A 56,353-nucleotide genomic window follows, 5' to 3' on the forward strand; every position below is an offset into this window, starting at 1 on the left:
AGCCCCCACACCAAAGAGCCCGCGCACGTCAGCCCCCACACCAAAGAGCCCGCGCACGTCAGCCCCCACACCAAAGAGCCCGCGCACGTCAGCCCCCACACCAAAGAGCCCGCGCACGTCAGCCCCAGGGCCTTGGCGGCGTGCCCGTGCGCAGCCTCCATCAGGGCTCGGATCGCCTCATCCGGTGACGAGTTCATCGGCCACTCTCCTGAGCTGTTCCACGGTGAGGCCGGCTTGATCTCTTCCCCAGCTCCCAGCAGCGGGGGCTGCGTGCAGTTCGGGGGCCGTCCGGGAGCCACGGCCGACATCAAGGCCGACATCAACGACCGCACACGCAGCCGGTCAGCCCCGCCACCCTGACCAAGGGCCTGGGAGGCCGCCCTGATCCTCACCAGAGGCCTGCCCGAACCTGCGGATCAAGAGATCTGGGGACAGTCTCCGACCGAGGCCGCCCCGCTGACTGCGATCATCGGCACGCCAGGCGCCTCAGGTGAGACGCGCGTCACCATCATTTGGCCCATCCGGCTGTCACATCTCGGCGGACCGCATCCGTCAGTGCTGTGTAACCGTCGACATGGCAAGGAGATCACCATGGATGCCCGTCTCAACCTCTTCGGCAACTCCGTCGCGACCAAGTTCCTGAAGCACATCAACTCGGCGGGCAAGGTCGTAACGGACTCGACGCTGCCGCCCGCGACGCAGGAACTGGTGAAGATCCGCGCCGGCCAGATCAACGGCTGCGGCTTCTGCACCGACATGCACACCAAGGAGGCCGCGCACGCCGGGGAGACCTCGGTACGCCTCAACCTGATCGCGGTATGGCGGGAGGCCAAGGTCTTCACCGAGGCCGAGCGGGCCGCCCTGGAACTGACCGAGCAGGGTACCCGTATCGCCGACGCCGCCGGCGGCGTCACCGACGAGGCATGGGCGAACGCCGCCAAGCACTACGACGAGGACCAGCTGGCCGCCCTGGTGTCCATCATCGCCCTCATCAACACCTACAACCGGATGAACGTCATCATCCAGCAGCCCGCCGGCGACTACCAGCCGGGCCAGTTCGCCTGACGACGAGCCCCGGGCCCGGAGGGCGACCGCCTGCCGCACACGAACGGCACCGGCCCTCCGGGCGCCCTCCGGCTCACCGGCCGCCGCCGGTCAGGCGGTGACGAAGCGGTCGTGCGGCTCGCCCCGGATGCGTCCCGGGGGGAGCTTGCGGCCGTAGGCGATCAGCAGGAGGTCCTGGGCGGCGCCGGTGAGGGGTGCGCCGGTGCCGTAGGACCAGTCGAGGTCGTCGGCGCGGAACTGGACGCCCTCAAGGTCTGCGCCGAAGAACTTCAGGCTCCTGGGGTCGATCGTCGTCTCCAGCAGGACGCGCACCCGGTCTCCGGGACCCGGCGGTCGAGCCCCAGGGCGACGGTGATGTCCAGGCCGTGGATCACATCGTGGCCCAGCGCCGTTTCGATCCCGCCCACCGGCGGCTTCCAGGGGTGATCGGCGTTGCCACGGAGGAAGGCGGCGAGATCGCCCGTGGAGGCGGCGGCCGCGTCCTTGCGGGCGAGGCGGTCGGCCATCCGGTGGAGGCTGCCGCGCGCCTTGGCCAGCTCCCACAGCACAGCGGGGAGCGGGTAGCGGAAACCCATCGACATATGGGCCGCGACCTCCCGCACCCGCCACCCGGCGCACAGGCTCGGCGCGTCCCACTGCCCCGGCCGCAGCTGGTCCAACAGGTCGGCCAGTTCCCGGCGTTCGGCCGCGATCGCTCTTCTGATCTCCATGGGATCAAGCGTCTCCGGGGCTCTGCGAGAAGTCCAAGAGCCCACGGTTCTCGCGGTCAGAAGGAACGGTCATGGCGCGTCCGGTGGAACCCTGTCCCCGAAGTCCCTTCCTCCTGGGGCCGCTTGGCCCCACGGGGAGGGTCTGGTCGGCCCTGTCTCCCCCCGGACCCCGCCGATGATCATGGAGCGACCGGGAAGGGCCGAGCCTCCCCGCTCGTCGGCTCTTCCCGGCCCTGCCGACCTGTCCATGCTGCTGTTCTTCTACAACGTCCGGAAGACCGCCAAGTACGGTAAGAAGGCCGAGACCGACGACCCCTGGGGCTACGGCCGCTCCCTGGAGTGGGCCACCTCCTGTCCGCCGCCGCGCCACAACTTCGTCCGGCTGCCGAGGATCCGCTCCGAATCGCCCGCGTTCGATCCGCACCACCCCGAGATCACGGCGCTGGAGTCCGCACCCCGCTGAGCGCGCCGCCCACGCCAAGGGCTCCGGCCGGAGACGGTCGGAGCCCTTGGTGTGTCCTGGAAGACCTGCTACAGCACCGGCAGGTTCTTGCGCAGCTCGAAGGGGGTCACCTCGGAGCGGTACTCCTCCCACTCCGACTTCTTGTTGCGCAGGAAGAAGTCGAAGACATGCTCACCGAGCGTCTCCGCCACCAGCTCGCTGCGCTCCATCAGGGCGATGGCCTCGCCCAGGTTCTGCGGCAGCGGCTCGATGCCCAGGGAGCGGCGCTCGGCGTCGGAGAGGGCCCAGACGTCGTCGTCGGCGCCGGCCGGGAGTTCGTAGCCGCCCTCGATGCCCTTGAGGCCCGCCGCGAGGAGGACGGCGTAGGCCAGGTAGGGGTTGGCGCCGGAGTCGAGGGAGCGGACCTCGACGCGGGTGGAGCCGGTCTTTCCGGGCTTGTAGAGGGGGACGCGGACAAGAGCGGAGCGGTTGTTGTGGCCCCAGCAGATGTACGAGGGGGCCTCGCCGCCGGCGCCCGCGGTGCGCTGGGAGCCGCCCCAGATGCGCTTGTAGGAGTTGACCCACTGGTTGGTGACGGCGGAGATCTCCCCGGCGTGGCGCAGCAGCCCGGCGATGAAGGAGCGGCCGACCTTGGAGAGCTGGAATTCGGAGCCGGACTCGTAGAAGGCGTTCCGGTCGCCCTCGAAGAGGGAGAGGTGGGTGTGCATGCCCGAGCCGGGGAATTCGGAGAAGGGCTTGGGCATGAACGTGGCCTGCACGCCCAGCTCCAGCGCCACCTGCTTCATGACCAGGCGGAAGGTCATGATGTTGTCGGCGGTGGAGAGCGCGTCGGCGTAGCGCAGGTCGATCTCCTGCTGGCCGGGGGCGCCCTCGTGGTGGGAGAACTCGACGGAGATGCCCATCGACTCGAGCATGGTGATGGCCTGGCGCCGGAAGTCCATGCCGATGTTCTGCGGGGTGTGGTCGAAGTAGCCGGAGTTGTCGGCGGGCACCGGGCGGCCGCCGTCGACGGGCTTCTGTTTGAGCAGGAAGAACTCGATCTCGGGGTGGGTGTAGAAGGTGAAACCGAGGTCGGAGGTCCTGGCCAGGATGCGCTTGAGGACGAAGCGCGGGTCGGCGAACGACGGGGAGCCGTCCGGCATCAGGATGTCGCAGAACATCCGGGCGGTTCCGGGTGACTCGGCGCGCCAGGGAAGGATCTGGAAGGTGCCGGGGTCGGGCTTGGCGATCATGTCGGATTCGTAGACGCGGGCGAAACCCTCGATCGCGGAGCCATCGAATCCGATGCCTTCGTCGAAGGCGCCTTCGAGTTCGGCGGGTGCGACGGCTACGGACTTGAGGAAGCCGAGCACGTCGGTGAACCACAGCCGCACGAACCGGATGTCGCGCTCTTCAAGCGTGCGGAGCACGAACTCCTGCTGCTTATCCATGGTCCCCTATCCTTGCAGGTCAAACGGCTGTTTCGCGGGCACGGGGCTCCTCGACGGCCCCAGTATCACGCGATGGGGTTTCGGAGAGATTTCGTCCGCTCCCGCGCTTCCTCACCACGATGTGTGCATCGTACTTTCATGCGGGCCCGCACGGAGCCGAGCGTTCCGCGCCCCGGCGGCGTCTTCAAGGTCTGCGATACCCCTTGGGGGTAGGCTGTCGAAATCACGATCATCAGATAGATCGTATGGAGGCGTCGATGCGCGGACAGTCGATGCGCGGGCAGCGGTGGGCGGCCGCCGGGTACGGGGGGCCACTCCCCGCCGCCGAGTGCGGGGGACCGCCGCCCGCCGCCGGGCACGAGGGGCCGCCGCCCACCGCCAGGCACGGAGGGCCGCTCCCCACCGCCCGGTACGAGGGGCCGCCGCCCGCCGCCGAGTGCGGAGGGCCGCCGCCCACCGCCCGGTACGGGGGACCGCTCCCCACCGCCGGGTACGGGGGACCGCTCCCCACCGCCGGGCACGAGGGGCCGCTCCCCACCGCCGAGTGCGGAGGGCCGCCGCCCACCGCCGGGCACGAGGGGCCGCCGCCCACCGCCAGGCACGGAGGGCCGCTCCCCACCGCCCGGTACGGGGGGCCGCCGCCCACCGCCGAATGCGGGGGGCCGCCGCCCTGCCCCGCGCTGCCGCTCCGTACCGCGCTGCCACTCCGTACCGTCTCGCTGCTCCGCGCCGCGTCGCTGCTCCGCGCCGTGTCGCTGTCCGGGATCGTCACCACGCACCCCCTCGGCCATTCGTCCGAGTCCGACGGCATGGGCCCCCTCTGCGTCGGCCGACCGCCGGCGCTGCGCATATAGCGGCGCGTCCGCCCCTGCCCCGCCTCCCCGCGGGGCAGGGGCGGACGCGCCGGCCTCGCACGCGCACATCACACATCAGCATTGGGGTGCTCACTCATGCACGCACACTCTCGCCGCGCCGTGCTCGGCGCGGGAATCGCCACCGCGGGCAGCGGACTGCTCGCCGGCTGCACCTCCTCCGGCCCCGGCCCTGGGCCCACTTCCGGTGCTGCCGGGCCCGGGCTCTCCGACGGCATGGACGACAACGGGATGGACACCGCCGGCGAGCGCGCCGACGCGACCACCGGGGCCGCGCCGCAGTACGTGTCCCCCCACGGCCCGGAGGTCGCCGCCCGCGAGCGGGGGCGGGGACCGGGACCGGTGCGGAAGTTTCTACTGACCGCCACCGCGACCACGCTGGACCTGGGCACCCGCAAGGTGAAGTCCTGGGCGTACGAGGACCAGGTGCCGGGCCAGGAGATCCGGGTGACCGCGGGCGACACGATCGCGCTCAGGCTCGCCAACAACTTGCCGCAGCCCACCACCCTGCACTGGCACGGCATCCGCCTGCGCAACGACATGGACGGCGTCCCCGGCATCACCCAGCGGGCGATCCCGACCGGCGCGACCTTCGACTACCGCCTCACGGCGCTGTATCCGGGCACGTACTGGATCCATCCTCATTCCGGCGTCCAGCTGGACCGGGGGCTGTACGCGCCGCTGATCGTCGAGGACCCGAAGGAGCCGCTGGCGTACGACAAGGAGTGGGTCGTCGTCCTCGACGACTGGCTCGACGGGGTGAAGGGCAGCACCCCGGACGCGGTGCTGGAGGAACTCGGCGGCGGTATGGGCGGCCATGGCATGGACGGGGCCATGGACGGCCTCGACCTGGGTCCCGGGGGCGGCATGCGCGGTGCGGCTCCGGTGTCGCCGCGCTCGAAGCCCGGCCCCAAGGCGTCCCCCTCCCCCTCGGCTCCCCCGTCCGGTCCGTCCCGAAGGCTGGTGGGTGCCACGAGCAGGCTGCTGGGCGGTGATCCGGGGCATATCGCCTACCCCTACTACCTGGTCAACGGCCGCACCCCGCAGTCCCCGCAGGTCTTCCGGGCCAAGCGCGGCGACCGCCTCCGGATCCGCATCATCAACGCGGGCGGCGACACCGCCTTCCGCGTCGCCCTCGGCGGCCACCGGATGACCGTCACCCACACCGATGGCTACCCCGTCGTGCCCGTCACCACCGACGCGCTGCTGCTGGGCATGGGCGAGCGGTATGACGTCCTGGTCACCGTCAAGGACGGGGTCTTCCCGCTGGCCGTCCTCGCCGAGGGCAAGACGCGGTCCGCGATGGCGGTGCTGCGTACGCGCGGCAATGCCGCCACGAGGTTTCCGCGCCCCAAGGAGCTGGACGGCAAGCTGGTCACGGCCGGCCGGCTGCGGGCCGCGGACGAGGTACGGCTCACGCCCCGCGAGCCCGACCGGACGATCCGGATGCGGCTCACGGGCTCGATGGAGAAATGGAACTGGGCGATCAACGGCAAGCCGTACGAGCCGTCACAGCGCTATCCGGTGCGGGCGGGTGAGCGGGTCCGGCTGACCTTCATCAACGGCACTCCGATGTGGCATCCGGTGCATCTGCACGGCCACACGTTCGCGCTGCCGGACGGCGGCCCGCGCAAGGACACCACCATCCTGCTGCCGCATCAGAAGGTCAGCGTGGACCTCGACGCCGACAACCCGGGGCTGTGGATGGTCCACTGCCACAACGTCTACCACTCGGAGTCGGGGATGATGACCATCCTCGGTTACCAGAAGTAGCCGCCGGTCGAGCGCCCCGGGCCCGCGTGCGTTCGTCCGCGCGGGGCCGGGCCTGGCACGGATGCCCCCGTCGGCGTGAGAAGGGAGACACTCCCGGCTATCGCGTCAGACAGACGATTACACTGGGCGCGTGCCTCAACTTCGCCTCGCTCTGAACCAGATCGACTCGACCGTCGGCGACCTCGCCGGCAACACCGAGTCGATCATCCACTGGACCCGGCACTCCGCTGAGCAGGGCGCCCATCTGGTGGCGTTCCCCGAGATGGTGCTGACCGGCTACCCCGTCGAGGACCTGGCGCTGCGCTCCTCCTTCGTCGAGGCGTCGCGCGACGCGCTGTACGAGCTCGCCGCGCGCCTGGACGCCGAGGGCCTCGGCGAGCTGCCGGTGATCGTCGGCTATCTGGACCGCAGTGAGGGGGCCCGGCGCTACGGCCAGCCCGCCGGTGCCCCGCAGAACGCCGGCGCCGTGCTGCACCGCGGCTCGGTCGTCCTCACCTTCGCCAAGCACCATCTGCCGAACTACGGGGTCTTCGACGAGTTCCGCTACTTCGTCCCCGGGGACACGCTGCCGATCGTCCGGGTCCACGGCATCGAGGTCGCGCTCGCCATCTGCGAGGACCTGTGGCAGGACGGCGGCCGGGTCCCGGCCACCTGCGCGGCGGGGGCCGGGCTGCTGCTCTCGATCAACGCCTCGCCGTACGAGCGCGAGAAGGACGACACCCGCCTCGACCTGGTCCGCAAGCGGGCGCAGGAGGCGGGCTGCACCACCGCGTACCTCGCGATGATCGGCGGCCAGGACGAGCTGGTCTTCGACGGCGACTCGATCGTGGTCGACCGTGACGGCGAAGTCATCGCGCGCGCCCCGCAGTTCGCCGAGGGCTGTGTGCTGCTCGATCTCGACCTGCCCGCCGCCGACCCGGACTCCGTCCCGGAGGGGGTCGTGGACGACGGGCTCCGCATCGACCACGTCACCCTCTCCGCCGACCCGCTCCCGGCGTACGAGCCCGATCCGGAGCTGACGGGCGGCGAGGCGGAGCGGCTCGGCGACGACGAGGAGGTCTACACGGCACTGGTCGTCGGGTTGCGGGCCTATGTCGCGAAGAACGGTTTCCGCAGTGTGCTGATCGGCCTCTCCGGTGGTATCGATTCCGCGCTCGTCGCCGCGATCGCCTGCGATGCGGTGGGCGCGCAGAACGTGTACGGCGTCGCCATGCCCTCGCGCTACTCCTCCGAGCACTCGATCGAGGACGCGGCGGAGCTGGCGCGGCGCACCGGGCTGAACTTCCGCACGGTCTCGATCGCCCCGATGTTCGACGCCTATATGGGCGCGCTGCACCTCACCGGGCTCGCCGAGGAGAACCTGCAGTCGCGGCTGCGCGGCACGATGCTGATGGCGATCTCCAATGAGGAGGGCCATATCGTCCTCGCCCCGGGCAACAAGTCCGAGCTCGCGTGCGGCTACTCCACGCTCTACGGGGACTCGGTCGGGGCGTACGGGCCGATCAAGGACGTCTACAAGACCTCCGTCTTCCGCCTGGCGAAATGGCGTAACCAGGCTGCGGAAGAGCGGGGCCAGACCCCGCCCATCCCCGAGAACTCCATCACCAAGCCCCCGAGCGCCGAGCTGCGGCCCGGCCAGGTCGACACGGATTCGCTCCCGGACTACGACGTCCTCGACCGGATCCTGGAGCTGTACGTCGACCGGGACCAGGGGCGCAAGGAGATCGTCACGGCGGGCTTCGAGGACGCGCTGGTGACCCGGATCCTGCGGCTGGTCGACACGGCGGAGTACAAGCGCCGCCAGTACCCGCCAGGCACGAAGATCTCCGCCAAGGGCTTCGGCAAGGACCGCCGCCTGCCCATCACGAACCGCTGGCGCGAGGCCTGAGCAACGCGCTGATCAGGTCCAGCCACTCCGCCGGCGCCTCTGGCACAGGCCCGGGGCGAACGCGGCGCGCTCGGCCCCGGGGACGCCGCCCGCCACCTTTCGAGGACGCGCTGGTGACCCGGATCCTGCGGCTGGTCGACGCGGCGGAGTACAAGCGCCGCCAGTACCCGCCAGGCACGAAGATCTCCGCCAAGGGCTTCGGCAAGGACCGCCGCCTGCCCATCACGAACCGCTGGCGCGAGGCCTGAGCAACGCGCTGATCAGGTCCAGCCACTCCGCCGGCGCCTCTGGCACAGGCCCGGGGCGAACGCGGCGCGCTCGGCCCCGGGGACGCCGCCCGCCACCTGGCGGTGGTGGTACGGGGTCGCCAGGGTGTCCGGCCGACCAGCTCCACCCGGTCGACCGCGCCCGGTGGCATGGAGGCGCGGGTCGCCTCGCCCGCGGCGGTCAGTCCCTCGGGGGTCATCCGGTCCAGATGGGGCGTACCCGCGGCGCTCAGGAGCATCCAGCGGGCCGCCGCCTCCTGGTCGGACGATCTGAGGTGGCTCCGCGGCGTGCTGCGGCCAGTCCCCGACCAGCGGGCGCATAAGGGGGCCGGGGTGGGCGAGGGTGGCGGTGAGGACCAAGGCGGTCACGGAGCGGACGCGAAAAGGGCCCCGCCGAAGCGGGGCCTTCTCACGCGGACGCTTCAGCCGACCTCGGACAGCTTCGGCGTCGACTCACTGCTCGCCACGACCCGCGACTCGGCCGCCGGCGCGCGGTCCGTCAGACCGGCGATCACCGCGATCGCCAGGCCCACCACCGCGAGCCCCGCCCCGACCAGCGTCGGGGAGGTCCAGCCCCAGCCCGCGGCGATGGCGACGCCGCCGAGCCAGGCGCCACCCGCGTTCGCGAGATTGAAGGCGGAGTGGTTGGAGGCGGAGGCCAGCGTCGGGGCGTGCTGGGCCTTGTTCATGACCAGCATCTGCAGCGGGGTGGTGGTCATGAAGCCGACCGCGCCGAGCACCACGACGGTCGCCAGCGCCGCCCACTTCACATGGACCGTGAAGTCGAAGACGACGAGCACGGCGGCCAGCGCCGCGAGCGACCCGTACAGCGTCGGCCGCAGCGCCCGGTCGGTCAGCGGACCGGCGATGAGGGCACCGAGCGTCATACCGATGCCGAACAGCGCCAGCACCACCGTGACCGACGACTCACCGAGCCCGGTGACCTCGGTCATCATCGAGGCGAGGTAGCTGTAGACGGCGAAGACACCGGCGAATCCGAAGACGGCGGTCAGCAGGCCCAGCACCACCTGGCGGTTGCGCAGCGCGCCGAGCTCCTGGCGCAGACCGCCGTGGTTCTCGTCGGCGACCTGCGGGACGAGCCGGGCGAGCGAGGCCATGGCGATCACGCCGATCGCGGCGACGACCAGGAAGGTCGCGCGCCAGCCGAGGTGCTGGCCGAGCAGGGTGGCCACCGGTACGCCGACGATGTTGGCGATGGTGAGGCCCAGGAACATGGTGGCGACCGCGCGGGCGCGCCGGTCCTCGGTCACCAGCCGCGCGGCGACCACCGCGCCGACCCCGAAGAACGCGCCGTGGGGCAGCCCGGCGAGGACGCGTCCCGCGATCAGCAGTCCGAAGGTGGGGGCGAGGGTGGAGGCGAGGTTGCCCACCGTGAAGAGCGCCATGAGCAACACGAGCATCCGCTTGCGCGGGATCCGGGAACCGAGGGCGGTCAGCAGCGGAGCGCCCACCACGACCCCGATGGCGTAGGCGGAGACGAGGTACCCGGCCGTGGGCACCGAGGTGCCCAGGTCGTCCGCGACATTGGGCAGCAGGCCCATCATCACGAACTCAGTTGTACCTATGCCGAAGGCGCTCACAGCGAGGGCGAGCAGGGCCAGGGGCATGAGAAGCCTTTCAAACGAAGGAGAGACGTGCACGGGAGGCGTATGTTCTCTAGCTGAACAAAGTCTCTCACGGCGCTTGTTCCCGCAAGGATCACCGAAGTGAACGGGACGTTGGATCTCTCACCCCACGCCCCCTCAACCCTCCAGTAACCGACCGGACGGTAACCGATGGTCAGAAGTCGACCGACGCCGCCACCGGAAGGTGATCGCTCCCCGTGCCGTGCAGGGTCCGCGCCGAGACCGGGTCCACTCCCCGCACCATGATCTGGTCGATCCGCGCCATCGGGAACGAGGCCGGCCAGCTGAAGCCGAAGCCGTCGCCCGCCGCGCCCTGCGCGGATCGCATCTGCGAGGTGACCGGGGCGAGCGCCCGGTCGTTCATGGTCCCGTTCAGATCGCCGAGCAGGATGGCCCTGTCGAGCGGCTCGGCCGCGATGGCCTGGCCCAGCGCCTCGGCGCTGGCATCGCGCTGCCCGGCGGTGAAGCCCGCGTTGAACTTCACCCGCACGGAGGGCAGATGAGCGACATAGACGGCGACCTCACCGTGCGGCGCGGCGACAGTGGTGCGCAGCGCCCGCGTCCAGCCGAGCTTGATGTCCACCGGCCTGGTACCGGACAGCGGGTACTTGCTCCACAGCCCGACCGTGCCCTGCACGGTGTGGTACCGGTAGGTGTCCGCCAGCGCACGCTCGTACGTCGGCACCGCGTTGGCGGTCAGCTCCTCCAGGGCCACCACGTCCGCGCCCGAGGCCGCGACCGCCTCGGCGGTGCCGGCCGGGTCGGAGTTCTGCGCGTTGACGTTGTGGGTGACGACGGTCAGTGCGCCGCCGCTGCCGGACTTGTCGAAGAACATCAGCCCGCCGAAGAGATTCAGCCATACGGCCACGGGCAGCACCAGCGCGAGGACGGCGCTCGCCGACCGCCGCACCAGGGCGAGGACGAGCAGCACCGGGACGGCCAGGCCCAGCCAGGGCAGGAAGGTCTCCAGCAGGGAGCCGAGGTTTCCCACGTCGTTGGGGATGTCGGCGTGGAAGATCATCACCAGCGCGAGGACGACCGCGAGCGCCGCGAGCACCAGACCGCGCCGCCAGATCCCGCGGTCGTGCCGGAGCCGGTGAAGGAGGCGGCCGACCCGGGAGCCGGATCGCTGGGGCGCGTCCCCGTGCCGTTCCGTCTCCTGCGTGTACGCCTGCGCCATTCGCTGTCCCTCACTGCCTCAACTGCCGCGCCTAGGGCTACGACCCTAGGCGATGACCAGCGCTTTTCCCGACGCCCCCGGCGGGCGTCCCCTAGCCCCAGTGACGTAGGGACGGCAAGGCGAGGTTCCGATTCCGGAGGTATCGGGGGCGGTTGTGACACAACAGGCACAAACCCACAGCGGGTGACCGGTCGCGCGCGGGTCTCACCCCTGCGGGGAGACCCCCTGGAGGACCGTATCGACGATCTGCTCGGCCAGCCCCTCGGGGAGTTCCGCGCGCTCGTGCAGGATCGACCGGCTCAGCATCGGGCCGGTGAAGAGGTCCGCGAGCAGCTCAGGATCCACATCGGCACGGATGTCACCGCCCTCCTGCCCGCGCCGCAGTACGGCGTGCAGGGACGCGCGGCGGGCGGCTATGACGTTCTCGTCGTACGCCCGCCACAGCTCCTGGTTCGCGTGCATCTGGGTGACGACGCCGCGCAGCAGGGCGGAGCCGCGCTTGGCGAGCCCGCGCCGGCGCATGAACTCCAAAATGGTCACGAGGTCGTCCCGTACCGAGATCCCCGCCGGTTCCGGGCCGGGTTCCTCCAGGGAGCGCAGCACATCGAGCATCAGCGCGTCCTTGCCGGGCCAGCGGCGGTAGACGGTGGCCTTGCCGACGCCCGCCTCGCGGGCGATCCCCTCGATCGACAGCGCGCCGACCGTGACGCCCTCCTCCAGCAGCCGCAGCGCCGCCTCGATGATCGCGGCGTCGGCGGCGGGGCTGCGCGGGCGGCCGCGCAGCCTGGGCCCACCGCAGTCGGATGCGGTCACCGGTCGGCTCCCGTCCCCGCCCGCTCCCGCGGCGCTGCGCTGTCAGGGGCCTGGCCGGCGGCGTCCTTGCCGGGCAGGAAGGCCAGCACGACCAGGGCGCCGAACAGGGCCACGCCCGCCGAGCCCAGCGCGGCGATGTGCATCGCATGGACGAAGGAGTCCTTGGCCGGGCCCACCAGCGCCTGCCCCTGGGGCCCCAGCCGCTCGGCGACGGCGAGGGTCGCCTCGACGGACTCGCCCGCCGCGTGCCGCACTGAGGCGGGCAGTCCGGGGACGGCGGCCAGCTTGTCCTGGATGCCCTCGCGGTAGGCGGTGGAGAGCACCGAACCGAGCACGGCGACCCCGAGCGCGCCGCCGACCTGCCGGAAGGTGTTGTTGAGGGCCGAGCCGGAGCCGGCCTTCCGGCGGGGCAGCGCCTGCATGATCGCGGTGGTGACCGGCGGCATGATGTGGGCCATCCCGGTGCCCTGGGCGAAGAAGAGCACTTCCAGCACCCAGATCGGGGTGTCCACGTCCAGCAGCAGGAACCCCGCCATCGTGGCGGCCACCAGCAGCATGCCGCTCGTGCACACCGCGCGGGCGCCGAACCGGTCGACGACCAGCCGGGCGCGCGGCGCGAAGAGCAGTTGGGCGACGGCCAGCGGCAGGATCAGCAGCCCGGACTGGAGGGCGCTGTAGCCGCGCACGCTCTGGGTGTAGAAGACCATGAAGAACGTCACGCCCATGAGGGCGAAGAAGACCAGCGCGACGGCGGCGACCGCGGCCGAGAAGGCGGGCTTGCGGAAGTAATCGACATCGATCGCCGGGTGGTCGCTGCGCTTCTCGTGCACGACGAACAGCGCCAGCACGGCGAGCCCGCCGCCGATCGAGGCCAACACCTTGGCGTCGGTGAAGTCGGCGAGCTGGCCGCCCTTGATGATCCCGTAGACCAGCAGCACCAGACCCACGATGGACAGCGCCACTCCCAGCGGGTCCAGCCGGCCGGGCTCGGGGTCCTTGGAGTCGGGGACGAGCACGACCATCGCGATCAGCCCGGCGATCACGATCGGCACATTGACGAAGAAGACCGAGCCCCACCAGAAGTGCTCCAGCAGCAGCCCGCCGGTGATCGGGCCGATGGCGATGGCGAGGCCGACGGCGGCGACCCAGATGCCGATGGCCTTGGCCTGCTCCTCGCGCTCGAAGACATTGACCAGGATGGCGAGGGTGGCGGGCATCACGAAGGCGGCGCCCAGGCCCATGACCGCCCGAAAGCCGATGAGCTCACCGGGCGAGCCGGAGAAGGCGGCGAGCACGGATCCCATGCCGAACACGGCCATGCCGCCGAGCAGGACCTTCTTACGCCCCAGGCGGTCGCCGAGGAGCCCGGCGGTGAACAGCAGCCCGGCGAAGACGAGCGTGTAGGAGTTGATCGCCCACTCGAGCTGGCTCTGGGTGGCGCCGAGTCCGGTCGGCTTGGGGGTGGCGATGGTCTTCATGGCCACGTTGAGTATCGAGTTGTCGAGGACGACGACCAGAACGCTGACCATGAGGACGACCAGGATCGCCCAGCGCCTGCGGTGTATCTCCTCCGGCACCCGAGGGGAGGGAGCTGTCATGCGGCCCAGGCTAAAACCGTTTCGATACGGAACCGTCTCGTATTGGAAAGTCTTTGCGAGCCATTGGCCATCGAGTGCCGTTCCAAGGCCGTGAGGGCCATGAGGAGGGTGGCCAAGGCCACCCTCCCGCGATCTCCGGCCCCACTTTCGCCCCGCAGGGAGCCGTGCCAGCATGGGGGTGGTCCGGGGACGCCGTCAGGGCGCCTCGAGATGACGAACAGGAGGCGTCGCAATGACGCACGTCAGCCCTGCGCAAAAGCAGTCCGGCACGACGCTCTACGGGGGTTCGGGCTCCCGCCGCATCACCGTCCGGGACATCGCCGCCGCCAAGGAGCGCGGCGAGAAGTGGCCCATGCTCACCGCCTATGACGCGATGACCGCCTCCGTCTTCGACCAGGCGGGCATCCCGGTCATGCTGGTCGGCGACTCGATGGGCAACTGCCACCTCGGCTACGAGTCCACCGTGCCCGTCACGATGGACGAGATCGCGCTGCTGTCCGCCGCCGTCGTACGCGGCACCCGGCGCGCCCTCATCGTCGCCGACCTGCCCTTCGGCTCGTACCAGGAGGGCCCCGTCCAGGCGCTGCGCAGCGCCACCCGCCTGGTGAAGGAGGCGGGCGCGGGCGCGGTGAAGCTGGAGGGCGGCGAGCGCTCCGCCCATCAGATCGAGCTGCTCGTCCAGTCCGGCATCCCGGTCATGGCGCACGTCGGCCTCACCCCGCAGTCCGTCAACGCCTTCGGCGGCTATCCGGTGCAGGGCCGTGGCGAGGAGGCCGCCCAGCAGCTGCTGCGCGACGCCAAGACGGTCCAGGACGCGGGCGCCTTCGCGGTCGTTTTGGAGCTGGTGCCGGCCGAGCTGGCCGCGGAGGTCACCCGCTCGCTGCACATCCCGACCGTCGGCATCGGGGCCGGCCCCGACTGCGACGCGCAGGTCCTGGTGTGGACGGACATGGCGGGCATGACGGACGGCCGGGTGCCGCGCTTCGTCAAGCAGTACGCACAGCTGCGCCAGAGCCTGGGCGACGCGGCGCGGGCCTTCGCGGAGGATGTCGTCGGCGGGGCGTACCCGGCCGAGGAGCACTCCTTCCACTAGCCACTGCGGTACACCGACAGCCCGCCGATCTTCCCCCGTCGGCGGGCTGTCTGCCGCTTGTCCGCAGCTTGTCGGTGGTCTGTCGGTGGGGGGTGTCATTGTGTGCGGCATGACGCGACAGAAACACAGGATCAGGGACGGCAACGCCGTCGAAGTACGGGGGCTGGTCAAGCACTTCGGCGACACCAGGGCCGTCGACGGAGTGGATCTGGACGTGCCGGAAGGCACCGTCCTCGGTGTGCTCGGCCCCAACGGCGCCGGTAAGACCACCCTCGTCCGCTGTCTGTCCACCCTGCTGGTGCCGGACGGGGGCACCGCCGTGGTGGCCGGATACGACGTGGTGCGCCAGCCCCGGCAGCTGCGCCGCACCATCGGGCTGACCGGGCAGTACGCCTCGGTCGACGAGAAGCTCTCCGGCTGGGAGAACCTCTACATGATCGGGCGGCTGCTCGATCTCTCCCGCAAGGAGGCCCGCGGGCGCGCCGACGCGATGCTGGAGCGGTTCTCGCTCACGGACGCCGGCAAGCGGGCCGCGCGCACCTACTCCGGCGGTATGCGCCGTCGGCTCGACCTCGCCGCGTCCATGATCGGCCGGCCCGCCGTGCTCTACCTCGACGAGCCGACGACCGGCCTCGACCCGCGCACCCGCAACGAGGTGTGGGACGAGGTCAAGCGGATGGTCTCGGAGGGCTCCACGGTCCTGCTGACCACGCAGTACATGGAGGAGGCCGAGCAGCTGGCGAACGACCTGACGGTCATCGACCGCGGCAAGGTCATCGCCGAGGGCCGGGTGAACGAGCTCAAGGCGAAGGTCGGCGGCCGCACCCTGCAGATCCGCCCCTGCGACCCGGGCGAGCTGCACCGCATGGTCGGCGCCCTCGCCCAGGCGGGGCTCGACGGCGTCGGCGGCGCGACCGCGGATGTGGCGGAGGGCCTGGTCAATGTGCCGATCATCAGCGATGAGCAGCTGACGGCGGTGATCGGCCTGCTCGGTGAGCGCGGCTTCGCGATCTCCGGGATCGACACCCATCTGCCCAGCCTGGACGAGGTGTTCCTGGCCATCACCGGCCAGAAGACGTCCACGCCGGAGGACGAGACCACGACGGACAAGGCACTTGAGGAGGTTGCGGTATGAGTACGGCAACGATGACCGCGCCCCCGAAGGCGCTGCCCGACGAAGGGCGGATCGGGCTGCGGGCCAATCTGCGGCACATCGGCGCGCTGGTGCGCCGCAACGCCCTCCAGATCAAGCAGGACCCGGAGTCGATGTTCGACGCCCTGCTGATGCCGATCATCTTCTCGCTGCTGTTCGTGTACGTCTTCGGCGGTGCGGTGGCGGGCGGCGACCGGGGCGCGTACGTCAACTACTTCATCCCCGGGATGATGGCGATGGGCGGGCTGAACATCGCGATGTCGGTCGGCACGGGCGTCAACGACGACTTCAACAAGGGCGTCATGGACCGCTTCCGGACGATGCCGATCGCCCGCTCCTCGGTACTGATCGCCAAGCTGATCGTGGAGACCGGCCGGATGCTGGTGTCCACCCTCGTCCTGCTGACCATGGGCTTCATCATGGGGTTCGAACTCAAGACCGGTCCGGCGGAGCTGTTCGCCGCCGTCGTCCTGGCCCTGGCCTTCGGCTCCTCGCTGACCTGGATATTCATGCTGCTCGGTCTGTCACTGAAGACGCCTCAGGCCGTCCAGGGACTGGGGTTTCTCGTGATCATGCCGCTGCAGTTCGGCTCGTCCATCTTCGCCCCGACGGCGACCATGCCGGGGTGGCTGCAGGCCTTCACCAAGTACAACCCGCTGTCCCAGCTCGCGGACGGGGCACGAGCGCTGACCAGCGGCCATGGCCCGATCGCGCATCCGGTGACCATGGTCCTGATCTGGGCGCTGGCCATCACGGCCATCACGGCGCCGCTGGCGGTGGCCAAGTTCCGCAACAAGACCTGAGCCCGTTGGCGGGGGCCCGCACGGCGAGGGACCCGCACGGCGGCAAGACCGACAAGAAATCGAAAAGCGAGGCTAGGACCCCTCCCCGGGAGCGGAGGCCCGGGGAGCGGTCTGCGCGACGATCTCGTTGAGGGTCTTGCGCGCCACGTCCGTGTGCGCCGGATCCGTGCGGATGTGGAAGGTCATGACGTACGAGCGGCCGCCGGCGGAGAAGACGCGCAGCATCTGCAGTTCGTAGTCGTCAGGCGAGCCGTCCGAGGGGCGGGGCGTCTGGCTGTACCAGGTGCCGGCACCGTGCCGCTTCCACGCCGTGCTGGGCACCGGCGACCAGTACAGCCAGCGGCTGAGACGTTCCCTGTCCGCATCGCCGCACGGGGAACCCGGACAGCGCGCCACACGCAGCTGCAGCTCACCGCCTTCGCTCTGCTGCCCCGGCGTGATGGTGCAGGTAACCGTGTCCCCCGGGCCGTCCGGATCCGAGCAGCGCATCCGCGGGCCGCGGAACACGAACGGGACGCCCTTCAGCGCGTGGATGTCGGAGCGTTCGGTCCCCCGCCAGACGGGGCCGAGCAGCGGCGCCGCCGAGACCGCCCGGTATCTGTCGTGCCGTGAGCCCGCCGGCGGCTGCGGGCGGGGCAGCCGGGCCAGCGCCCTGGCGGGCGACTCGGCGGCTGCTCCCCCCGCCTTCCCGCCGTCGAGCCCGGCGTTGTGCAGGGCTTGCCGCACCAGGTTGACCGCGACGGCCAGCTCGCGGCGGGCGTCCGCGTACTCCTCCGCGAAGACCACCTGGACCACCACATTGCCCACCCGGGCCGTCACCCGTGCCCCCTCGGCCCTGCCGACGTATCCGTCGCCCCAGTCCGCCGGAAGCTCCTCCGTGCCGACGCTTGCGCGGTCGCCGAGCCCGGCCACCTCCGGGCGGCCGCTCTCACCGGCGTAACGGACCCGGTCATCGGCCTCACGCCGGGCGCTGCGGTAACCCGTGGCGGTCGTGTGCTCGGTGCTGACGCTCAGTTCGACGACCGCGCCTCGTCCGGGACCCTGTTCCGTCCACCGGCATCTTCGGCCTTCGTACCCTTTGAGTTTCGTCACCTCGGGGCTCGCCATCACCGGCGCCAGGTCTCCCGTCCGCAGCAGCTCGCAGGCGGGCGCGGTCCTCTCGTAGGGGCCGTGCCCGTCCGCGGTGAAAGCCGGTGCGGTGAACAGCCAGAAGCACAGTGCCAGGAACGCCAAGACAGGGAACCGGAGCGCCGCTTGGGGCATGGCCGGGGTCCCGAGGCCGAGCCGGACGCCGCCCCTCCCGGGCGGGCCGCCCTCTGCCAGCCGGTCGCGCAGCTCCATGTGCCGGAAGTAGTAGCGCCCACCGGACTGCCGCAACACGCCGCGGGCGTGTGCGTCCTTCAGAAAGGTGCTCAGCCGCCAGGGCAGCCGGCCGGCCGAGGCCAGCCACAACCGGGCGAAGGTGTAGCGGCCCCATGCGCTGAGCAGGGCGCCCTGCAGGAAGAACGCCGCGACGGAGGCGGCGAGCACCAGGTTCCGGTCCTCCGGCCCCGACTGCCCCCAACCGGCCATGCTCGCCCAGATGACATGCGCCAGCGGCGCGACGAGCAGCAGAGCCGTCTTGGACGTCAGGAACGGGTCGGCGAATTCCAGCCGGAGCGAGCCGGCCGTCAGCGCCACCCGCCGGTCGGCGCGCAGCAGTTCCCAGGGGCCCGGCGCCGACACCGGGTCAGCGGGCACGCTCAACGACCCGAAGGGCCGCCACGGCCGCCAACGGCGCGTGAACGACCAGCGCCGGGGCCCGGGCAGTTCGCCGGCCGGTGTGCTCGTCCAGCCCGCGAACTGGGCCACCAGCGCCACCCCGGTGAAGGACACCCACAGGGGCCCCTGCCACCACCACCGGTCCACCGTGGCGGTGCCCCCGCCGGCCCAGCACATCGCGGCCACCACGAGGGCGAGCGGCAGCAGCAGCGCGAGCCATCCGGCGAACGGCGGCAGCGCCAGATCGAGCCGCCACCAGGCGAGTTCCTGGGTGTCCGCGGCCTTCAGATGGCGGGCGAGGAAGCCGAGGCTCTTCGACGCCCGGCGGGACTTCCAGGGCCCCCGTGCCGCCCGGTCGTCCAGGGCGATGTCGTACACCGCCGGGACGAACGCGTCCAGCAGATGCGCCTCGACGGCCCGGCGGCTCGGGAAGCGCCGCCGGTCGAGCAGCTCCATCGGGTCGGCGCGGGTGTCGCTGTAGGCGGCCCGGGCCAGGCCCACCATCAGGGGCGTGGACAGGGCCTCGCGGACCGCCCGGGCGGCCGGGTCGGCCCCGGGCGCCCGCAGCCGTTCCAGCACCGGGTGCCACTTGGTGATCGCCGTTCCGTCGTACGAGGTGAGCCGGGTGGTGCGGGGCAGGAACTTTGCGAGCTGCGCGACGGTGAGCGGCTGGATCCCGACCACCGCGGCCGCGGTCAGCGCGTCCGCCGCTGTGACGGACGTGGCGTACGCGTGGGGCCGGCTGGTCAGCACGAAGCGGCGGTCGCGGCCGAGGCCCCGGTTCAGTTCGCGCAGTGCCCTGGTCCGGGCGGCCGGATTGATCTCGTCGAAGCCGTCGAACACCGGCAGCACCCGGCCGTCCTGCAGCAGAGCTCCGGCGATCGCCCGCCGTACCGTCTCGTCCTGGGAGAGCTCCGGGCAGAGCGCGGCCACCCGGCCGGCCGCCCACTCCAGGGGGCCCTCGGTGAACGGGTCCCAGGAGGCCAGGGGCAGGACAACGGGGACGGGGCCGTCCGGCGTCCCGGGGTCCAGGAGTGCGCGGGCGAGGCGAAGCGCCAGCACCGACTTGCCCGCCCCGGCCCGGCCCAGCACGACCAGCCTGCGCTTCGGCAGCCGCTCGAAGACGTCGACGATGTCGTGAATCTCGCCACCGAGGTCGAGCGGCTCCTCGCGGTCTCCACGGATATTGATCCAGTGGTCGGCCAGTTCCGGCGGGCCGGCGGTCCAGCGCACCGGCAGCGGTACCGGGTCGTGCACGCGGGCGAGCCGCTCCTCCCGGTCATACGCCGCACGCACCCGGCCGGCCAGCAGGGGGACGGCGGAGGCCAGCTGCTTCTCCGGGACCACCGTCTCCCGGCGGCCGAAGAACCCGCGGCCCAGTGCCAGCAGCTGCCCGACCGCGAGGAGCGCCACCAGCGCCCCGGCGATACGCGAAGACACCGCGGAACGGCTGAGCAGCACCGCGCCGGAGGCGCCGAGCGCCACCGCACCGGCGGCGCGCACGCCCTGGGAGCGGATGGTCGGCGCCGGAAGGTGGATGTGGACCGAGCCCGCCTGCACCAGCCATCCGGTCGTCCCGCCGGCGAACTCGTTCCGGACGTGCGCCGCCGTCTCCTCCCGCGCCCGTAATCGCATCGCTTCCCCCCGCCGCTCTGGTGACACCCTGCCGCGCCTGTCCGCGCCGGTCCACCCTCCAGTCCTGTCCGGACGTCTCCCGAGTACTCTTTTCCCTGCCCACCCTCCCGTTTGCCCCTCAACGGCCGGAGGGGCCTGTTGTGGAGACCCCCTTGTTCAGGAACCGAAAGTCGCTGTGGTGGCTGCTGGGGACGCCCCTCGCCTATCTCGGCGTCCTCCCCCTCGCCAACCGGGTGCACCCCACCCTGCTGGGCATCCCCTTTCTCGCCCTGTGGCTGGTGATCGCCACCTTCCTCACCCCGCTGTTCGTATGGCTCGCCGCCCGGCGCGATCCCATGTGGCAGGCCGCGCGGAACCCGGGTGAGCGGGACCACGGCGCAGGCGACCACGGCGCGCGCGACCACGGCGAGGGGGAGGTCCGATGAGCGGGAGCGCGATCGTCTCCGTCTCCGTCCTGGCCGTCTTCATGATCGCCACTCTCGGCCTGGGCATCGCGGCCGCCCGCGGACGGGCCCGCGGCGATCTCGCCGAATGGTCAGTGGGCGGCCGCAGCATGGGCCTGGTCCTCACGCTCGTGCTGATGGCGGGCGAGACCTACACCAGCTTCAGCTATCTCGGCGCCGCCGGCTGGTCGTACACCAACGGCATCTCCGGGCTGTACGTCGTGGCCTATCTGTCCATCGGCATGACCATCAGCTACGTGGTCGGCCCGATCCTGTGGTCTTACGCCCGCACGCACGGACTGCACAACATCAGCGACATCGTGAGCCATCGCTTCGCCGCGCCGTGGTTCGGCGCGCTGATCGCGGTGCTCGCCACCGTCTTCGTGCTGCCCTACATCCAGCTCCAGATCACCGGCATGGGCGTGGTCGTCGCCACCGTCAGCTACGGCACGATCGGGCTGTCCCTCGCCTATCTGCTCGCCTTCCTCATCTCCGAGATCTTCATCCTGGTCAGCGGGTTGCGCGGCAGCGCCTGGGTGTCGGTGCTCAAGGACAGCCTGGTCGTCATCACTCTGGGCATCGTGTTCGTGTACGTACCGCTGCACTACTTCGGCGGCCACGGCGCGCTGCTGCACCGCATCACCACCGAGCACAGTGCGTGGCTGACCCTGCCCGGACCGGCCAACCAGGCCCTTGGCCTCGGCTGGTTCATCTCCACCGCCATCCTCAACGGCGTCGTCTACACGATCTTCCCCACCCAGGTGGCGGGGTTCCTCGGGGCGCGCAGCGCGCAGGTACTGCGGCGCAACGCGATGCTGATGCCCTTCTACCAAGTGCTGCTGTTCGTGCCGGTGCTGCTCGGCATGGCCGCGCTCTTCGTCGCCCCCGGGCTGAAGGACTCCAATCTGGCCCTCTTCGAGATGATCAGCAGGGAGATGCCCGCCTGGCTGGTCGGGCTGATCGGCGCCGCCGGTGCGCTGTCCTCGATCGTCCCCACGGCGGTCTTCATGCTGGTCATCGGGACGATGTGGGGCCGGTCGGTGCTGGGCGCGCATCCGCGTACGGCGCCGCGCCAGCGGCAGCTGTCGCAAGCGGTCGCGCTGCTCGCGGGGGTTGTGGCGCTGGTCATGACCTACACCTGGCCCAACGCCCTGGTGCGGCTGTCGGTGCTCAGCTACGAGGGCATGGCGCAGCTTCTGCCCGCCGTGCTGATCGCGCTGCTGTGGCGGCGGATGTCGGCGCTCGCGGCGGTCTGCGGGATCGCGGTGGGGGTGGGCCTGGTCCTCTGGTTCGTCTTCACCGAGCACGACCCGTTCCACGGCATCAATGCCGGGCTGATCGCGCTCGCCGCCAATCTGCTGGTCATGGTCGGCGTCACCCTGCTGCGGCCGGACGACGCCCCCGCGGACCGGCTGGCGCGGGCCGAGGACGCGGCGGAGATCGCAGGAGAGCGGGAACCGGCACCCAGCGGCTCCTGAGCCACGCGGTCAGACGAGGGCGGTGGCCTCCTTCAGGGTGAGGCCGCCGCCCTCCGCGTACGCCCGTTCGTACGCCGCGTCGCCGAGCAGCGCCCGCGCCGCCGCCTCGGTGTGCGCACGGCCCGTCCGTTCGGGGACCGACACGCGGTAGTGCAGGGGCTCGCGCAGCGCGTCGTACGCGCCCACCAGGCGCGCCGCGGCCTTCATCCGCTCCGCTCCGCCGAGGACGCCCAGCGCCTCGGCCGCGGTCAGCAGCTGGGTCACCGGGACGAACGGCGCCACCAGCTCCGTCACCCGCTCGTTCGTCTTCGCCAGGGCCCCGCGCACCGTCACCAGCGCGTTGCCGGGCCGCCCCTCCACGAGGTCCAGCCAGGCCAGCATCCCCTCCGCCACCCCCTGGAACAGACCCAGCGCCCGGACACCGAACTCCCCATGGAGTTTCAGCAGATGGGCCCGCGCCTCGGCGGTGCGGCCGGTCATGCCGTACCGCTGCGCCAGATGCAGCCGGGCATACGACAAGGCCTCGGCGCTCACATGCGAACCCCGCTCGACCACCTCGCTCAAAATCCGCTCGCCCTCCGCCGCCTCCTCCTCGTCCCCGAACTCCACGAACACCCCGGCCAGCCGGGCCCGGAGCAGCAAGACCTGCGCATGCGCCCCGAGCTTCTCGGCGTAACGGATCGCCGCGCGGTAGTCGTCGGCCGCCGCCGCGCCCTCACCGCGCTGCTCCCGTGCCTCACCACGGCCGGAGAGCGCCTCCGCCGCGCCCCACGCGTCGCCGAGTCCGGTGAAGATCTCCAGACTCTCGTCGGCGTCCGTGGTGGCACCCCGGTCCCGGCCGCTCCGCTCGTTCATGACCTTGGAGCGCAGCTGGAGGTTGAACGCCAGCTCCCACGCGTAGCCCAACTCACGGCAGGTGCGCACCGACGCGTCGACGATCTCCGCCAACCTGTCGAAGTCGCACTTCAGGATCACCGCGAAGAACCACATCAGGCCCGGGACGCGGCATGTCTGTGGCAGCCCGGGACGGTAGGCGGAAACGATTCCCTCCAGCTCGCGCTGCGCCTCGTCGCTCGCCATGGAGCGCACATCGCCCTCGACGTTGGCCAGCGCGAACAGCCGCACCCCACGTCGCGCCTCCGCCAGCACCTCGGGCGCCATCGGGGGCGGAGCGGCCGTGCAGCTCTCGTACAGCGGCGCCGCCGGTGCCACCGGCGGGTCGAAGGGGTTGGGGCCCAGCCGCGCGACGGCGACCCCCCACTGGCGGGCCTCGACGCGGTGGCCCCGCAGATGCCAGAACCAGCCCAGCGAGAGCACCAGGCACAGCGCCTCCTGCTCATCGCGCGCCGCCACGGCCCGGCGCAGCGCGGTGCGCAGATTCTCGTGCTCGGTCTCCAGCCGGTCCAGCCACTCCCGCTGCGCCGACCCGCGCAGCAGGGGATCGGCGGTGCGGGCCAGCTCCCGGTACGCGACCAGATGCCGACCCTCGACCGCCCCCCGCTCCCCCGCCTCGTCAAGCCGCTCCGCCGCGTACTCACCGACGGTCTCCAGCAGCCGGTACCGCATCCCCCCGTCGCCGCCGGGCGCGGCGACGACCAGCGACTTGTCGACAAGCGAGCCGAGCAGGGCGGCGACGTCGCGGGGATCGACCGGGTCGATCCCCGCGCCCCTCCGGGGCGCCTGGCCCCCGGCTCCGGCCCGCGCGCCGGAGCCGGAGCCGTCGTACGCGGCGGAGGCGTCGTACGCGGCGGAGGCGTCGTACGGGGCGGCCGGGGGCGCGGCGCCGGCCCGTGCCTCCGTCTGCCCCGCCGGCACGGCGCCGTCCCGGCCGATCGCCGTCGCACCGTTCCCGGCGAAGCCGCTCCCGGTCCGGCGCGACGTCGCGCCGGACACCCCACCGGCACCGGACGCCCAGCGACCGCCCGGTGCGCCCGTGTCCCACGGCCCTCCGGGGCCTTCGCCGGGCGGTGCGCACCCGGCGGGCCGGGGCGCACCGCCCGGCGGGGCCTGCGGGTCGCCGCAGACCGCTTCCGCCGCCGTCAGATCGCAGCCGCCGGCGAAGACCGACAGACGGCGCAGGACGGTGCGCTCGGGGGTGTCGAGGAGGTGCCAGGACCAGTCGACGACGGCGCGCAGGGTCTGCTGACGGGGCAGCACGGTCCGGCTGCCGTTGGTCAGGAGGCGGAAGCGGTCGTCCAGGCGGTCGGCGAGCTGACGCGGGGTGAGCAGCCGCAGCCGGGCGGCGGCCAGTTCGATGGCCAGCGGGAGGCCGTCGAGGCGGCGGCAGATCTCGGCGCACGCCACCGGGTCGTCCTCCGTACGGAAGCCGGGCCGGGCCGCCGCACCCCGGTCCTGGAGGAGGCGCAGCGCCACCGGGTCCGGCAGCGGCTCCACGGGCCGCACCAACTCGCCCGGGACGGCGAGCGGTTCGCGGCTGGTCGCCAGCACCGTGACGCCGGGGCACCGGGCGAGAAGGGACTCGGCGAGCCGGGCCGCGGCCTCCACGAGGTGTTCGCAGTTGTCGAGCACGATCAGCATGCGGCGCGGCTCGCAGTGCTCCATCAGCCGGACGAGCGGATCGTGCGCGGCCGGATCGGCCGCGGCGCGCAGCCCCTCCGCCGCCGTGCCGCGGATGACGGTCTCGCGCGCCCCGAGGGCGGTGAGCACCGTCTCCGGCACGGTCTCGGGGTCGTCCACGGGCGCGAGCTCGGCCAGCCACACCCCGTCCGGCCAGGCTCCCGCCACCGACTCGGCGGCCTCCTGGGACAGCCGGGTCTTCCCGGCGCCGCCGGGCCCGAGGAGGGTGATGAGCCGGTGGGCGCCCAGGTCGGTGCGGAGCGACGCCAGGTCGGTCTCCCGGCCGACGAAGCTGGTGAGGCGGGCCCGCAGATTCCCGCCGCCGGGGCGGGCGGCGGTGGCAGGGAGAAGGGGTCCGCGTTCGGGTCGTTCGGGTGCCAGCAGCTCCGCGTGGAGAGCGCGCAGCTCGGGGCCGGGGCCGGCGCCCAGCCGGTCGGCGATCTCCGTACGGATCGCCTCGTACGCGGCCAGCGCCTCCGCCGTACGGCCCGCCTCCCGCAGGGCACGGACGCGCAGCGCGTGCAGCGGCTCGTCCAAGGGGTGCGCGTCGCACAGCCCGGCGAGCACGGGGAGGGCCCGCTCGGCGCGCCCGAGGGCGAGGTCGGCGGCGATGCGGGCGCGCCGCGCCTCGAGCCGCCGCGCCTCGGCGCGGGCGGCGGCGGCCGCGCCGTCGGGGAGATCGGTGAGCGCCGGGCCGCGCCACAGGGCGAGGGCGTCGTCCAGGAGGCCGGCGGCCTTGCCCGGGTCGCCGTCCGCGAGTGCGCGGGCGCCCTCCCCGGCGAGCCGTTCGAAGCGGTGCAGATCGACATCGTCGGGCCCGGCGCTCAGCCGGTAGCCGCCGGGCACCGACGCCACGGCGTCCTTGCCGAGCGCCCGGCGGAGCCGGCCGACCAGGGCCTGAAGGGCGCCGTTCCCGTCGGCGGGCGGGTCGTCCCAGATCTCGGCGATGAGCGCGCCGGTGGTACGCGCTCTGCCGGGGCTCAGGGCGAGAGCGGTCAGCAGTGCGCGCAGGCGGGCGCCGCCGAGGTCGACAGGGGTGCCGTCGTCACGGTGGGCCTGGGTGGTGCCGAGGATGGCGTAGCGCACGGGCCCATTGTGGTCGATGCCCCGTCAGGCGGGGCACCAGCCTCAGACGCGCATGAATTGCGACGAGTCGAGGACGAGCGTCTGGTCGTCCACGGGGATCTGGATCTTCTCGCCGAAGGTACCGGACACCGAGTGCTGATAGTTCCCGTCCTCCGGCCGGGTCAGCAGCGTCCAGCGGGCGGTGAGCACATTGACGACGAGGTACGCCTCGATGCCGCGCAGCGCGTAGTGGTCGGACTTCGTGCTGTAATCCCGCTCCTCGCTCTCCGGCGAGACGACCTCGACGACGAAGCGGAGCAGGTCTTCCGGAAGCTTGCTGTCGCGCGGAAGCACCTTGTCGCTCGGCACGGCCGACACGTCCGGCTCCGGGCTGTAGCCCTCCCGGGGCGGAACCACTTTGAACTCACCGACCGCCGTCCAACCCGGCAAGCTCTGCTCGATCTGGCTGGCGATGCGCCGCTGCGTGGTCCAGTGCGCTTGGGTAATCGGTACCAACGTCAGTCCGTTCCTGGTCAGCCGCAGCCGCATGCTCCGGGGCAGCCGAATCTGCGCCTCCAGATCCACCGCCCTGTCCTCCGCGATCGTCACTTTTCCTCCCTGGCCAGGTTGGTCTCAGACTAGCCGCTGGACACCCCGCCCGTGTGGCCCCGATCACCCCTGTTCCCGCTTGCCCGGAACTGTGCGCACACTGGTCGTCGTTCCACCGTCAGTGATCAGGACCCCGTATGGAGACACCCACCCCATGACCACCGCAGTCAGCCGCCGCGACCGCCGCATCAGCCCCGTCTTTCTCGGCTTGGTCGCGATCATGGTCGTGTCCGCGTGGGCCGTGTGGACGGACTACTCCGCGAGCCCCGGCTTCGCCGTCTTCCTCTTCGTCGTCTCCGGCTGGGTCGTCTCGCTGTGTCTGCACGAGTACGCCCATGCCCGCACCGCGCTGCACGGCGGGGATCTGTCGATCGGCGCGAAGGGTTATCTGACCCTCAACCCGCTGAAGTACACGCATGTGGCGCTCAGCATCGTGCTGCCCGTCATCTTCGTGATCATGGGCGGCATCGGGCTCCCCGGCGGGGCGGTCTTCATCGAGCGGCACCGGATCCGGGGGCGCTGGAAGCACAGCCTGATATCGGCCGCCGGGCCGTTCACGAATGTGCTGTTCGCGGTCGCCCTGACGGCGCCGTTCTGGCTGGGCGCGGTGGACCGGGTGCCGGAGGTCTTCCGCTACGCCCTGGCGTTCCTGGCGATGCTCCAGGTCACCGCCGCCATCTTGAACTCACTGCCGGTGCCGGGCCTCGACGGCTACGGGGTGATCGAGCCCTGGCTGTCGTACCGGGTGCGACGGCAGGTGGAGCCGTACGCGCCGTTCGGGCTGCTCGCGGTCTTCGGGGTGCTGTGGATCCCGGAGGTCAACCAGGGGTTCTTCGACGCGATCGACGCGCTGATGCGGGCCATGGGCGTATCGGCGTGGGACACGTACTGGGGCCAGGAATTCTTCCGGTTCTGGCAGGGCGAGCCCAGCGCGTACCCCTCGGCACGCTGATCATGGCGCGGTCAAGGTCCGGTTCGACAAGACCACCTGCCTGGCCTGCCCGGTCCGCGCCCAGTGCACCGCCTCCGCCACCCGTCCCCGCGCCCTGGCCCTGTTGCCCGGCTGCCCTGTTGCCCAGCTGCCCGGACAGGGGCAGCCCTGAAATCATCTCGCCCGTGCTCGCCTCGTCCGGTAGGGTCCCGGGATTGTTTCGCTGCTGGGAGCCATGAGGTTCGCGTGCGGCCTCCCCAGCGGTTCCCAGGCTGAGAGTAGGTTCCGTTCATGGCATGTCGTATCAGTGAGCTCGTCCTCGATTGCCGCGACCCTGAGGTGCTGGCGCGGTTCTGGTGCGAGGTCCTGGACTTTGTCGTGCTCGATCGCGAGGACGACGGCTCGATGGAGATCGGGCCGCGCGAAGGGTTCGGCGGTCCGCAGCCGACGATCATCCTCAGTCGCAGTGATGAGCCGGAGAAGGGGAAATCCCGGCTGCACATCGACGTCAACGCCACCGACCGCGATCAGGACGCCGAGCTCGAACGCCTTCTCAAGCTCGGTGCTCGCCCGGCCGACATCGGCCAGACAGGGGAGGAGCAGTGGCATGTGCTGGCCGACCCCGAAGGCAATGAGTTCTGCCTGCTCAAGGCCCGCCTCGCCCCACTCTGATGCTCATCGGCCACGCCTCGACACCAGGGGCCTGGGGTCTGCCGCGAAGCCCGGTGTGACGGGCATGTCGTGATCGTCAAGTAAGTGAGGTCTCCGGTAGAGGGTTCATCGAGTTCATCGACCAAGAAGAACCTGAGCACCGGAGACCTCGTGGCCGCCCTAGCGGTGACGAGGCGGCTTGACCTGACCGATGGGCAGTGCGCGCGGCGGGAACCGCTGTTGCCTGCGCCCACGCGATCGGGTCGGCCGTCAGTGTGGACGAAACGGCGGCTCATCGACGGGATCAGGTGACGGGTACGGGTCGGTGCGCCCTGGCGGGACGTCCTGTCGCACACCGATGATCACTGGTGGCCGCACCCGTCCCTCAGCCGCCCCGCCATCAAGATCACGGTCTACTGCCGGAGTACCAGGTCGCGCTGATACCAGGTGCCCGGCTTACCGCCGAGGTGGGCCGGGTCGGCCGGACCAACCGGGACGAAACCGGCCTTGATCAGCACCCTCTGGGACGCGGCGTTATCGCGGGCGGTGGCCGCCCGCAGGGCGTGCAGCCCGTGCCGCGCCGCCGCCAGCCGACACAGCTCCCGGACGGTCGCGGTCGCCACGCCGCGGCTGGCGACGTGCTGCGCGACCCGGTAGCCGAGTTCGGCAGTGCCGTCCTCGAAGTCGTACAGGTTGAACCGGCCCAGCACCGAACCATCCTCGCCGACGAGCACGTAGAAGGCGCCGATGCCGGCCTCTTGTTCAGCCAGCAAGGCGCTGTGCCGGTCGGTGAACTGGTCGTAGTACTCGTCGCCGCGGTCGGAGACCGAGGCAGCGAAGTAGGCGCGGTTCGTCAGCTCGAAGGCCAGGACCGCCGGGGCATGGCCAGCATGCAGCCGCTTCAGTTCAGGCACTGCCCGACCCTACCCGGATGGCGCGTCGGGGGTCAGCTGAGTTTCCGCCAGCGGCGGACAGCCCCAAGACCAGGCCACATAACGATCTACGGCTGGAGCACTCGGGCCTGTCCGGCGGATCATGCCGGGCTTGGCGGGGTCTGGCATGACCGCCGGAGGGTCCCTGAACTCGCCGGAGGACCTTGGAATGGAGACATGTCATCGTTCACTCGGCTGATCCCGTGGCCTTGCGAGAGTGGTGGGCCGAGGTCCTCGGCTGGGTGGCCCACTCCTCCGACGTGGAGTTCGCGATCCGCCCGGCGCCGGATCGCCTGCCGGAGCTGGAGTCCGTCCGGCTCGACGAGCCCAAGAAGACCAAGAGCCGACTGCATCTCGACTTCGTACCCGACGACCAGGACGCCGAGGTAGCTCGCCTAGTGGCTCTCGGCGCGCAGCGTGTCGACATCGGCCAGGGTGATCAGTCGTGGGTCGTCCTGGCCGACCCGAACACTCACAACTAGCGGTTCTGAGGATACCCCCAGCTCAGCGGGTGCGCGGCGGCTGAGCTCAACCCATCAACTCCCATATTGCAACGACTAGTTGGCGCCGTCCGTGACGAACGACCCGATGCCGTTCTCAGTGCGGATCAGGCCGCGCTCACGTAGATCAGCCAGCGCCTTCCGCGCAGTCACCTGGGCGACGCCGAACTCAGCGCACAACGCCAGGATGCCGGGCAGCTTCGACCCCACCGGGTACGCCCCAGCGGCAATGCGCCGTTCAATCTCAGCGCTGATCTGTGCCCACTTCGCGCGGGTTGGGTCTAGCTCCACAAGATCAATGCTCCGCGCTGCGGCGAAGTAGGGCTAGGGATAGCGAGCTATAGCAAGGTCGCGTAACGTAGGGGTTCCGGTACCCGCCGGAAACAGAACGGCCCGCTCCGCTGGATCTTGGCAGAGGCAGCGGAACGGGCCTGAGAGACGAAAGGACGTCTCCCAATGCGAACCCTACTTGCCGCGCTTCTCGCGCTCTTCCTGCCTGCCCGGGGGAAGCGCCGCGCTACGTCTGCACCCGTCGTCCGCCGCGTCACCCGTCCGCTGCCTGCCCCCGGGGCACCCCGTCCGGCCGACGCGATCGAAGCTGACGGGCTTCCCCTTGTCCGGCCCTATCTCGTCGCCTTCGAGCGGCAGCGGGAACGGGAACGGCAGCGCGACCGGCGGACGGCGGCAGCACTCGCAACGATGGGCGTTGACTTCCTGGGGGGGGCTCGGCATGACTGACCTTCGCCGTATGCCGCTGAGCGCCGACGGTCGCACGGGCTTCTGTCAGCCGGGCGGAGTCGTCGCCGCTATGAGCGACGCGATTGAGAACGACTTGATTGAGTCCGGCGCCGTCGTCCTGGGGCTTGTGCGCGCCATGCTCGACGGTCCCCAACTCACTGCCGACGAAGCCTGGTTCATGCTCCACCGCACAGCCGAGTGCCTGACGGACGCGCTGAACGTCGCTGAGCTACGCGGCGAACGACTCGGGGTAGCGGACGACTAAGCGACGGCTTCACCAGAGACACTCCGCTTCCGCTTCCCGCCGCCGTGCCTGCCGTTCCGTGCCGTCGTCGTCCACTTACGCGCGGCGACGTCATGAAGTTTCGGATCGACTGGTACGACCATGCTCGCCGCGCTGGCGTCGCTGTTCCGCCTTGCGGCGCCCTCTACGTCCTCGGGTGGACCGTCGCCACCGTCGTCTGCCTCGGAGTCGCCCTGAACGGCCGTGGGCGTTGTCCGGTGCTCCCAGGGGGTCGGCATGCCCTCGGCTGCACGTTCCATCGCCGCAGCGGACGCGGAGCGGGCAGGATCATCCGCGCTACCGATCATGGATTGCATGATCCGCTGGATCACCCGTACCGCGTCCTCGTCGGGCGCCAGCGCGCACCCGCCGGACGCCAGCCGCTTCCGTAGAGCCCCACCTCCCGGCCTCAGCTCGTAGCGCCCTCACGCTCCGTGGCCCGCCCCGCCCGGGCCTTGCGGGCGTAGTACCAGGTCATGTTGGACGAGATCCCGGCGAGCAGGATCCACACCGCCCCGAGCCAGCTCCCCCGCGCGAAGGACACGACGGCCGCGGCGGTGGCCAGGAGGCAGACGGCGAGGGTGTAGAGGGCGAGGCGGGGCATGGGGTCGGCTCCTGTCGGGTCCTGTCGGGGGTGCGGCACTCCCGGACATTGTCGCCCATGCCGGGACGCCGCCGCGCCGGCCGGGGGCCCAGGGGCCCTCGGCCGGACGTACGGGCGCCTGGACGTCCTAGACGTCCGTCACCCGCAGACCCGCGTGGGCCTTGTAGCGGCGGTTGACCGAGATCAGGTTGGCCACCAGGGACTCGACCTGGTGGGCGTTGCGGAGCCGGCCGGCGTAGACGCCGCGCATCCCGGGGATCCGCGCGGCCAGGGCTTGCACCATGTCGGTGTCGGCGCGGGTCTCGCCCAGGACCATCACATCGGTGTCGATCTGGTCGACCTCCGGATCCTGCAGCAGGACGGCCGACAGATGGTGGAAGGCGGCGGTGACCCGGGAGTCCGGGAGCAGGGCGGCGGCCTGCTCGGCGGCGCTGCCCTCCTCCGGGGTCAGGGCGTACGCGCCCTTCTTGTCGAAGCCGAGCGGGTTGACGCAGTCGACGACGAGCTTGCCGCGCAGCTCCTCGCGGATCGACTCCAGCAGCGTGCCGTGGCCCTCCCACGGAACGGCGACGATGACGATGTCGCTGCGCCGGGCGCACTCGGCGTTCTCCGCGCCCTCGATGCCGGTCTCGGCGCCGCCCAGCTCATCGGCCGCCGTCCGGGCGCGCTCGGCCTTGCGCGAGCCGATGATCACCTTCTGGCCCACCTTGGCCAGCCGGTAGGCGAGGCCGCGGCCCTGGTCGCCGGTGCCGCCGAGCACGCCGACGACCAGGCCGGACACATCGGGAAGGTCCCACGGGTCCTTGGCGGGGGCCTTCTTCGCGGGGGTTGTCGCGCCATCAGAAGTAGTCATGACAGCGATACTGTCACGCTCTCCCCGCGCCTTCACTGTGCCGTTTGTTACGCCTTAACGCTTCCCTCCGTCAGCCCTGTACGCCAGTACCGCTGCAAGACGCCCATCAGCACCATCAGCGGCAGGACGGACAGAAACGCCCCACCGACCGTGTACTGGTACAGCTCGGGCTGCCGGTCCGCGTACCCCTGCCAGGAGGTCAGGCCGAGCTGGATCGGATAGAGGTCGGAGTCCGAGAGCATGACCAGCGGCAGAAAGAAGTTGTTCCAGATGTGGACGAACTGGAAGAGGAAGACGGTCACCAGAGCCGGGGTCATGAGCCGCAGCCCCAGCGTGGAGAAGATCCGCGCCTCCCCCGCGCCGTCGATCCGCGCCGCCTCCAGCAGTGAGTCGGGCACGGCGGCGGCCGCGTAGATCCGGCAGAGATAGACGCCGAACGGGCTGACGACGCTGGGGATGAGCACGGCCCAGTAGGTGTTGGCGAGCCCGATCTTGCTGAAGAGGAGGTAGAGGGGGAGGGCCAGCGCCGTACCGGGGATGAGCACACCGGCCAGGATGACGTTGAAGATCCCCTCACGGCCGGGGAACCGGTACTTGGCCAGGGCGTAGCCGGCGGCGGCCGACAGCAGGGTGGCGGCGAGCGCGCCGATGCCCGCGTACATCAGGCTGTTGGCGAACCACCGGACGTAGATGCCGTCGTCGTACGTCAGCACCCGGTGCGGATAGTCGATCGGATGCGGATCGGAGAACCAGAAGCCGAAGGTGCCGAAGAGATCGCTGCTGGACTTGGTGGCGGAGACGATGAGCCAGTAGACGGGGGTGAGGAAGTAGAGGGCGGCGACGGCGAGCAGCGAGACGGTGATGATCCGGTAGCGCAGCGGTCCGCCGCCGCGCGGCGCGCGGCGCCGGCTCCGCCCGTCCTCGCCCGTCCGGGGTTCCGGTACGCCGTCGGCCGGGACCTCCTTGGTGGCCTGTGTACTCACCGGCCCTCGCCGTCCTTCCCCTGCCCCCGCTGTCCCACGAGCCTCAGGAAGCCGAAGGACAGCACGCACGCGACCAGGGCCAGCAGCACCGCCTCGGCCGCCGCAATGTGCTGGTTGTTGCTGGTGAACGCCTCGTTGTAGGCGGCCAGGTTGGGTGTGTAGCCGGAGTCGATGGAGTTGCTGAGCGGCTTGAGGACCTTGGGCTCGGCGAAGAGCTGGAGCGTCCCGATGAGGCTGAAGACGCAGGTGAGCACGAGCGCGGGCCGGATCAGCGGGAGCTTGATGTGGCGGGCGACCTGCCAGGCGTTCGCCCCGTCGATGCGCGCCGCCTCGTACAGCTCGCCCGGTACGGCCTTCAGCTGGGCGATCAGCACCAACATGTTGTAGCCGGTGAACTGCCAGGTGACGATGTTGGCGATGGACCACAGCACGGTGGAGCGGCCCAGGAAGTCGACGTCCCAGCCCGCCGAGTGGGCCATCTCCACGAGCGGGCTGATCCCCGGCACATACAGAAAACCCCACAGGATCGAGGCGATCACCCCGGGGATGCCGTACGGCAGGAAGAAGGCGGTACGGAAGAAACCGACCCAGCGCGCGGACGCCGCCTCCAGCAGCAGCGCGAGCCCGGTGGCGAGGGCGATCATGACCGGGATCTGTACGGCGCCGAAGAGCAGCACCCGGCCGAAGCCGGCGGTGAAGCGGTCGTCCTCCAGCGCGTGGACGTAGTTGGACAGGCCCGCCCACACCTGCTTCGTCTCGCCACCGAGGCCGAGCGGCCCGGTCCGTTCGACCTTCAGCAGACTCTCGTAGAGGGCGTAGCCGATGGGCGCGATGAAGCACAGGAGGAAGAGCGCGAGGAACGGCAGCAGGAATCCGGCCGCCGCCCGCGCGCCGCGGGCCTCGGTGCGGGTGGGCCGTCTCACCCGGTCCCGCACCCCGCCCCTCACCCCGCCCCTCACCCGGCCCCTCACCCGGTCCCGCACCCCGCCCCTCACCCGGCCTCCACCTTCAGGCCCTTTTCCTCGAGGTCGGTGAGGGTCTGGCCCTGCACCTTCTTCAGCACGGACCTGAAGCTGCCGCCGCTGCCGATGGCGGCGGTGAAGGCGTCGCCGAGCCGCTGATAGAGGGTGTCGGTGGCCGGGCCCCACTTCCAGCTGGTGTCCACGCCCTTGCTGGCCTCGTCGAACACCTTGCTGTACTCCTGGCCGCCGAAGAAGTCCTTGTGGACATCGAGTCGGGAGGTGGCGTAGCCCTTCTTGGCGCCGGGGGTGCCATAGCCGTTCTCGATCAGCAACTTGATCGACTCGGGGTTGGTGTTGAGCCAGATCGCGAAGTCCAGCGCGTCCTTGGGATAGTTGCTCTTGGCGAAGATGGCGGTGGTGGAGCCGCCCCAGTTGGCGTAGGCGCCGTCGCCCTTCTTCCACTGCGGCATGGGCACGACCCGCCACTTGCCGGAGGTCTTGGGCGCGTTGCCGACCAGCAGGGCGTCGCCCCAGCTGGCGCCGAGCCAGGAGGCCATCTTGCCGGTCTGGACGTCCTTGTACCAGGCGTTCTGCCGGTCCGGAATGGTCTTGATGAGCTTCCGCCGCACCAGGTTGTACCAGTAGTCGGCGACCTTACGGGTCGGCTCGTCGTCGATGGAGACGATCCAGGTGTCGCCCTCGGTGCCGAACCAGCGCGCCCCGGCCTGCCAGGCCAGACCGGCGAAGCGGTTGCCGTTGATGGCCGAGAAGGTCTCGATCCAGGCGCCCTCCTCGCGGATCGTCTCGGCCGCCGTCGCATATTCGTCCCAGGTGGCGGGCGGCTCCACGCCCCACTTGTCGAAGAGGTCCTGCCGGATGAACAAGCCCATCGGGCCGGATGCCTGCGGGACGGCGTAGACCGCCTTGCCGAAGACGGACTGCTGCCACTGCCAGCCGATGAAATCATTTTTGTGGTGGGCGATCCCGTACTTCGTCAGATCGAGCAGGCCGTTGTCGATGAGGAAGCTGGGCACGACCGGGTACTCGATCTGGCCGAGGTCCGGCGGGTTGCCCGCCTTGATCGCGGCGTGCATCTTGGCGTACTGAGCACCGTCGACTGCCGAGACCTTCTCGACCTTGACCTGTACGTCGGGGTTCTTGCTGTTCCACAGGTCGACAGGCTTGTCGATGCCCGGCACCCAGGACCAGAAGGTCAGGGTGATCTTCTCGCCCTTCTTGCGTCCCTCGGGCTCGTCGTTCTTGTCGTCGTCCGAGCCGCAGCCCGCGAGGGCGAACCCGGCGGTCACGGCGGCCGCACCACCGAGGACAGCTCGGCGCGGCGTTCCATACCACTGCGTTCCTGATGTGCTCGTTCCTGATGTGCTCATACCAGCTCCTCCGTCGGAATGCGCCGGAACGTGATGGTCGAGTAGGCGCTGAAGTCGCCGGTCTCGTAGAGCAGTCCGACCGTTTCGTCATCCAGCCGGACCAGATCCGAATAGGCGGCGGGCAGCCCGTCGACGGTGTGCACGGGCCGCCAGGTGACGCCGCCGTCGCGGCTGGCGCGTACGGTCATCAGCGCGCGGTAGTCGGGGTCGGCGGGGCCGGAGTACAGCAGTAGGTCCGGCTCCCCCAGATGCAGCACACAGCCTTCGACGACGGGCGTGACGAGACCGGCCTGCGGCCGGAAGGGGAGGTCCAGGGTGGCGCCGCCGTCCCGGGAGTAGGCGTCGGCGCGGGTGCCGGGCGCGGTCGAGTCCGTGCGGGTGTTGAAGTAGACGCGGCCGTCGGGGAGTTCGGCGGCGGTCGTCTCATTGGCGTTGACATAGCCGTCCGGGTTGTCGTCCACGTACCCGATCCGCCAGGTCTCGCCGTCGTCGTCGCTGAGCAGAGCGTGCCCGCCGTTGTAGACGCCCTCCGTACCGTCGTCGCCGGGGACGGACGGCGGCAGGGAGTGGTTGGCCGGTACGACGATCCGGCCCGCGTGCTCGCCGTGGCGCAGGCGGATGGCGTGGCCCGGGGTCGTGGCGTACCAGCGCCACTCGGGCCGCTTCGTCCGCCCGGTGATCTCCCGGGCCTCGCTCCAGGTCACCCCGTCGTCGTCGCTGCAGATCAGCCACACCCGCCGCCCGTCGGCCGCGGACACCTCACCGCGCCGGATCCGCTCCTCGGTCGCGGAGGCGGCGCTGCGCACGTGCACCAGGACGATCCGGCCGTCGCGGGCGCCGCCCTCCAGGACGACGGGGGCGGGGTTGCCCGCCGTACCTTTCCCATTGCGGGCGACGACCTGTAAGGCGCCCCAGGACCGCCCGCCGTCGGCCGATCGCTTGAGCACGAGGTCGATCCGCCCGTAGTCGGCGGAGGACGCCACCCGCCCCTCGGCGAAGGCGAGCAGCGTCCCGGCACGGGTCGCCACCACCGCCGGAATCCGGTAGCTCGCATACCCCTCGGTGCCTGCCCGGAAGGGGACGGACACGTCGTACGCGCGCGCCGCCGTACCGTCTGCCATCAGACCCTCCCGATGCCGCGTCGCAATCGAGTGATGCCGAGTCAGAAAAATGGGACGTAGGACGTCCCTTGTGTGCGGTGACCATAGGGTTACGCCTTTGGAGCGTCAAGGGACGGCGCAGTGAACTCTTGGAACGGCCGACGCAGTTGGAGACGCCGTCCGCGTTGGCCCCGCAAGGGTCCTGCCGCCGCCTCCACCCAGACCGTCTTGCCGACCGGGACAAACGACTGGGCCGCCACCCCTGGACAATCGAGCGCACCATGGCCTGGCTCGCCGGCTGCCGTCCACTCCACCGCCGCCGTCCGCGTTGGCCCCACAAGGGTCCTGCCGCCGCCTCCACCCAGACCGTCTTGCCGACCGGGAGACACGACTGGGCCGCCACCCCTGGACAATCGAGCGCACCGTGGCCTGGCTCGCCGGCTGCCGTCCACTCCACCGCCGCTACGAACGCGAAGCCGGACACTTCCTCGCCTTGACCGCCATCGCCCGCACCCTCATCTGCTACCGCCGGCTCACCAACTGAACCGAGAACAGCACCGTAGTACCGTCGCCGCTCCCCTCCTTGCCACAATCAAGGGCGCATCAGGCGACGGGGAGGACAGCAATGGTGGAAGCGTGGGATGTGGCTGAGACCGCGGGGACGGTGGCATCAGCCGCAGCGGCGGCTGTGGCCACAGGGCTGGTCGCCTGGCAAGCCCGGCTCGCGCGTCGCGCCAACGCCAGCGCCCACGCCGTTGTGATCGATTCAGCCAAGGCCCGGCTGGACGCGGAGGCACCGGACCTGGATGTCAGGGTCCTTGCCCCGGCGTGGCCCCCGCTGTGTGACGCAGATGACAGCACATCCCATCCGGCAGGCGGCACCGTCTGGCTCCTGCCCCGCGACGAGCAGCAGACGCTCGTCTGCACACTGCCGGTTGACCTCACCAACCGGGGAACGCGGGATGTCGAGGTGACGATCAGCGGCGACGTCCGTCCGGTTACCGGATTTACGGATCCCGCATGGCGCCCTGGCCAGCTGATCGAGGATTTCCTGACGCCTGGCAGAGAGCCGTACCGCTTCCACCTCCAGGGAACACTGACGTTGCGACAGTGCGCCGACAACCAGGCCGCACGCGAACAAGGCCGCCCGCTACCGCATCGAATAGCCGGTGTTGTGATCGCCACCGACCGGCGCGATGAAGGGATCACCGACCGGTGGGAGTTGATGATGACCGGCTGCCCGATCGAACCGGTCCCCGAGACGGAGAACCAATGGCGTCTCACCGCCGATTCCGCGGTGCCTCAGTGGAAGAACCTCACCGTGGAACCGGTCGCCCGGGAGCGCACCTACTGGATCTCCCGCCGCCGAGGACTGACGTATCCCTCGGTCGAGGACCTCCTCGACTGATCCGTCGCCCGCAACAATGCGTGGCGCTCTCCCGATGACGCCGATCACCTTGATTCGGGCGAAGCCATCGGCCGGGGCCACCTGCTCAACGATGAAGCCCGCCGAGGCGCCGGGGTGCGGCTTGTCCTGATAGACCTGGAACGCCGGAAGAACACCCGCGACGTGGACCGGGCCTGATCACTGTAGTAAAGGATCCGATGCGCCGACGCGCGCCCACATGTGGACAGGGCCGGTGGCCACGAGGTCGGGCACCGCATAGAGCGGCCCGCGGTCAAGACAATGCCTCCGGCGGGGGATCGGCCGGCACCGGGATGGAAGGGGCCCGTTCCCGACTGCGGGTCCGTAGGTGTGGCGTGCGCGGGGAGCTCCCATCCCGTCCACCGCCGACCCAGGCAGAGCCGAGCAGACGCGGCCCACGGCGTCCAGGTCGTTCTTACAGTGGCGCGCTCCACCTGGACGCCATGGACCACACCGCCCCACGGTGTGTGGGTCGACGGCGGACGGGTTGAACTCGTGGTGTCGTGGGGGCTGACGGCTGCTGATCTGTGCGGTATCACCGAGGGACCAGCAGACCCGCCTGAGCAATCGCACCGTTTAACCTCAGTAGGTGCCCGGACGGGGAGCTCGCAGCTGTTGACGCTGTGCCAGCTCTTCGTCGTCGACCAGGGTGAGCATGGGCTGACCCGGCGCACACATCATGGTGACGAGGAAGCGGCTCCAGGAGTCCGTCCGGTTGTTCCCGTCCTGGTAGTGGATGACATCGCCGCCCGGCTCCCAGAACGTCTCCCCGGCCTTGATCACACGCTCGGGCTCGCCTTCCAGCTCGAAGAGCATCTCCCCCTCCAGCATGTAGCCGAAAGCGGGTCCCGAGTGCCGGTGCGGAGGGGTACCGGGGTCGCCGGGAGGGAACTCGATGAGGACCGTCGTCGCCTCTGCCCCATCCGGAATGGACGGTGGTTTCACCGACTGCAGCTCAGTTAGCGCCGTTTTCCATGCTTCTGAGCGCGGTTGGCTCTCAGTGCTGTCTGCTGCCGGCTCATTGTTCGACATTGTGAGGCCTCCGGTGGTGGGCTGGGTGGTTCAGGAGAGCCAGTCGCTGTAGTGGGTGGGGGCGATGCGGGCGTCGCCCTTGGCGGTGAGGGCATCGCCGTGGACGGCGGCGAACATGCCGGCGGTGTCGTCGGTGACGACCGTGCGGCCGTTGGGGTGGGCGTTCAGGGTGATCCGGCCGAGTTCGTCGAGGGGGAAGACGTCGGGCCCGGCGATGTTGAGGGTGCCGTTCAAGGGGGGACCGGCGGCGACTTCGGCGACGGTGTCGGAGATGTCCTGGGCGGCCATCGGCTGGAGCGGGGTGGTGGACAGGCGGACGGTGTCGCCCTCGGTGGTCCAGGACATGACGGCGTCGATGAACTCCATGAACTGGGTGGCGCGGACGATCGAGTAGGGGACCGGCCCGGCCTTGAGGATGTCTTCCTGCAGGACCTTGGCCCGGTAGTAGACGAGGTCGGGCACCTGTTCCGCGCCGACGATCGAGAGAATGACGACGTGCCCCACCCCGCCTTTGTGGCTGGCGACCAGGAGGTTGTCCATCGAGGTCTGGAAGAACGCCGGGGACGCGTCGTCGAAGGTCGGGGAATTCGTCAGGTTGACGACCACGTCAGCGCCGGCCACCGCCTCCGCCAGGCCCCGGCCCGTGATCACGTCGACACCTGTGGACAGCGAGTGCGGCACGGCCTCGTGCCCGGCCGCGTTCAGCTTCTTCACGACCTGCGACCCGATCAGGCCGGTACCGCCGATGACTGCGATATTCATAGGGCACCTTTCGTCGCGCACCGATAGGTCATACGTCCAGATTGCGACTGTGCAGTGCGCGGCGCATGCGGTCCGTGCGCTCCTGGGCATCCTGGTCGCGCTGCGTGCTGACGGCAACGCTGACGGCAATGGGTGCATATAGGCGACTGCGAAGTCGGTAAATCGAGCGGCCCATGCGGGGGGCTCCAGAGGTACAGCAACGAAGTACAGCAACCCCGCCGACCGCAGACATCCTGTACCGGCTCCAGAACCATGTGCCAAGGCCTGTATGGCCCCCGATGACCGATCCGCACAGAGCTACGGATCAAGGTTGCACTACGACGAGGCGGCTCGGCGCAGGCCGGGCCGTCTCAGTTTCCGTCTCATTCACGGCCGTTCGGAGCCGTCCACGACGATACGCCGATGCTGATCGACCACGGGTGACGACCCGGCATGTACGCAGATGAACGGGCCGGACGACCCGCCGCAGGCCCCAACACACTGAGCGGACGTGTGGGTCCTTACGCGAGGGGGCGGGGCACGGCCAGGGGCCGACCGGAACTCCTGCGTTTGCCCACCTGGAAGAACCAGCGCGCGTTCGCCGCCAAGATCGGCGTCAGCCGGCGCACGGTCCCCGAGTGGGAGAAGCGAGGCGTGGGCAGCGTGCTGCGCACGATGAACCCCGGCGTCCCCACCTCGCGGGGGCACCGCCGGGGACCGGGGACGCAACAGGTACGTCGCGCCGCGTCCCAGGTACGTCGCGCCGCGTCCCCCGCCCGTGCCCCGAAGGGGTGAGCCGGGGCCGAGTCGGCCACGGTGAGGCTTGGGGCCCGGGAGGATGCGGGGCATGGACGCCGTACGGGTCGCGCTGTTGCGCGAAGTGCTCGCCGGAACCGAGTGGTTGCAGGCCACGCGCCGTTTCGCGGGGTCCTTGCGGGGCTCGGTCGGGCCTCGTGGGGGTGGGCTGCTGCTGGTGGGGAGCGAGGAGTACGAGCCCTGGCATCTGGCCGCTCATCTCGATGACGAGGCCGCCTGGTCGGGTCTGCCCGAGCTGTCCCCCACCCTGGTGCGCCACCGGGTACCGGAGGGGACCGTCCCCGCGCATCTGTCGGTGGGGCTCGGGCGGCTGGCGGGGGCGGGGCGGGGGGAGACGCTGCTCGTCGTGGCCCCGGGCGACCCCGGGGCCGGGCTTCTGGAGCGGGTGAACGACGCGCGCCGGGGCGGTGCGACCGTTCTCGCCCTCGACGGCGGCCACCTTGAACTGCACTCGCTGGCCCATGACGCCCTGTCCGCCCCCGAGGGGTCCGACCTCGACCTCGACACCGTCCAGCACCTGGTGAGCGCCGCCGCCGGTGAGAACACCCTGCCCACCCACTCCGGCCACCGCCGCTTCCGCGACCGCCTCGCGCGGCTGGCCGAGCAACTGACAGCGCCACCGCCCGCGCGGTGGTGACCGCCGCCGCCGGTGAGAACGGGCGTGTCCTCAGTCGCCGGACGGTCTGGAGGCGCCCCCGCCTGCCGGGTCATCCCGCCAGCGCTCGTCGTTCTCCCACTGCAGGTTCCGCTCCGCGGCCAGCTCCATCGCCCGCTCCGCTTCGCCGCGCGTCGCATACGGCCCCATCCGGTCCGCCGCGCGGCACTCCGGGCCCTCCTCGACCTTGTGGTGCTTGATGCAGTAGTACCACTCGCCCGGCTTGCCGGCGGCCCTCTTCCTGAACAGCGCCATCCCGCTCTCCGTCCTCCCCGTCGCACTCCCTTGCGGCCATGCTGCCCGATGCGCCGCCGATACACTCGCTGATATGTCTGGCCAGTCTCTTCTTGTCCCGGGGAAGCTCTCCCCCACGCGCCCCGTCCCCGCCTCGATCCCGCGCCCCGAGTACGTCGGGAAGGAGGGGCCCTCGCCGTACGAGGGTCCCGAGGTCCAGGACGCCGAAACGATCGAGCGGATGCGGATCGCCGGGCGGATCGCCGCACGGGCGATGGAGGAGGCCGCCAAGCTGATCGCGCCGGGGGTGACCACGGACGAGCTGGACCGGGTGGCGCACGAGTACATGTGCGACCACGGTGCCTACCCCTCCACGCTGGGCTATCGCGGCTTCCCCAAGTCGCTGTGCTCGTCCGTCAACGAGGTCATCTGCCACGGCATCCCCGACTCCACCGTCCTCAAGGACGGCGACATCGTGAACCTGGATGTGACGGCGTACATCCACGGGGTCCACGGCGACAACAACGCCACCTATCTGTGCGGCGAGGTGGACGAGGAGTCGCGGCTGCTGGTCGAGCGGACCCGGGAGTCGCTCAACCGCGCGATCAAGGCGGTCAAGCCGGGCCGCAGGATCAACATCATCGGCCGGGTCATCGAGTCGTACGCCAAGCGCTTCGGCTATGGCGTCGTCCGCGACTTCACGGGCCACGGCATCAATTCGTCCTTCCACTCCGGTCTGATCGTGCCGCACTACGACAGCCCGCATCACACGGCCGAGATCAAGCCGGGGATGACCTTCACCATCGAGCCGATGCTGACCTTGGGCACGTACGAGTACGACATGTGGGAGGACGGCTGGACGGTTGTCACCAAGGACCGTAGGCGGACGGCCCAGTTCGAGCACACGCTGGTGGTGACGGAGACGGGCGCGGAGATCCTTACTCTGCCGTAGGGCCGGTGTGCCGCCCGCCGTGTCCAGCAGCGCTGACGGCGGCAGACGCCTCGCATGACCAAATCTTTACCTTTTGACAAGGGCTTTATAAGACCCCGGTGGAACCGCACAGGCAAGGCTCAGTTAAGTTAGGGCAGCCTTATCGAGCAACGCCCTACTTGCACCCGTCCCACCCCTGAGCCTGCCTGGAGCCCTTTTATGCGAGCCGCTCGCACTTCTGTCGTCGCCGCCATATCGGCCCTGACGACGATCACCGCCGTCGCCGGCTGCGCCGCGAAGTCCGACGCCAAGGACTCCGACGCCGTCCAGGTCACCGCCTCCGACGAGAAGTGCGAGGTCTCGAAGACCTCCTTCCCGGCCGGGCATGTGAAGCTCGCCGTGGAGAACAAGGGCTCCAAGACCACCGAGGTGTATGTGTACGCCCCGGGCGACCGGATCGTCACCGAGCGGGAGAACATCGGCCCGGGGACCCACGCCTCGATCAACGCCGAGATCAAGCCGGGCTCGTACGAGATCGCCTGCAAGCCCGGGATGAAGGGCCACGGCATCCGCCAGAAGGTGTCCGCCACCGGCAAGGGCACGGCCGTCAAGCGCAACCCGCAGCTGGACAAGGCCGTCGCCGCGTACCGCACCTACGTCCAGGCGCAGGCCGACGAGACGCTGCCTCTGGCCCAGAAGTTCGCCGACGCCGTCAAGAAGGACGACCTGGAGGCCGCGAAGAAGGCGTACGCGCCCTCGCGCGTCGGCTGGGAGCGCACCGAGCCGGTCGCCGAGTCCTTCGGCGACATCGACCCGAAGGTCGATGTGCGCGAGGACGGCCTGGAGAAGGGCCAGGAGTGGACCGGCTGGCACCGGCTGGAGAAGTCGCTCTGGAAGACGAAGAAGATCACCAAGGCCGACCACGACCTCGCCGACCAGCTCATCAAGGACCTCAAGGACTGGCAGAAGCGCGTCGGCACCGCGGACATCACCCCCACCGGCATGGCCAACGGCGCCAAGGAGCTGCTGGACGAGGTGCAGACCGGCAAGGTCACCGGTGAGGAGGAGCGCTACAGCCACACCGACCTGGTCGACTTCGAGGGGAACGTCGAGGGCGCCGAGAAGTCGTACACGCTGCTCAAGCCGGTGGCGTCCAAGAACGACCCGGCGCTGACCAAGGAGCTGGACAAGCAGTTCTCGACGGTGAAGAAGCTGCTCGACAAGTACCGCGAGGGCGACGGCTTCGTGTCGTACGACACCGTCTCGGAGTCGAAGCGCAAGGAGCTGTCGGACGCGGTCAACGCCCTGGCCGAGCCGCTGTCCAAGCTCGCCGCCGCCGTCGTCGTCAAGTAGCCGACGCCGACGTCAGAGCCACTCAAGCCAACGCCAAGCGACAGGGAGAGCCGGGCATGACCGACGAGGCCACGACGAGCCCCTCACGCCGCGCGCTGATCGGCTGGGGCGGTGCCGGGCTGGCGCTCGGCGCCGCGGCCGCCGGCGGCACGGCGGCCGCCATGGGCGCCACCGGGGACGACCCGCATCCGGTGGCCGAAAGCGGCGCCGCGGTGCCGTTCTACGGCGCCCACCAGGCGGGCATCGCCACCCCCGTACAGGACCGGCTGCACTTCGCGGCCTTCGACGTCACCACCGACGACCGCGACGAGCTGATCGCGCTGCTGAAGGAGTGGACGAAGGCGGCGGCCCGGATGACGCAGGGGCGCGCGGTCGGCGGCGGCGCGGTCAGCGATCTGGTGGAGGCGCCGCCGGACGACACCGGTGAGGCGCTCGGGCTCAAGGCGTCCCGGCTCACCCTCACCTTCGGCGTCGGGCCGACCCTCTTCAAGGACAAGAAGGGCAAGGACCGGTTCGGCCTCGCGGCGCGCCGCCCCAAGGCCCTGACCGACCTGCCCGTCTTCCCCGGCGACGACCTCGACCCGAGGCGCAGCGACGGCGATCTGTGCGTCCAGGCGTGCGCCGACGATCCGCAGGTGGCCGTGCACGCGATCCGCAACCTCGCCCGGATCGGCATGGGCAAGGTAGCGATCCGCTGGTCGCAGCTGGGCTTCGGCAAGACGTCCTCGACCACGCCGGACGCGCAGACGCCGCGCAACATGATGGGCTTCAAGGACGGCACCCGGAACATCGCGGGCACCGACACCGCCGCCCTGAAGAAGCATGTGTGGGTGAGCGAGAAGGCGGGCCCGGAGTGGATGGCCGGCGGCTCGTACCTGGTGGCGCGCCGCATCCGGATGCACATCGAGACCTGGGACCGCACCTCCCTCAAGGAGCAGGAGGACATCTTCGGGCGGGACAAGGGCGAGGGCGCCCCGTACGGCAAGCAGCGCGAGCACGATGCGCCCAATCTGAAGGCGATGCTGCCCGACGCGCATGTCCGTCTGGCCCACCCGGACTCCAACGGCGGCGTGCGGATCCTGCGCCGCGGCTACTCCTTCACCGACGGTACGGACGGTCTGGGGCGGCTGGACGCGGGGCTGTTCTTCCTCGCCTACCAGCACGACGTACGGGACGGTTTCGTCCCCCTCCAGCAGCGGCTGGCACGCAGCGACGCGCTCAACGAGTACATCCAGCACGTGGGTTCGGCGCTCTTCGCCGTCCCGCCGGGCGTCCGGAACGCGGACGACTGGTGGGGCCGGGCGCTGTTCTCCTGACGGACTCCTGAAGACCCCCGAGGGACCCCGACTCCTGAAGACCCCCGAGGGACCCCCGAGAGAAAGGCGAACCTCGTGTTCGGCAACTACCTGATCGGTCTGCGCGAAGGGCTCGAAGCCAGCCTGGTCGTCTGCATCCTGATCGCCTATCTGGTCAAGACGGGGCGCCGGGACGCGCTGCGGCCGGTGTGGCTGGGTATCGGCGCCGCGGTCGCGCTGTCCATGTCCTTCGGTGCGGCGCTGGAGTTCGGCTCGCAGGAGCTGACCTTCGAGGCGAAGGAGGCGCTGGGCGGCTCGCTGTCGATCCTCTCGGTGGGCCTGGTGACCTGGATGGTCTTCTGGATGCGGCGGACCGCCCGCCATCTGAAGGCCGAACTGCACGGAAAGCTGGACGCCGCCCTCGCGATGGGCACCGGTGCGCTGGTGGCCACGGCCTTCCTGGCGGTGGGCCGGGAGGGCCTGGAGACGGCGCTGTTCGTATGGGCCGCGGTGCGGGCGAGCAACAACGGCACGGCCGATCCGCTGATCGGGGTGGCGCTGGGGCTGCTGACCGCGGTGGCGCTGGGCTGGCTGTTCTACCGGGGCGCGCTGAAGATCAATCTGGCGAAGTTCTTCACCTGGACCGGCGGGATGCTGGTCGTGGTGGCCGCGGGTGTGCTCGCGTACGGCTTCCACGATCTGCAGGAGGCCGAGTTCCTGCCGGGGCTGCACACGCAGGCCTTCGACATCAGCGGGACGATATCGCCGGACACCTGGTACGGCACGCTGCTCAAGGGCGTCTTCAACTTCCAGCCGGACCCGACCGCGCTTCAGGTGTGGGCGTGGTCGTTGTATCTGGTCCCCACGCTCGCGGTGTTTCTGCTCCCCGGTAGGGTGTCGCCGTCCAAAGCCGCCCCGAAGGAGCCGCAGCCCCATGACGAGCAGGCCACGCAGGCCGTCCCGCCGGCAGATCGCAGTTCCGACGGCAGCAGCGGTGCTCACGCTGGGGATGACGCTGACGGGGTGCATGACGGTGCACGGCGAGCGGGAGAACATCCCGTCGGTGGACAAGGCTGAGGCCCCCAAGGCCCTCCAGCGGTTCGCCGACGGGTACAACAAGGCGTACCGCGAGCTGGATCCCTCTCTGGCGAGCAAGGTGGAGACGGGTCCGCTGGCGGCCATCAGCACGGCCGACCTCAAGGCCCAGCACGCCAACTCCCCCGGCGGGAACCCGAAGTTCTTCGCGCTGAAGCTGTCCGACGCCCACTACTCCATCCCCAGGCAGGTGGGCTGGCCGAAATTCTTCGTCGCGGACACCGACAGCAACCGGGACGACAACCGCTGGCTGTTCGTCTTCACCCGCGCCGGTGCGGATCAGCCGTGGAAGGCCGCGTATCTGTCGATCCTCAGCCAGGACGAGGTGCCGGACCTGGCGAAGGACAAGGAGGGCTGGGCCAAGCCGGTACAGGTCAAGGGGCCGACGCCGAAGCTGGCCACCCGGCCGGACAAGCTGAGCGCCCAGTACACCGACTACCTGATGACGGGCAAGGGCAAGATTTTCGCCGATGGACAGGCGACCTCGGGGCTGCGGGATTCCCGGAAGAAGTTCATGCGGACCCCGAAGTTCTGGACGGAGTACATCGACACCCCCGCCCAGGGCGCCGCGTACGCCCCGGTGGGGCTGCGCACCCAGGACGGCGGGGCGCTGGTGTTCTTCGCCTCGCACCACCGGCAGAAGCAGACCATGGCCAAGGGGTTCCGGCCCAACCCGGACGCGCAGATCAAGGCGCTGATGACGGGCGAGGCGAAGAAGGCGGTGACCCTCACCAGGGTGGCCGAGTCGGCGGTGCGGGTCCCCGCCAAGGACGCGGCGGACTCGCAGGTGGTCTTCCTCAACCGCCTGGAGGGCGTGACGGCGGCCAGGGGCGAATAGGCGCCCGGCGCCTGGTAGATCCCGGCGCCTGGTAGGTCCCGGCGCCTGGTAGGTCCCGGCGCCTACCGCCCTATCGGCCAGGCGGCCGACTCGTGGTCCTGGTTTTCGCCCGCGAACTGGGCGCAGGCGTCGGTCAGCGTCTCCAGCAGCGTCAGCGGATCCGGCAGTGGCCGCTCGGGGCCCAGCAGCCAGCCCACATGGCCGTCGCCCGGCAGCCGGGCCGGCGGTACGAGCACATAGCTGCCCCGGCAGTGCCAGCGCAGCCCCGGGTGCTCGTCCATCGTCTCGGGGTGGCAGTCCAGCTCGCACGGCCACCACTCGTCCTCGTCCTCGGGGGTGCCTCGGGTGGCGGTGAAGAACAGCATCCGGCCCTGCTGGAGGTCGGCGCTGCTGGTGGCGACGGGCCCCACCTCGACGCCGGCCGCGCCCAGCCGCTCCAGGGCTTGCCGCCCGGCGTCCGCGGGCACGTCGAGCACGTCGTGGACGAGGCCGGTGGCGGTGATGAAGTTGGCCTGCGGATCGGCGCGCAGCCACTGCGCGACCTTGTCCGGGTCGGTGCTCGCCTGGGTCTGCCAGGCGAACGAGACGGGGTGCCGGGCCGGGGTGGGACAGCCGATGCGGTCACAGGAACAGCCGTAGCCGGACGGATGGGCGGCCGGCGCGAGCGGGAATCCCGCGGCCGCGGCGGCCATCAGCAGGTCCTCGCGGACGCCCCCGGCGCCCGCTCCCGTGCCGGTATCGCCGCCCGAACCGCTCCTCGGCCGACGCAGCCACTGGGAGAACCTGCCTTTGCGTTCCATCTACCGCCTCGCTTCACCGCCGGCACCGGCGGTACGGCCGGTACGCGATCAATGCTGCCACCATCCTGCTCCCGAAGTGGCCGGTGTCCGCATCCGGGGTACGGGAGAGCCGCTGGAGAACTCCTCGAGCGGGTGCCTATATCAGGGCATAACGCAAGTCTCACCCCTAGCGTTCCTTTTATGATCACCAGGTACCTCCTGACCGGAGTCGCGGTTCTCACTCTTTCCATACCGGCGGCCCTCGCGGCCCACCCCACCGCGCGGCCGCACCAGCGGCGCCTCGCCCCCCTGACCGCCGAACAGTACGCGCGGCCCGCGGCCCCGGCGGTCACGGACCTGGCCGCCCCCGGCCCGGTGATCACCTACGTGGCACACCGCGGCGGCGCCCTTGAGGTACCCGAGAACAGCCTGTCCGGGCTGACAGCCGCCTTCAGCCGCCATGACGCCCAGGTCCTCGACTTCGACACCCGGATACTCCGCGACGGCACGCTCGTGGTGATGCACGACGCGACGCTCGACCGCACGACGGACCACACCGGGCCCGTACGGAATCTGACCGCCGCCCAGTGGCGGGCCGTACGCCTGCGCCCCGACCCCGCCCTGCCCGGCACCTGGCGGCCCGAGCGGCCCCCGACCGTCGCCGAGGTGCTGGACCGCTTCGGCGGCCGCGCCACGCTGATGGCCGAGGCGAAGGACTCCGAGAGCCTGCCCCGGCTGGGCCGGATGATCCGCGACCGCGGACTGACCCGCTCCGTCTACGTCAACACCAACAGCCCCGAGGTCGCCCGCGAGGCCCACGGAATGGGGCTGCTGGCGCAGCTGTGGCGGTCCGCCCGGCAGATGCGCACCGACCGGCCGCGCGAGTGGCGCGGCGTCATCGATCTGCTGGACGTCGACTACCGGGCGCGGGACGCGGACGTACGGCGGGCCGTCGGCTCCGGCGTCCGGCGGGTGTGGACGCACACCGTGGACACCCCGGCACAGCGCGACCGGATGCTGCGGCTGGGATGCGACGGCATCATCACGGACGCGCCGGGACGGCTGGTCGCGACTCCGCCGGTACGGGCATCCGCCGGGCGGCCGCTCAGCGCGGAGTGATCCCGCGCAGCGTCAGCTCGACCACGGCGTCCGCGTACTCATGGGTGAGCGGCAGCGTGCGCATCAGCCAGCGGTGGGCGATCGGGCCGACGAGCAGCTCCAGGGCGATCCGCGGGTCGGTCCCGGGCACGACCTGACCGGCGTCCTGCGCGGCCCGCAGCCGCTTCACGTACAGCTGCAGCTGCGGCTCCAGGATCCGGCTGACGAACTCCGCGCTCACCTCCGCGTTGATCAGGCCTTCGGCGGCCAGCGCCCGGGAGGGGATGGCGAATTCGGGCGAGTTGAGCTCGTCGACCGTCGCCCGCAGCACCGTCTTCAGGTCCGCCTCCAGATCGCCGGTGTCGGGGATCTCGTACGGCTCCTCCCCGCCCGCCTCCCGCGCGGCCCGCTCGCCCAGCGCGACGAAGGCGTCGAGCAGCACGGCGGCCTTGGAGGGCCACCAGCGGTAGATCGTCTGTTTGCCGACCCCGGCCCGGGCGGCCATGGCCTCGATGGTGAGTTTGGGATAGCCCACCTCGCCGATGAGTTCGAGGGCGGCGTCGAGGATCGCGCGGTGCGAGCGTTCACTGCGGCGGGTGGCGTCGGGGGCTGTCTTTTCGGCCATGGCTGCCAATGTAGCGAAGCGGATCAGTAGTGCGATGCGATACGTATCGTCTCGTGTTTGGGGGGCCTTCCCGGCCGGTAGAATCGCCCGAATGCACGCCCCCGAAGCCGCCCCCACCGAGGAGACGCTGCGCACCGCGCTCGCCGGACTGCTCGACGGCCTGCCACCCCGCCAGGCGGCCCAGGCGGTCGACCGGCTGATCATCAACTACCGGGGGCGCACCCCGACCGACGCGCCCGTGCTGCGCGACCGCTCCGATGTCGCCGCATACGCCGCCTACCGGATGCCCGCCACGTTCGAGGCCGTGCGCGCCGCGCTCACCGCCTTCCGCGAGCAGGCGCCCGACTGGACCCCGGCCACGCATGTCGACATCGGCGGCGGCACGGGCGCGGCCGGCTGGGCGGTCGCCGCCGCATGGCCCCAGGGCGCGCACACCACGACCGTCCTCGACTGGGCCGAGCCCGCCCTCGCCCTCGGCCGCGAGCTGGCCCGGCACGCGGCCTCCGGCGCGCTGCGCGGCGCACGCTGGCAGCGGCAGGCCATCGGCGACGGCCTCGCGCTGCCGGACGCGACCGACCTGGTCACCGTCTCGTATGTGCTCGGCGAGCTGACCGACGCCGACCGCCACGCCGTCGTAGCCGAGGCGGCGCGCGCGGCCCAGGCCGTCGTCCTGATCGAACCGGGCACCCCCGACGGTTATCTGCGGATCCGCGCGGCCCGCGAGCGACTGGTGGCGGCGGGCCTGCGGGTGCTCGCCCCCTGCCCGCACAGCGCCGCCTGCCCGATCGAACCCGGCTCCGACTGGTGCCACTTCGCCTCCCGGGTCAGCCGCTCGTCCCTGCACCGCCAGGTCAAGGGCGGCTCGCTGCCGTACGAGGACGAGAAGTTCGCCTATGTCGCGGCCGTCCGCTTCGACGCCGTCCCCGCACCAGCCCGGGTGGTCCGCCGCCCGCAGCTCCGCAAGGGTCAGGTCCTGCTGGACCTGTGCACCCCGGACGAGGCCCTGACCCGCCGCACGGTCACCAAGCGCCAGGGCCCCCTCTACCGCGCGGCCCGCGACACCACGTGGGGCGACGGCTGGCCCCCGCAAGAGCCGTAACGCCTCCGGCGGCGCCGGCCGGTCCGCCGAAGGCGTGGCCTCATGCGCCCTTCGGGGTGAACCGAGGACAAGGTCCCCGCCGGGTTGACGATGTTCAGGTGGTGTGGGCCGCACAAGGTGGCCCCGTCATGACAGGAGACCTGATGCGCATCCGGACCGCACTCGCCGCGCTCGCCCTGGCTGCCGCGGGCCTCGTCGGCGCCGCCGGCACCGCCACCGCCGACGACAATCGCTTCGACCTCGGCGACAGCACCGGGAACCATGTCCACGTGTCCAACTCCTGGTCATCAGGGTGGGGCGACACCTCCATGAGCGGCGGAGAGTTCACGATCGAGAGCGAGACCGTCGAATACACGATCGAGAGCGAGAGCGGCGAATAGTCGACATCCCGCAACGGAACTCGTTAGCGAACGGCAGGGCCCGGACGGCCATCCGTCCGGGCCCTGCCGTTCGCCGACGCTCTCCCCCGGCGCGAACACGTTCGTTACGCTCCTCCCGTGACCGCGCACCCCGCCCCCACCCCGCCGAGCCGTCGTGAGCGTCCCGCCAAGCCCGCTCTTACCCGGGCCGGGATCGTGGCGACCGCCGTCGAGCTGATGCGGACCGAGGGGCTGCAGCGCGTCACCATGCGCCGCCTCGCACAGGCCCTCGACACCGGACCGGCCTCGCTGTACGTCTACGTCCGCAACACCGCCGAGCTGCACGCGGAGATCCTCGACGAGCTGCTCGGCACGGTCGATCTCGGCCCGGCGAAGGCCGACGGAGACTGGCGGGAGCGGCTGGCCGAACTCCTCACCTCGTACACCCGGGTGCTCTTCGACCACCCCGGCCTCGCCCAGTCGGCGCTGGTGACCCGCCCGTCCGGGGAGCACTATCTGAACCTCGTGGAGGCGGTGCTGTCGCTGCTGAGCGAGGGCGGCTTGGAGCCCGGGCGGGCGGCCTGGTCACTCGACCTGCTGCTGCAGCTCGCCACCGCGACCGCGGCCGAGCACGCCACCCAGGACCCGACCGCCGGCCCCGCGGCCGATGCGAAGGACTGGAACGCCCTCACCACGGCCCTGCGCGGCGCCTCCGACCGGACCCACCCCCATATCGCCGCCCTCGGCACCGAGCTGCTCTCCGGGCCGCCCGAGGCCCGCCTCGTCTGGGGCTTCCACGTCCTGCTCAACGGCGCGCCGCACACGCCCCGGCCGGACGCCCCCGCGCCGCACACCGCCTAAGCGGATGCGGTGAAGTTCGCCGCTGATCCCTCGCCGTTCGGCCTGGCCGAGGGCTTGGACGCCGAGAAGGATCAGCACGTGACTTCGCCGTAACCGCTTAGCCCCAATGCTGGTGACTTATAGGGCTTGCGAGGCGCTGACCTGAAGCGATGCTCCCGATCGGCATGCCTTGGAAGCCTGTGAAGTCACCGGCATCGCGCCTGGCCCAGCGCCGCCGCCAGGGCCGTTCCGGCCGTCGCGCGGGGGGTGTTGTCGGCGAGGCGGCGGCGGGGGTGGACCGTGTTGGCGAGCAGCACCAGATACGCGTCCCGCGCCCGGTCCACGACCAGGCTCGTGCCGGTGAACCCGGTGTGGCCCGCCGCGCCGCGGCCCGCCAAGTCGCCCATGTACCAGGGCTGATCGACCTCGAAGCCCAGCCCTGGCGCGGTCAGCAGCAGCTCGACGGACGCGGGCGAGACGACGCCCCCGCCATCGCGCAGCAGCGCCCGGCACAGTGCCGCCAGATCACCCGCCGTCGAGAAGAGCCCCGCGTGCCCGGCGACGCCGCCCAGCGCCCAGGCGTTCTCGTCGTGCACCACGCCCCGCAGCATGCCCCGGTCGAGCTTGCCCCAGGGGCGCCGCTGGTCCTCGGTGGCCGCGATGCGCGGCAGCCAGGAGGAGGGCGGGCAGAAGCGGGTGTCGGCCATCCCGAGCGGGCCGGTGATCGTGTCGTGGACGAGGCGGTCGAGGGGACGGCCGCAGGCGCGCTCCAGTACGCGCTGCAGCAGCAGGAAGTTGAGATCGGAGTAGCGGCGGGCCGCCCCGGGCTGAGTGGTCGGCGGCTCGGCGGACAGCCGGGCCAGCCGCTGTTCCTCGTCGGCGTACTCGTACAGCGGCAGCTCCGGCAGCAGCCCCGAGGTGTGGGTGAGGAGCTGCCGCACCGTGATGCCGTGCTCGGCGGCGGCCGTGAACCCGGGCGCGTACGAGGCGACCCGGCCGTCCAGCGCGATGTCCCCGCGCTCGACCGCCCGCACCGCCAGGATCGTCGTGAACAGCTTGGTCAGCGAGGCGAGGTCGAAGACGGTGTCGCTCCGCGCGGGCACCCACTGCCCGCGCGGCAGCTCCACGCCCCGGTCGGCGCTCTCGTCGTACGACCCGTACCGCACCGCCCATCCGAAGGCGTCCTTGAGGAGTGGCCCCGACCCCGTGCCGGCGGCCACGGCCACCCCGGAGCACCAGGGGCGCTCCCCCTCGGGGAGCGCCCGCACGGTCTCCCGCAGCCGGGTCAGTCCGCGGTCGCGGTGTCGCTCTGCTCCGTACGTCGCTGCCACGGACGGCAGAGTGCCATGAAGCAGGTCATGGCCGCGAGCGCGCACACCAGCTGGACGACGGCCATCGGCACCGCCGTGGTCTCCCCCGCGATCCCGACCAGCGGCGAGGCCACCGCGCCGAGCAGGAAGGTGGAGGTGCCGAGCAGCGCGGAGGCGGATCCGGCGGCGTGCCGGGTGCGCATCAGTGCCTGGGCGTTGGTGTTCGGCATGGTCAGGCCCATCGCGGACATCAGCACGAACAGACACGCCGCCACCGGCACCAGGCCCGCCCTGCCGAAGACCCCGGAGGAGAGCGCGAGCAGCGTGCCCGCCGCCAGCGTGATGATCGTCAGCCCCGTGGCCAGCACCTTGTCCATGGCGACGCGGCCGACGAGCACCCTGCCGTTGAGCTGACCGGCGAGGACCAGGCCGATCGAGTTGAGCCCGAAGAGCAGGCTGAACGTCTGCGGCGAGGCGCCGTAGATCTCCTGGATGACGAAGGACGATCCGGATACGTACGCGAAGAGCGCGGCGAAGGCGAAGCCGCCCGCGAGCATGTAGCCGGTGAAGACGCGATCCGCGAGCAGTCCGCGCATGGTGCGCAGCGTCTGGCCGAGCCCGCCGTCATGGCGCCGCTCGGGCGGCAGGGTCTCGGCGAGCCAGTGCCGGACGACCAGGGTGAGCAGCGTGCCGACCACGGTGAGCACGATGAAGACACCGCGCCAGTCGGTGAAGCGCAGCACCTGGCCGCCGATGAGCGGGGCGACGATGGGCGCGACCCCGGCTATCAGCATCAGGGTGGAGAAGAAGCGGGCCATCGCGATGCCGTCGTACAGATCGCGGACGACGGCCCGCGCGATCACGATGCCGGCCGACCCGGCGAGCCCCTGGAGCAGCCGGAAGCCGATGAGCAGCCCGGCGGTGGGGGCGAGGGCACAGATGGCGGTGGCGACGACGTAGATCACCATGCCGACGAGCAGCGGCCGGCGCCGTCCCCACTTGTCGCTCATCGGGCCGACGACGAGCTGCCCGAGCGCCATGCCCGCCAGGCAGGCGGTCAGGGTGAGCTGGGCGGTGGCGGCCGAGCTGTGCAGGGCGTCGGTGACCTCCGGCAGGGCCGGGAGGTACATGTCCATCGAGAGGGCGGGGAGTGCGGTGAGCCCGCCGAGGACGAGGGTGACCAGAAGGCTCGTACGGCGCTGCGCGGTGAGCCGGGGAGCTGCGGCAGCGGAGGTGGGGGAGGCGGCGGAGGGGGATGCGGGGGGCTCGGTCGTGGGGTGGTCGGTTTCGGGTATGTGCACCCCGTCGGGAGCGGCGGCCGGCTGGCCGGGCTGCTGCATGCTTACCTTCCATGAGTCGCTGAATCGTTCTCCATGTTCTCAGCGACCTGGGAGGCGGGAAACCGATTTGAGCCGGGCCGGGGGCGCGGAGCCCCCGGACCCGGCCCGGCCGGATCTGTCAGGCCGGGTGCAGACCGGGGTTGCCGGCCTCACTCACGAACGACGCCGCCGTGGTCAGCGGTGCGCCCGGGGTCGTGACCGCGGGGACCGTCTTGTAGTCGGCCCGCGCCTGGTTCTCGTCCAGCGTGACCGTCACATAGCCGCGCCGGCCGTTGTAGAACTTCAGGTGCGGGTTGGCGGCCATATAGGTCGACCAGTTGGCCGGCTTGTCGGCCCCGTCCTTCCCGCTGGAGATGGACGTCCCGACGAACTCCACACCCAGCGTCCGGGAGTCCGGCTCGTCGAAGTCCTTCTTGATGTCGAAGGCGTAGTGGACATGGACGTCGCCGGTCAGCACCACGAAGTTCTCGACGCCCGCCTGCTCGACGCCCGCCAGGATCCGCTCGCGGGAGGCCGGATAGCCGTCCCAGGAGTCCATGGAGAGCTTGGAGCGCGCGGCGGTGGTGTTCTTCCGCTGGGAGAAGGTGACCTGCTGGGGGAGGACGTTCCAGGTCGCCGTCGAGCGCCGGAAGCCGTCGAGCAGCCACCGCTCCTGCGCGGCACCGGTGAGCGTGCGGGACGGGTCCTCCGACTCGGGGCCGGGGTACTGCCACCCGTCCCCGTACGCCTGGTCGGAGCGGTACTGGCGGGTGTCGAGGATGTCGAACTGGGCGAGGCGGCCGTAGTGGAAGCGCCGGTAGAGCCGCATATCGGGGCCGTCGGGGCGCTGCGGCATGCGCAGCGGCATGTTCTCCCAGTACGCCCGGTACGCGGCGGCCCGGCGGATCAGGAACTCCTGCGGCGGGTCCCCGTTCTCGTCGATGTCGCCCGCGTAGTTGTTCTCGGTCTCGTGGTCGTCCCAGGTGACGTACCAGGGGAAGGCGGCGTGGGCGGCCTGCAGATCCTCGTCGGACTTGTAGAGCGCGTAGCGCAGCCGGTAGTCGTCGAGGGTCATGGTCTCGGTGTTGAAGCGCGCGGGCAGGGCGCGGTCGGTGTAGTTGCGGGCGCCGCCCGCCGAGTTCACCGCGTACTCGTACTGGTAGTCGCCGACGTGGAAGACGGCGTCCAGGTCCTCGTCGGCCAGGTGGCGGAAGGCCGTGTAGTAGCCGTCGTGGTACGCCTGGCAGGACGCCAGACCGAAGCGGACGTCGCGCACCCGGGCGCCGGGGTAGGGGGTGCTGCGGGTGCGGCCGACCGGGCTGGTCCACTTGCCGGCCCGGAAGCGGTACCAGTAGACGCGGTCGGGGGCGAGCCCCTTGGCGTCGACGTGCACGGTGTAGTTGAACTCGGCGTGCGCGGACGCGGTCCCGCGGCGGGCGACGCGCTTGAAGCGCTCGTCCCGGGCGATCTCCCACTCCACCCGCACGGTGCCCTTCTCGGGCAGCCCGTTGCCCGGCTCGTACGGGCGGGGTGCGAGTCTGGTCCACAGCACCACGGCGTCCGGCAGCGGATCACCGGAGGCCACGCCGAGGGTGAAGGGGTCGTCGGTGAGCGCGTGCGAAGCCACCTGCGCGGCCTGGGCGCTGGGCAGGTTGGTGGTGAAAGCGAGTGCGGCGGCCGCTCCGGTGACGGTGAGGAAGCGGCGGCGTCCCAGACGTGCCGCCGCGGCTCGTATCGCCTGGTGGTGCGAGTCGTGTGCCATGTGCTCTCCCCTGGCTCGTGGCGTCAGAGGAATTGGAGTGTCAGGGAGAGACCACACGCTTGCCTATGCACAACACACAGATGACCGCTGGGTGAGGACCGTTTCCGGATAGCGCGTTTACCGCAATCCACCCTGTGCGGAGGGCAATCTGACGTCGCGTCGCGGGCGGTAGGGGCGCGGTCGCCGCCGTACGGATCATCAACAAGGGCTCGGTTCCGGCGCACGCACGGGCGATGGGTCGTCACCCGACCTAGATAACCGCCAAACTTGTGAAGATAGTGTGACGAAGCGGGTAATTCACCCCATTAGGTCAGCCGTCTCCGCCGCGGTTCACGATCGCTGTTCGGTCGCGATCGCGTTCGAACCCGGGGTGTTCGCCATCGGTCCCGTATGGCATCGTCATCCCTCACCGCGCCTCACCCTTCACGACCGCCACACGTCTCACCACCGAAGAGAGACCGCCGTGCGTTCTCTGCCGCTCACCCTGGCCGCCCGACTGC

General features: G+C 70.9%; 51 protein-coding genes and 4 pseudogenes (1 of these 55 cut by a window edge). 29 read left to right on the plus strand and 26 right to left on the minus strand.

Features of this window, described 5'->3' with window-relative positions:
* Positions 1-197 (minus strand): annotated as a pseudogene (locus ABZU99_RS13195) (hypothetical protein); the annotation flags it as partial.
* A 394-nt stretch (positions 198-591) separates the two neighbouring features.
* Between ABZU99_RS13195 and ABZU99_RS13200 the strand changes: the two are divergent.
* Positions 592-1,065, plus strand: a complete 474-nt coding sequence (locus tag ABZU99_RS13200; RefSeq protein ID WP_355938934.1) for a carboxymuconolactone decarboxylase family protein — start codon at positions 592-594, stop codon at positions 1,063-1,065.
* A 90-nt stretch (positions 1,066-1,155) separates the two neighbouring features.
* Here the strand turns inward: ABZU99_RS13200 and ABZU99_RS13205 are convergent.
* Positions 1,156-1,775, minus strand: a pseudogene (locus ABZU99_RS13205) (maleylpyruvate isomerase family mycothiol-dependent enzyme).
* Between the two features lie 241 nt (positions 1,776-2,016).
* Between ABZU99_RS13205 and ABZU99_RS13210 the strand changes: the two are divergent.
* Positions 2,017-2,238: pseudogene (locus tag ABZU99_RS13210) on the plus strand (cytochrome ubiquinol oxidase subunit I); the annotation flags it as partial.
* 68 nt (positions 2,239-2,306) lie between these two features.
* On the opposite strand, the gene ABZU99_RS13215 reads toward ABZU99_RS13210, so the two are convergent.
* On the minus strand, positions 2,307-3,668 hold the full coding sequence (locus ABZU99_RS13215) for a glutamine synthetase family protein (protein WP_355938928.1): 1,362 nt from the start codon (positions 3,666-3,668) through the stop codon (positions 2,307-2,309).
* Between the two features lie 257 nt (positions 3,669-3,925).
* Here ABZU99_RS13215 and ABZU99_RS13220 point away from each other — a divergent pair, with 257 nt between their 5' ends.
* The 4 genes from ABZU99_RS13220 to ABZU99_RS13235 all read left to right on the plus strand — a co-directional run bounded on the left by ABZU99_RS13220 (position 3,926) and on the right by ABZU99_RS13235 (position 8,449).
* On the plus strand, positions 3,926-4,522 hold the full coding sequence (locus ABZU99_RS13220) for a hypothetical protein (RefSeq protein ID WP_356046896.1): 597 nt from the start codon (positions 3,926-3,928) through the stop codon (positions 4,520-4,522).
* Positions 4,523-4,618: 96 nt separating this feature from the next.
* On the plus strand, positions 4,619-6,313 hold the full coding sequence (locus tag ABZU99_RS13225) for a multicopper oxidase family protein (RefSeq protein ID WP_356046894.1): 1,695 nt from the start codon (positions 4,619-4,621) through the stop codon (positions 6,311-6,313).
* A 130-nt stretch (positions 6,314-6,443) separates the two neighbouring features.
* On the plus strand, positions 6,444-8,201 hold the full coding sequence (locus tag ABZU99_RS13230) for an NAD+ synthase (protein WP_355938919.1): 1,758 nt from the start codon (positions 6,444-6,446) through the stop codon (positions 8,199-8,201).
* 113 nt (positions 8,202-8,314) lie between these two features.
* Complete coding sequence (locus tag ABZU99_RS13235) at positions 8,315-8,449, plus strand: hypothetical protein (RefSeq protein ID WP_355938917.1); 135 nt, start codon at positions 8,315-8,317, stop codon at positions 8,447-8,449.
* Between the two features lie 440 nt (positions 8,450-8,889).
* Here the strand turns inward: ABZU99_RS13235 and ABZU99_RS13240 are convergent, their stop codons facing one another.
* The 4 genes from ABZU99_RS13240 to ABZU99_RS13255 form a co-directional block, all read right to left on the minus strand.
* On the minus strand, positions 8,890-10,095 hold the full coding sequence (locus ABZU99_RS13240; protein WP_356046891.1) for an MFS transporter: 1,206 nt from the start codon (positions 10,093-10,095) through the stop codon (positions 8,890-8,892).
* 172 nt (positions 10,096-10,267) lie between these two features.
* On the minus strand, positions 10,268-11,293 hold the full coding sequence (locus tag ABZU99_RS13245; RefSeq protein ID WP_355938911.1) for an endonuclease/exonuclease/phosphatase family protein: 1,026 nt from the start codon (positions 11,291-11,293) through the stop codon (positions 10,268-10,270).
* 204 nt (positions 11,294-11,497) lie between these two features.
* The gene (locus ABZU99_RS13250; RefSeq protein WP_355938908.1) at positions 11,498-12,106 is read right to left on the minus strand and encodes a TetR/AcrR family transcriptional regulator C-terminal ligand-binding domain-containing protein; all 609 of its coding nucleotides are present in this window, start codon (positions 12,104-12,106) and stop codon (positions 11,498-11,500) included.
* Positions 12,103-13,704 (minus strand): MFS transporter, encoded by a 1,602-nt coding sequence (locus ABZU99_RS13255; RefSeq protein WP_356046889.1) that lies wholly within the window; start codon positions 13,702-13,704, stop codon positions 12,103-12,105. The genes ABZU99_RS13250 and ABZU99_RS13255 overlap by 4 nt, the downstream gene beginning before the upstream one ends.
* Positions 13,705-13,936: 232 nt before the next feature.
* Here ABZU99_RS13255 and panB point away from each other — a divergent pair, with 232 nt between their 5' ends.
* From panB to ABZU99_RS13270, 3 genes are all read left to right on the plus strand, one after another.
* Positions 13,937-14,797, plus strand: a complete 861-nt coding sequence (gene panB / locus ABZU99_RS13260; RefSeq protein ID WP_356046887.1) for a 3-methyl-2-oxobutanoate hydroxymethyltransferase — start codon at positions 13,937-13,939, stop codon at positions 14,795-14,797.
* Positions 14,798-14,906: 109 nt separating this feature from the next.
* Entirely contained in the window at positions 14,907-15,932 is a 1,026-nt protein-coding gene (locus tag ABZU99_RS13265) for an ATP-binding cassette domain-containing protein (protein WP_355938899.1), read from the plus strand.
* Positions 15,929-16,753: an ABC transporter permease gene (locus ABZU99_RS13270; protein ID WP_355938896.1), complete on the plus strand. Its 825-nt coding sequence runs from the start codon at positions 15,929-15,931 to the stop codon at positions 16,751-16,753. The genes ABZU99_RS13265 and ABZU99_RS13270 overlap by 4 nt, the downstream gene beginning before the upstream one ends.
* A 72-nt stretch (positions 16,754-16,825) precedes the next feature.
* Here ABZU99_RS13270 and ABZU99_RS13275 read toward each other — a convergent pair whose 3' ends face one another.
* Positions 16,826-20,149, minus strand: a complete 3,324-nt coding sequence (locus ABZU99_RS13275; RefSeq protein WP_356046884.1) for an NACHT domain-containing protein — start codon at positions 20,147-20,149, stop codon at positions 16,826-16,828.
* A gap of 152 nt (positions 20,150-20,301) precedes the next feature.
* On the opposite strand from ABZU99_RS13275, the gene ABZU99_RS13280 reads away from it, so the two are divergent.
* Both ABZU99_RS13280 and ABZU99_RS13285 read left to right on the plus strand, forming a co-directional pair.
* Positions 20,302-20,574 (plus strand): DUF3311 domain-containing protein, encoded by a 273-nt coding sequence (locus tag ABZU99_RS13280; protein ID WP_356046882.1) that lies wholly within the window; start codon positions 20,302-20,304, stop codon positions 20,572-20,574.
* Positions 20,571-22,070 (plus strand): sodium:solute symporter family protein, encoded by a 1,500-nt coding sequence (locus ABZU99_RS13285; RefSeq protein ID WP_356046880.1) that lies wholly within the window; start codon positions 20,571-20,573, stop codon positions 22,068-22,070. Before ABZU99_RS13280 ends, ABZU99_RS13285 begins: the two co-directional genes overlap by 4 nt.
* Before the next feature lie 9 nt (positions 22,071-22,079).
* Here the strand turns inward: ABZU99_RS13285 and ABZU99_RS13290 are convergent, their stop codons facing one another.
* Together ABZU99_RS13290 and ABZU99_RS13295 are read right to left on the minus strand one after the other, a co-directional pair.
* Positions 22,080-25,733 carry a BTAD domain-containing putative transcriptional regulator gene (locus ABZU99_RS13290; RefSeq protein ID WP_356227813.1) on the minus strand — a complete coding sequence of 1,218 codons (3,654 nt, stop codon included), beginning with the start codon at positions 25,731-25,733 and terminating at the stop codon, positions 22,080-22,082.
* Positions 25,734-25,775: 42 nt separating this feature from the next.
* Positions 25,776-26,321 carry a Uma2 family endonuclease gene (locus ABZU99_RS13295; RefSeq protein WP_355938881.1) on the minus strand — a complete coding sequence of 182 codons (546 nt, stop codon included), beginning with the start codon at positions 26,319-26,321 and terminating at the stop codon, positions 25,776-25,778.
* 154 nt (positions 26,322-26,475) lie between these two features.
* On the opposite strand from ABZU99_RS13295, the gene ABZU99_RS13300 reads away from it, so the two are divergent.
* Together ABZU99_RS13300 and ABZU99_RS13305 are read left to right on the plus strand one after the other, a co-directional pair.
* Positions 26,476-27,273 (plus strand): site-2 protease family protein, encoded by a 798-nt coding sequence (locus ABZU99_RS13300; RefSeq protein WP_355938878.1) that lies wholly within the window; start codon positions 26,476-26,478, stop codon positions 27,271-27,273.
* Positions 27,274-27,543: 270 nt separating this feature from the next.
* Positions 27,544-27,924, plus strand: a complete 381-nt coding sequence (locus ABZU99_RS13305) for a VOC family protein (protein ID WP_355938875.1) — start codon at positions 27,544-27,546, stop codon at positions 27,922-27,924.
* Between the two features lie 392 nt (positions 27,925-28,316).
* Here the strand turns inward: ABZU99_RS13305 and ABZU99_RS13310 are convergent, their stop codons facing one another.
* Positions 28,317-28,817, minus strand: coding sequence for a GNAT family N-acetyltransferase (locus ABZU99_RS13310; protein ID WP_356050219.1), 501 nt, complete (start codon positions 28,815-28,817; stop codon positions 28,317-28,319).
* A gap of 182 nt (positions 28,818-28,999) precedes the next feature.
* On the opposite strand from ABZU99_RS13310, the gene ABZU99_RS13315 reads away from it, so the two are divergent.
* Positions 29,000-29,317: a VOC family protein gene (locus ABZU99_RS13315; protein WP_356050218.1), complete on the plus strand. Its 318-nt coding sequence runs from the start codon at positions 29,000-29,002 to the stop codon at positions 29,315-29,317.
* Positions 29,318-29,392: 75 nt separating this feature from the next.
* Here ABZU99_RS13315 and ABZU99_RS13320 read toward each other — a convergent pair whose 3' ends face one another.
* Complete coding sequence (locus ABZU99_RS13320; protein WP_355851750.1) at positions 29,393-29,626, minus strand: GntR family transcriptional regulator; 234 nt, start codon at positions 29,624-29,626, stop codon at positions 29,393-29,395.
* Between the two features lie 457 nt (positions 29,627-30,083).
* Here ABZU99_RS13320 and ABZU99_RS13325 point away from each other — a divergent pair, with 457 nt between their 5' ends.
* Positions 30,084-30,338, plus strand: a complete 255-nt coding sequence (locus tag ABZU99_RS13325; RefSeq protein WP_356050217.1) for a hypothetical protein — start codon at positions 30,084-30,086, stop codon at positions 30,336-30,338.
* Positions 30,339-30,765: 427 nt separating this feature from the next.
* On the opposite strand, the gene ABZU99_RS13330 is transcribed toward ABZU99_RS13325, so the two are convergent.
* From ABZU99_RS13330 to ABZU99_RS13355, 6 genes are all read right to left on the minus strand, one after another.
* On the minus strand, positions 30,766-30,960 hold the full coding sequence (locus tag ABZU99_RS13330; RefSeq protein ID WP_355954305.1) for a hypothetical protein: 195 nt from the start codon (positions 30,958-30,960) through the stop codon (positions 30,766-30,768).
* A gap of 127 nt (positions 30,961-31,087) precedes the next feature.
* Entirely contained in the window at positions 31,088-31,813 is a 726-nt protein-coding gene (gene npdG, locus ABZU99_RS13335) for an NADPH-dependent F420 reductase (protein WP_356050216.1), read from the minus strand.
* Positions 31,814-31,860: 47 nt separating this feature from the next.
* A complete protein-coding gene (locus ABZU99_RS13340; protein WP_356050221.1) occupies positions 31,861-32,691 on the minus strand; it encodes a carbohydrate ABC transporter permease in 831 nt (276 codons plus the stop codon).
* Positions 32,692-32,792: 101 nt separating this feature from the next.
* The gene (locus ABZU99_RS13345) at positions 32,793-33,719 is read right to left on the minus strand and encodes a sugar ABC transporter permease (protein WP_355954300.1); all 927 of its coding nucleotides are present in this window, start codon (positions 33,717-33,719) and stop codon (positions 32,793-32,795) included.
* A gap of 68 nt (positions 33,720-33,787) precedes the next feature.
* The gene (locus tag ABZU99_RS13350; RefSeq protein WP_356050215.1) at positions 33,788-35,146 is read right to left on the minus strand and encodes a sugar ABC transporter substrate-binding protein; all 1,359 of its coding nucleotides are present in this window, start codon (positions 35,144-35,146) and stop codon (positions 33,788-33,790) included.
* Positions 35,143-36,267 (minus strand): sialidase family protein, encoded by a 1,125-nt coding sequence (locus ABZU99_RS13355; protein WP_356050214.1) that lies wholly within the window; start codon positions 36,265-36,267, stop codon positions 35,143-35,145. Before ABZU99_RS13355 ends, ABZU99_RS13350 begins: the two co-directional genes overlap by 4 nt.
* Positions 36,268-36,634: 367 nt before the next feature.
* On the opposite strand from ABZU99_RS13355, the pseudogene ABZU99_RS13360 reads away from it, so the two are divergent.
* A pseudogene (locus ABZU99_RS13360) lies at positions 36,635-36,790 on the plus strand (IS5/IS1182 family transposase); the annotation flags it as partial.
* Positions 36,791-36,910: 120 nt separating this feature from the next.
* Positions 36,911-37,654, plus strand: coding sequence for a hypothetical protein (locus ABZU99_RS13365; protein WP_356050213.1), 744 nt, complete (start codon positions 36,911-36,913; stop codon positions 37,652-37,654).
* 600 nt (positions 37,655-38,254) lie between these two features.
* On the opposite strand, the gene ABZU99_RS13370 is transcribed toward ABZU99_RS13365, so the two are convergent.
* Both ABZU99_RS13370 and ABZU99_RS13375 read right to left on the minus strand, forming a co-directional pair.
* Positions 38,255-38,704: a cupin domain-containing protein gene (locus ABZU99_RS13370; protein WP_355954291.1), complete on the minus strand. Its 450-nt coding sequence runs from the start codon at positions 38,702-38,704 to the stop codon at positions 38,255-38,257.
* 30 nt (positions 38,705-38,734) lie between these two features.
* Positions 38,735-39,466 carry an SDR family oxidoreductase gene (locus tag ABZU99_RS13375; protein WP_355954288.1) on the minus strand — a complete coding sequence of 244 codons (732 nt, stop codon included), beginning with the start codon at positions 39,464-39,466 and terminating at the stop codon, positions 38,735-38,737.
* 549 nt (positions 39,467-40,015) lie between these two features.
* On the opposite strand from ABZU99_RS13375, the gene ABZU99_RS13380 reads away from it, so the two are divergent.
* Together ABZU99_RS13380 and ABZU99_RS13385 are read left to right on the plus strand one after the other, a co-directional pair.
* Positions 40,016-40,240 carry a hypothetical protein gene (locus tag ABZU99_RS13380; RefSeq protein WP_356050212.1) on the plus strand — a complete coding sequence of 75 codons (225 nt, stop codon included), beginning with the start codon at positions 40,016-40,018 and terminating at the stop codon, positions 40,238-40,240.
* A 52-nt stretch (positions 40,241-40,292) separates the two neighbouring features.
* Positions 40,293-40,898 carry a hypothetical protein gene (locus ABZU99_RS13385; protein WP_355954282.1) on the plus strand — a complete coding sequence of 202 codons (606 nt, stop codon included), beginning with the start codon at positions 40,293-40,295 and terminating at the stop codon, positions 40,896-40,898.
* A gap of 30 nt (positions 40,899-40,928) precedes the next feature.
* Here ABZU99_RS13385 and ABZU99_RS13390 read toward each other — a convergent pair whose 3' ends face one another.
* The gene (locus ABZU99_RS13390; protein ID WP_355954279.1) at positions 40,929-41,171 is read right to left on the minus strand and encodes a hypothetical protein; all 243 of its coding nucleotides are present in this window, start codon (positions 41,169-41,171) and stop codon (positions 40,929-40,931) included.
* Positions 41,172-41,244: 73 nt separating this feature from the next.
* Here ABZU99_RS13390 and map point away from each other — a divergent pair, with 73 nt between their 5' ends.
* The 5 genes from map (at position 41,245) to ABZU99_RS13415 (ending at position 46,662) form a co-directional block, all read left to right on the plus strand.
* Positions 41,245-42,102: a type I methionyl aminopeptidase gene (gene map, locus ABZU99_RS13395; RefSeq protein ID WP_355954276.1), complete on the plus strand. Its 858-nt coding sequence runs from the start codon at positions 41,245-41,247 to the stop codon at positions 42,100-42,102.
* A gap of 198 nt (positions 42,103-42,300) precedes the next feature.
* Positions 42,301-43,434, plus strand: coding sequence for an iron uptake system protein EfeO (gene efeO / locus ABZU99_RS13400; protein WP_355954273.1), 1,134 nt, complete (start codon positions 42,301-42,303; stop codon positions 43,432-43,434).
* 56 nt (positions 43,435-43,490) lie between these two features.
* On the plus strand, positions 43,491-44,750 hold the full coding sequence (gene efeB, locus ABZU99_RS13405; protein WP_355954270.1) for an iron uptake transporter deferrochelatase/peroxidase subunit: 1,260 nt from the start codon (positions 43,491-43,493) through the stop codon (positions 44,748-44,750).
* Between the two features lie 75 nt (positions 44,751-44,825).
* On the plus strand, positions 44,826-45,806 hold the full coding sequence (gene efeU / locus ABZU99_RS13410; RefSeq protein WP_356050211.1) for an iron uptake transporter permease EfeU: 981 nt from the start codon (positions 44,826-44,828) through the stop codon (positions 45,804-45,806).
* Positions 45,793-46,662, plus strand: coding sequence for a hypothetical protein (locus tag ABZU99_RS13415; RefSeq protein ID WP_356227816.1), 870 nt, complete (start codon positions 45,793-45,795; stop codon positions 46,660-46,662). Before efeU ends, ABZU99_RS13415 begins: the two co-directional genes overlap by 14 nt.
* Positions 46,663-46,724: 62 nt before the next feature.
* Here the strand turns inward: ABZU99_RS13415 and ABZU99_RS13420 are convergent, their stop codons facing one another.
* Positions 46,725-47,462 carry a bifunctional DNA primase/polymerase gene (locus ABZU99_RS13420; protein WP_355954265.1) on the minus strand — a complete coding sequence of 246 codons (738 nt, stop codon included), beginning with the start codon at positions 47,460-47,462 and terminating at the stop codon, positions 46,725-46,727.
* Positions 47,463-47,642: 180 nt separating this feature from the next.
* On the opposite strand from ABZU99_RS13420, the gene ABZU99_RS13425 reads away from it, so the two are divergent.
* Entirely contained in the window at positions 47,643-48,560 is a 918-nt protein-coding gene (locus ABZU99_RS13425) for a glycerophosphodiester phosphodiesterase family protein (protein ID WP_355954262.1), read from the plus strand.
* Here ABZU99_RS13425 and ABZU99_RS13430 read toward each other — a convergent pair.
* A complete protein-coding gene (locus tag ABZU99_RS13430; RefSeq protein WP_356050209.1) occupies positions 48,547-49,164 on the minus strand; it encodes a TetR/AcrR family transcriptional regulator in 618 nt (205 codons plus the stop codon). The two genes, ABZU99_RS13425 and ABZU99_RS13430, sit on opposite strands and share 14 nt — an antisense overlap.
* Before the next feature lie 91 nt (positions 49,165-49,255).
* On the opposite strand from ABZU99_RS13430, the gene ABZU99_RS13435 reads away from it, so the two are divergent.
* From ABZU99_RS13435 to ABZU99_RS13445, 3 genes are all read left to right on the plus strand, one after another.
* Positions 49,256-50,263, plus strand: coding sequence for a small ribosomal subunit Rsm22 family protein (locus ABZU99_RS13435; RefSeq protein WP_355954256.1), 1,008 nt, complete (start codon positions 49,256-49,258; stop codon positions 50,261-50,263).
* A 128-nt stretch (positions 50,264-50,391) separates the two neighbouring features.
* The gene (locus tag ABZU99_RS13440; RefSeq protein ID WP_355954253.1) at positions 50,392-50,643 is read left to right on the plus strand and encodes a hypothetical protein; all 252 of its coding nucleotides are present in this window, start codon (positions 50,392-50,394) and stop codon (positions 50,641-50,643) included.
* Between the two features lie 117 nt (positions 50,644-50,760).
* A complete protein-coding gene (locus ABZU99_RS13445; RefSeq protein ID WP_355954250.1) occupies positions 50,761-51,483 on the plus strand; it encodes a TetR/AcrR family transcriptional regulator in 723 nt (240 codons plus the stop codon).
* Between the two features lie 185 nt (positions 51,484-51,668).
* Here ABZU99_RS13445 and ABZU99_RS13450 read toward each other — a convergent pair whose 3' ends face one another.
* From ABZU99_RS13450 to ABZU99_RS13460, 3 genes are all read right to left on the minus strand, one after another.
* Positions 51,669-52,730: a serine hydrolase domain-containing protein gene (locus ABZU99_RS13450; protein ID WP_355954314.1), complete on the minus strand. Its 1,062-nt coding sequence runs from the start codon at positions 52,728-52,730 to the stop codon at positions 51,669-51,671.
* Between the two features lie 17 nt (positions 52,731-52,747).
* The gene (locus tag ABZU99_RS13455) at positions 52,748-54,112 is read right to left on the minus strand and encodes a multidrug effflux MFS transporter (protein ID WP_356050208.1); all 1,365 of its coding nucleotides are present in this window, start codon (positions 54,110-54,112) and stop codon (positions 52,748-52,750) included.
* Positions 54,113-54,230: 118 nt separating this feature from the next.
* Positions 54,231-55,853, minus strand: coding sequence for an alkaline phosphatase D family protein (locus ABZU99_RS13460; RefSeq protein WP_356050207.1), 1,623 nt, complete (start codon positions 55,851-55,853; stop codon positions 54,231-54,233).
* Positions 55,854-56,316: 463 nt separating this feature from the next.
* On the opposite strand from ABZU99_RS13460, the gene ABZU99_RS13465 reads away from it, so the two are divergent.
* A protein-coding gene (locus ABZU99_RS13465; RefSeq protein WP_356050206.1) for a hypothetical protein crosses the window boundary here: on the plus strand, positions 56,317-56,353 show its beginning. The gene runs 584 nt beyond the window's last position; the window shows 37 of its 621 coding nt (coding positions 1-37); the start codon lies at positions 56,317-56,319; its stop codon lies beyond the right edge, outside the window.

The organism is Streptomyces sp. NPDC005266, from assembly GCF_040607655.1.
GTDB lineage: Bacteria > Actinomycetota > Actinomycetes > Streptomycetales > Streptomycetaceae > Streptomyces.

Bases quoted from the DNA above. Each gene is read 5' to 3' on its own strand.
- efeB (WP_355954270.1), top strand. From the start codon at position 43,491: ATGACCGACGAGGCCACGACGAGCCCCTCACGCCGCGCGCTGATCGGC.
- ABZU99_RS13455 (WP_356050208.1), bottom strand. From the start codon at position 54,112: ATGCAGCAGCCCGGCCAGCCGGCCGCCGCTCCCGACGGGGTGCACATA.
- ABZU99_RS13275 (WP_356046884.1), bottom strand. From the start codon at position 20,149: ATGCGATTACGGGCGCGGGAGGAGACGGCGGCGCACGTCCGGAACGAG.
- ABZU99_RS13440 (WP_355954253.1), top strand. From the start codon at position 50,392: ATGACAGGAGACCTGATGCGCATCCGGACCGCACTCGCCGCGCTCGCC.
- npdG (WP_356050216.1), bottom strand. From the start codon at position 31,813: ATGACTACTTCTGATGGCGCGACAACCCCCGCGAAGAAGGCCCCCGCC.
- ABZU99_RS13430 (WP_356050209.1), bottom strand. From the start codon at position 49,164: ATGGCCGAAAAGACAGCCCCCGACGCCACCCGCCGCAGTGAACGCTCG.
- ABZU99_RS13355 (WP_356050214.1), bottom strand. From the start codon at position 36,267: ATGGCAGACGGTACGGCGGCGCGCGCGTACGACGTGTCCGTCCCCTTC.
- ABZU99_RS13245 (WP_355938911.1), bottom strand. From the start codon at position 11,293: ATGGCGCAGGCGTACACGCAGGAGACGGAACGGCACGGGGACGCGCCC.
- ABZU99_RS13240 (WP_356046891.1), bottom strand. From the start codon at position 10,095: ATGCCCCTGGCCCTGCTCGCCCTCGCTGTGAGCGCCTTCGGCATAGGT.
- ABZU99_RS13225 (WP_356046894.1), top strand. From the start codon at position 4,619: ATGCACGCACACTCTCGCCGCGCCGTGCTCGGCGCGGGAATCGCCACC.
- ABZU99_RS13285 (WP_356046880.1), top strand. From the start codon at position 20,571: ATGAGCGGGAGCGCGATCGTCTCCGTCTCCGTCCTGGCCGTCTTCATG.
- ABZU99_RS13435 (WP_355954256.1), top strand. From the start codon at position 49,256: ATGCACGCCCCCGAAGCCGCCCCCACCGAGGAGACGCTGCGCACCGCG.
- ABZU99_RS13425 (WP_355954262.1), top strand. From the start codon at position 47,643: ATGATCACCAGGTACCTCCTGACCGGAGTCGCGGTTCTCACTCTTTCC.
- ABZU99_RS13385 (WP_355954282.1), top strand. From the start codon at position 40,293: ATGGACGCCGTACGGGTCGCGCTGTTGCGCGAAGTGCTCGCCGGAACC.
- ABZU99_RS13215 (WP_355938928.1), bottom strand. From the start codon at position 3,668: ATGGATAAGCAGCAGGAGTTCGTGCTCCGCACGCTTGAAGAGCGCGAC.
- efeO (WP_355954273.1), top strand. From the start codon at position 42,301: ATGCGAGCCGCTCGCACTTCTGTCGTCGCCGCCATATCGGCCCTGACG.
- ABZU99_RS13350 (WP_356050215.1), bottom strand. From the start codon at position 35,146: ATGAGCACATCAGGAACGAGCACATCAGGAACGCAGTGGTATGGAACG.
- ABZU99_RS13270 (WP_355938896.1), top strand. From the start codon at position 15,929: ATGAGTACGGCAACGATGACCGCGCCCCCGAAGGCGCTGCCCGACGAA.
- ABZU99_RS13300 (WP_355938878.1), top strand. From the start codon at position 26,476: ATGACCACCGCAGTCAGCCGCCGCGACCGCCGCATCAGCCCCGTCTTT.
- ABZU99_RS13305 (WP_355938875.1), top strand. From the start codon at position 27,544: ATGGCATGTCGTATCAGTGAGCTCGTCCTCGATTGCCGCGACCCTGAG.
- ABZU99_RS13390 (WP_355954279.1), bottom strand. From the start codon at position 41,171: ATGGCGCTGTTCAGGAAGAGGGCCGCCGGCAAGCCGGGCGAGTGGTAC.
- ABZU99_RS13330 (WP_355954305.1), bottom strand. From the start codon at position 30,960: ATGCCCCGCCTCGCCCTCTACACCCTCGCCGTCTGCCTCCTGGCCACC.
- ABZU99_RS13200 (WP_355938934.1), top strand. From the start codon at position 592: ATGGATGCCCGTCTCAACCTCTTCGGCAACTCCGTCGCGACCAAGTTC.
- ABZU99_RS13265 (WP_355938899.1), top strand. From the start codon at position 14,907: ATGACGCGACAGAAACACAGGATCAGGGACGGCAACGCCGTCGAAGTA.
- ABZU99_RS13370 (WP_355954291.1), bottom strand. From the start codon at position 38,704: ATGTCGAACAATGAGCCGGCAGCAGACAGCACTGAGAGCCAACCGCGC.
- ABZU99_RS13220 (WP_356046896.1), top strand. From the start codon at position 3,926: ATGCGCGGACAGTCGATGCGCGGGCAGCGGTGGGCGGCCGCCGGGTAC.
- ABZU99_RS13375 (WP_355954288.1), bottom strand. From the start codon at position 39,466: ATGAATATCGCAGTCATCGGCGGTACCGGCCTGATCGGGTCGCAGGTC.
- panB (WP_356046887.1), top strand. From the start codon at position 13,937: ATGACGCACGTCAGCCCTGCGCAAAAGCAGTCCGGCACGACGCTCTAC.
- ABZU99_RS13255 (WP_356046889.1), bottom strand. From the start codon at position 13,704: ATGACAGCTCCCTCCCCTCGGGTGCCGGAGGAGATACACCGCAGGCGC.
- ABZU99_RS13325 (WP_356050217.1), top strand. From the start codon at position 30,084: ATGCCGCTGAGCGCCGACGGTCGCACGGGCTTCTGTCAGCCGGGCGGA.
- map (WP_355954276.1), top strand. From the start codon at position 41,245: ATGTCTGGCCAGTCTCTTCTTGTCCCGGGGAAGCTCTCCCCCACGCGC.
- ABZU99_RS13420 (WP_355954265.1), bottom strand. From the start codon at position 47,462: ATGGAACGCAAAGGCAGGTTCTCCCAGTGGCTGCGTCGGCCGAGGAGC.
- ABZU99_RS13460 (WP_356050207.1), bottom strand. From the start codon at position 55,853: ATGGCACACGACTCGCACCACCAGGCGATACGAGCCGCGGCGGCACGT.